Genomic DNA, 54558 nt, shown 5'->3' on the forward strand with positions numbered 1-54558 from the left:
TTCCGGCAAGAAGATCGCCCACGGCACGTCGACCTGCCTGATCTTGCCGCCGCGCTGAGCGCTAGGCGAACGGCTCGAAGGGCCAGGTCATGGCGTCGGACGCGACACAGACGTCATCGCTGACGAACTCGTCCCGGTCGACGAACGCGTTGTGGTACTCGGCGATCCAGCGATATTTCTCCCAGACACGCTTGTCGTCGCGGTGTCGGCTCAAGCGATCCACGACGCGACCACGGTGCAACTGCAAGGTCGGCACCGGATCCTCGAGCTCGTCGAACAGCGGGCCCAAGTAGTTGATGAACGTCCAGCCGTCGCCGTCGCAGAACAGGCGGCTGCTCGGTCGTGTCACCGCCGCCTCCGCGTCGCGGCTGAGGATCACGCGCGGGTACACCGCGTGGCGGCTCTCCAGTTCATACGCCTCGGCCAGTGCCGGGCCGAAGATCAGCCCATCGCGAATGTGGAAGTAGCCCAGGCTGAGCCCACCGCGTACGAAGAAATCGCTCTGAGAGAGCGCGAGCTGGAGCCATGCAGCCTGGCGGACCAGCCCACGGATCTCCGTGTCTTCGTCTCCAGGCTCTGTGATCGGCGCGGCGAGGACCAGCGTGTCCGAGAAGAACGCCGCGCGCCACTCCGACTCAGGGCGGAAGTAATTTCGATAGCGCCCGGTCACCGCACGATCGAGATCGATCAGATGGCGACGAACCTGCGACACCGGCCCGCGATTCATCGCCCGGACCCCGAGCAAGTCGATGAACAAGACAGCACATCGGACAAGTCGCGGCGTGCCGCGTCGCGTGACGAACAGGTCGTCGGCCTGATGCTGCGCCACGTCGGAGTCGGCTACGCGGCGTGCGGGATGTTCGCGTGACCGCACGGACCGAGGACGTATGCCCGCGGACCGCGACTCGGCTTGTCGGCGCGCTCGATCAACCCACGCCACTCCGCCGAGGCGAGCCAGGCAGGGAGGTCCGCCAGGGCATTGCGATCATCGAGCCCCGCGGCCAGGTCGTCGAACGTCTGCGGCCGACGGGGGTCGACCAGCGGCAGAACCAAGTGGTCGTAGCGGTGGTACTCCCGCAGGTGTTCCGGATAGGTCCGGCCATCCAAGGTCCTGGGCGTGTCGGTGCCGAGGGACTGTGGATCCAGCAAGCTCACACCTTCAGTCTGACACACCGCCTGACGGCAGTCGAGCTATGCCACCGGGCGCTCGAAGAGCGTCGAGAGGACGACCTGCGTGTGGGTCCGGCGGACGCCGGGCGTGTCGCGGAGGCGCTCGAGCGCTTCTTCCAAGTGCTGGGTGTCGGCGGCGCGGACGTGGAGGATCGCGCTGGCCTCGCCGGCGACCGTGTAGGCCGACTCGACCTCGTCGTGGGGCTCGATGGCCTTGCGGACCTCAGCGGCGGACATGCGGCCCTCGCAGTAGAGCGCGACGACGGCGTGGGTGTGCCAGCCCATCGCGGCTGGGTCGACGACCGCTGCGTAAGAGCGGATCACGCCCTCGGACTGCAGCTTGTCGACGCGGCGCTTGACCGCGGGCGCGCTGAGCGAGACGTGGCCGCCGATGTCCTGAAAGGAGCGACGGGCGTCCGTTCGGAGCAGCGCAACGATCTTGCGGTCTGTGTCGTCCATCACCGCAGTTTATCCGCAGATACGCAACGAATCGTGGTTGAGACCGGCGTTTGACAAGCGGATCATTCCGTCCATGCCTTCCGAGACCGCCGCCACCTCCGTTGCGCCCCACGGCCTGCAGGACTACATGCCGCTCAACGGCATCGACCACGTGGAGCTCTTCGTGGGCAACGCCAAGCAGGCTGCGTTCTTCTACACGCGCGCCTACGGCTTCAAGCTGGTGGCCTACTCGGGGCTGGAGACCGGCGCGCGCGACCGCGCCTCCTACGTCGTCCAGCAGGGCCGCATCCGCCTGGTCCTCACCGGCGCGCTGCACTCCGACTCCCCCATCGCCGAGCATCACCGCCACCACGGTGATGGGGTCAAGGTGATTGCTTTGAGCGTTCCTGACGTCGACCACGCCTGGCGCGAGGCGACGACGCGCGGCGCCGAAGGCGTCGTCGAGCCGCACGACAGCAGCGACGAGCACGGCACCGTGCGGATGGCCACCATCAAGACCTACGGCGAGACGCTGCACACGTTCGTCGCTCGCGGCGACTACAAGGGCGCGTTCCTGCCCGGCTACGAGACCCGCGAGGACGGCTCGCCAGAAGACGATCCCGCCCACCCCATGCTCCTCGCCATCGACCACATCGTCGGCAACGTCGAGCACATGGACCCATGGGTGTCGTTCTACGAGGACGTCTTCAACATGAAGGAGATGCTCCACTTCACCGACGAGGCGATCTCGACCGAGTACTCCGCCTTGATGTCGAAGGTCGTCGCCGACGGCAAGGGCGTCGTCAAGTTCCCCATCAACGAGCCGGCCGAGGGCAAGCGCAAGTCGCAGATCGAGGAGTACCTGGAGTTCTACGAGGGTCCGGGCGCCCAGCACCTCGCGGTCGCCACGCGCGACATCGTCAACACCGTCGCCGAGATGCGCCGCCGCGGCGTCGAGTTCCTCGACATCCCGGCCTCCTACTACGAGGACGCGCCGATCCGCGTCCCGGAGGTCGCGCCGATCATCGACGACCTGCGCACCCAGGGCATCCTGGTCGACCGTGACGACGAGGGCTACCTCCTGCAGATCTTCACCAAGCCGATCGGCGACCGCCCAACCGTCTTCCTCGAGGTCATCGAACGCCACGGCGCCCGCGGCTTCGGCGACGGCAACTTCAAGGCGCTCTTCGAGGCCCTGGAGCGCGAGCAGGACCGGCGTGGGAACCTCTGAGCCATGCGCTACGTCACCCTCGGCGACGTCCCCCGCAAGCGCCACATCCAGGTGCGGCGCAACGGCGCGGGCTCACCGCTGCTGACCGAGGAGGTCCTCGGCTACGAGGGCTTCAGCGGCAACGAGACGATCCTCTACCACCTGCACTCGCCCTGCCGGCTGTCGGAGGTCGGCGGCTTCGCCCCGATCCGTCGCGAGGAGTGGGTGCCTGACGCCCATGTCCACCGACTCGCCGACATCAACGGCGCACCCGCAGGCGGCGACCCCGTCGCCGGGCGCCAGCTGTTGATGTACAACAATGACATCGAGGTCTCGGTCGCCAAGCCGACGGAGTCTCAGGAGGGCTTTCATCGCAACGGCGAGGGCGACGAGGTCATCTACGTCCACCGCGGCAGCGGCAAGCTGCGCACGAACTTCGGGCCCGTCCTCTTCCGGGAGCGCGACTACGTCGTCATCCCGCGCGGGACGACCTACCGCTTCGAGCCCGATCCTGGCGTGGAGCAGTTCTGGATCTGCTTCCACACGCCCGGCGAGATCGAGACGCCCAACCGCTATCGCAACCGCTACGGCCAACTTCTGGAGCACGCGCCGTACTCCCAGCGCGACTTCCACGGGCCGATCGAGTTGGAGACCCATGACGAGGAGGGCGAGTTCACCCTCGACGTCCGCGTCCGCGGCGGTGTCCAGCGCTATCTCCTGGATCGCCATCCGTTCGACGTCGTCGGCTGGGACGGCTACGTGTTCCCCTACACCTTCAACGCCGATGACTTCGAGCCGCGCGCCGGGCGCTTCCACCTCCCTCCGCCGGCCCATCAGACCTTCCAAGGGCCGAACTTCGTCATCTGCACCTTCGCCCCGCGAATGCTCGACTGGGATCCCGAAGCCGTTCCGATCCCCTACCACCACTCGAACATCCAGTCCGAGGAGGTGATGTTCTACGCCGCCGGCGACTACGCGGCGCGCAAGGGCGTCGACGTCGGCTGCCTCACGCTGCACCCCTCCGGCCTGCCCCATGGCCCGCAACCGGGCACCGTCGAGAAGGCGCTGGGCATGACGCACACCAACGAGCTCGCGGTCATGTGGGACACCTTCAAGCCGCTGAAGCTGGCGGCGCTGTGGCGCGATCACGACGATCCGTCCTACGCGTATTCGTGGAACCCGGACCGCGAGGCCGCCCAGCCGCGATGATGGGCGGGCCGTGGCCGCCCCGCCGCTCTTCGCGCTGGAGGATGTGACCGTCGCGGGCGCCGAGCGCCCGCGGCTGACCGGCGTCTCGCTCGCCCTGCACGACGGCGGCATCACGGTGCTCCAGGGGCCATCGGGCTCGGGGAAGTCGACGCTGCTGCGGCTGCTCAACCGGCTGGAGGCACCCGACGCCGGGACCGTGCGCTACCGCGGCGACGACCTCGCCGCGCGCGACGTGCTCGCCCACCGGCGCGAGGTCGGGATGGTCTTCCAGGCGCCGGTCCTCTTCCCCGGGACCATCGCCGACAACCTCGCGGTCGCCCAGCCGCTCGACCCGCCCGAGCTGCTGCTCGAGCACGCCGGGCTTCCTGCGTCTTTTCTGACGCGCGAGGCCGGCACGCTGTCGGGCGGCGAGGCCCAGCGCGCATGCCTGGCGCGCGCGCTCGGGACGCGCCCGCGCGTGCTGTTGATGGACGAACCGACGTCGGCGCTCGACCACGAGGCGGCGCTGGTGATCGAGCGCCTTGCGCGGACGCTGGCCGATGAGGGCGTCCCGATCGTCCTGGTCACCCACGACCGCGAGCAGGCGACGCGGCTGGGCGACCGCGTGGTCGTGCTGGACGAGGGGAGGCTCACGCCATGAGCGGCGATGTGAGCGACCGCAACGCCGCTCGGCGCGGCGGGAGGCTCGTCCCGTGAGCGGCGATGTGAGTTGGTGGGGTCTTGCCGCCTCCCTGATCATGATCGCCGCCGTCGCGCTGCTCTCCTGGCGCCAGAAGCTGCGGCTGGAGCGCGACCTGGCGATCGCGGTCGGGCGCTCGCTGACGCAGATGCTGCTCGTCGGGGCGGCGCTCGGGCTGATCGTCGACCGAGGCACCTGGATCGGCTGGTCGTTCTTGTGGGTCGCCGGGATGGTGGTCTTCGCGGCCGTGACCGTCAGCCGGCGCGCGCCGATGCTGCCGGGCGTCCTCGGCGTGGCATTCGTCGCGATGGCCGCCAGCGCCGTCGCCGGCCTCGGCCTGCTGTTTGCCCTCGGGATCTTCCCCGTGAGTGGCCGGACCGTCGTGCCGGTCGCCGGCATGGTCCTCGGCAACTCGCTGGCCGCCGGCGTCCTGACGATCCGGCGCCTGGTCGAGGCGATCGCCGAGCGCCGCGCCGACCTCGAGGCAAGGCTGGCGCTCGGTCTGCCATGGCAGCACGCCGTCCGCCCCACCGTCCGGCAGGTGCTGCGCACCGGGATCGCACCCGACGTCGAGCGGCTGAAGGCGCTCGGCATCGTCGTGCTGCCGGGCGCGATGACCGGCCTGATCCTGGCCGGCGTCGACCCGCTCGACGCCGTCCGCGTGCAGCTCGCGTTGTTGTATGTGATCCTCGGATCCGTCACGACGACGGCCAGCGTGATCGCGCTGCTCGGCACGCGGCGGCTGTTCACCGCCGACCATCGACTGGTCCCGCTTGCCCGCAGCGCCGAGGACGAGGGCTAAGGTCGACACCATGAACTTCACGTGGGAGGACGGCGAGCGGACGATCCGCTTCGGCCGCGGCACGATCGCCGACGCACCGGAGCTCCTGGGCGACGACTACATCTTGCTCACCACCGAGCGCGCCGAGACCGCGACGCCCGACGTCGTGGCGCGCGCGCAGGCCGTCCACCACGTCGGCCCAGGCCTGGTCGACGAGCTCGCCGCCGATCTCCACGGCGCGATCGGCAACGCGACGCTGATCGTCGCGCTCGGCGGCGGCCGCGTCGTCGACGTCGCCAAGGCGCTGGCCGGCACGCGCGACGGCGTCCGCGCCGCCGCGATCCCGACGACGCTCAGCGCCGCGGAGATGACGAGGATCCACCGCAAGCCGGCAGGCCACGAGGAGACCGCGCGCAACGTCCGCCCGGCGATCGTCATCAATGACCCCGACCTGTCGGCCTCGCAGCCCGTCTCCGAGCTCGCCGCGTCCTCGGCCAACGCACTGGCCCACGCGGTCGAGGCGCCGGTGACCATCTACGCCTCGACGGTCCCGACGCTGGCCGCGCGCGAGGCGATCCGCCTCATCGACGTCGCCTGGCTCGTCGAGGGCGAAGACCCCTCCTACGTCGGCCGCGAGCAGCTCGCACACGCCGCGCTGCTCAGCGGTTACGGGATCGACGCGGCGCGGTATGGCCTCAGCCACGTCCTCAGCCAGACGCTGGTCCGCGTCGGCGGCGCCGGACACGGCCAGGCCAACGCCGCGATCCTGCCCGCCGCTATCGCCGCCCTGGAGCGCCGCAACCCCGGCCGCGTGGACCCCGACGGCACGCTCGGCGAATTGGCTCGCCGCCTGGCCCGCCGCGCCGGCGCCGACGGCATCCGCCGCCTGGGCGTCCCTGAGGACCGCCTCGACGCCTGCGCTGACGCCGCCACCCAGCGCCAAGACCTCGCCTTCACGCCACCGGCCGCGGATCGTGACGAGCTCCGCGCGCTCTACGCCGAGGCGTGGTGAATCTTCTGTAAGCGGTGCATTGAAGTGAACCACTCATGGGTAGGCTGCCGCCCATGACCGACCAGAGCTTCGCGCCACCGTCTGCCGGCGCCCCGCCCACGAGCACCACCACCACCACCTCCACCCGCGCAGGCTTCTGGATCCGCTTCGGCGCCTCGCTGATCGACGGCATCCTGATCTCGATCATCACCGTGCCGCTCCAAGTGGGCCTCCACGGCGCCGGCTACGGGCTGGCGCTGCTGGTCGGCATCGCCTACTACACCTACTGCGAAGGCAGCGACCGCGGCCAGACGATCGGCAAGTCGGCCTGCGGCATCCGCGTACGCTCAATCGCCGGCGGCCCCATCGGCTACACGCGCGGCTTCCTGCGCTACATCGGCCGGATCCTCTCGACGATCCCGATCTTCCTGGGCTACTTCTGGATGATCTGGGATCCGCAGAAGCAGACCTGGCACGACAAGATCGCCAACTCGGTCGTCGTCCCGCAGTAGCGGCGACCAGCGGTAGCGCGCTAGCTGATCAACCGCGGTCGCGCCGACGACCTTCTTCCGGTCCTTTGGACCGGTGTCCTACTTGGCGACCCGCAACAAGATGATCGTGTTCACGGCGAACAGCACCGCGAAGAAGATCGTCCAACGGTTCAGGTTGCGCTCTACGAGCGACCCGCCGCCCAGCGAACCCTGACCCGAGCCGACGCCGAACGCGCCCGACAACCCCGCGTCCTTCCCGGAGTGCATGAGCACCAGGAAGATCAGGACGATGCAGATGGCGACCTGCACGACGGAGAGGATCGTTTCGAGCATGACCCGTCCAATGCTAGTCGCCGGAGGCGCCGAGCGCATCTAAGCGCCGCAGCAGCTCGACGGCCTCAGCGCGCAGCTGGCGGTCGATCGCCTTGTAGTCCTCTTCTGACAGCTTGCCGGTGCGGTAGTCCATCTCGGCCTCGCGGATCTCGCGGTAGCGGGCCTCCTTGGCCGCCTCGAGATCCTCCAGCTGCCCTTGGTGGACCGCGTCGTCAGCCTCGGCCCGGCCGCCGCGCAGCGGCCCGGCCACGACCCATCCGGCCGCGCTCGCCGCCACCAACACCCCCACCACCGCCAGCACGTCCATCAGGCTCGGCGGCCGGCGCGCGGCTACGCGCGCTCCGGGCGGGTGCCGGGGCGGGCGGGACCGATTTCCCGCGCGACCCGGGCGGCGTAGCCGGCCGTCGCGCGGCGATGCGCGAGGTCGGCCGTCGGCCAGATGCAGATCAGGCCACCGAGGAAGACGAACAGCGCGCCGAGCCAGATCCAGGTCACCATCGGCGAGACGATCAACCGGAAGGTCGCCGGCGGCGCGCTCTTGGCGTAGTTGTCGGTGAGCGTCCGGATCGTCGTGCCCAGCGCGGTCGAGTAGTCCTGCGCGCTCATCTTGCCCGACGCCTGCTTGAAGACCGCGTCGCCCTTCTTGACGATCGCCATCGTCGGGTCGAGGTCCGGCGTGACAGCGCTCCAGATGTCGAGGCCGAGGCCGGCCTTCATCGCGATCTCGCTGGTCGACTCGCCGTCGAAGTATCGGCCGACAGCGCCCGCAAACGGCGCGCCCTCGATCGGGTAGTAGCCGCGCTCGGGCTTGAGGAGCGCGACGCGCTTCTTGTCCTTGATGATCGTCAGCTTCGCCCCGAAGACGAGCCGCTCGACCCCGTCGGACGCGACGTCGATGCGCGACGTCGGCCCGTCGTAGCGCGCGGTGTAGCCGCGACCCAGCTCGGTCGTCTGGCCCTTGCGGAGCTCCACCGTGTGGACATGCTGGAAGGCCGACGACGCCGCAACGCCGATGAACAGCACCGCCATTCCGAAGTGGATGGTGTAGCCCCCGTACCGCCGCCGGTTGCGACGGATCAGCGTCAGGAAGGCCAGCGGCGCAGGCTCGCCCGTCATCGCCTTGCGAGCACGGACGCCGCGGACGAACTCCTGCGCGATCGTGCCGATCGCGAAGGCCGCGAAGGCGAACATCGCCAGCGCCAGCGGCCGGCCGGCCACGCCGAACGGGATCAGGACGATCACCGTGACCACGCCGCTGACGATCGGCCACACGAAGTTGCGCCGCGCGTTCTTCGGCGTCGCGCGGCGCCACGCGATGACCGGGCCGATGCCCGACAGCAGCACGAGCGCAAGCGCCAGCGGGACGACGTACTTGTCATACCACGGCGGTCCCAGCGACTGCTTGTTGCCGGTCAGCGCCTCGGAGATCAGCGGGAAGAAGGTGCCCCAGAAGACGACGAACGCCATGCCGACCAACACGAGGTTGTTGGCCAGGAACATCGCCTCGCGCGACAGCAGCGAGTCGAGCTTGTGCTCGGAGCGCAGCACGTCGCGCCGCGACACGACCAGCGCCACAGAGCCGGCGATCATCACGCCGATCAGCACCACGAACGGGATCCCGAGCGTCGAGGCGCCGAAAGCGTGGATCGAGTCCAGGATCCCCGAGCGCACCAGGAACGTGCCGAGGATCGCCAGCGTGCCGGTCGCGAGGATCAGCGACGCGTTCCACGTCTTCAGCATCCCGCGCTTCTCCTGCACCATGATCGAATGCAGGAACGCGGTGCCGGTCAGCCACGGCAGCAGCGACGCGTTCTCGACCGGGTCCCAGGCCCAGTAGCCGCCCCAGCCCAGCTCGGCGTAGGACCAGCGGGCGCCGAGCAGGATGCCGATGCCGAGGAAGAACCAGGCGCCGAGCGCGAAGCGGCGCGTGGCGCCGATCCACTCCGCGTCGATCCGCCGCGTCACCAGCGCGCCGACCGCGAAGGCGAACGGCACCGCCCACAGCGTGTAGCCGCTGTAGAGCATCGGCGGGTGGATCATCATCGACGGATGGCGCAGCAGCGGGTTGAGGCCCGTGCCGTCCTGCGGCGCGATCGGCAGCGTGTCGAACGGCGAGACCGCGAAGACGAGCAGCCCGCCGAAGAACGTCGCGAAGCCGAGCAGCGTCGCGATCGCGTAGGGCTGCACGTCGCGCATCCGGTGGCGCGTCAGGAAGACGACGAGGCTCGACCACATCGAGAGCAGCCACAGCCACAGCAGCAGCGAGCCCTCCTGCGAGGACCACGCGGCGGCCGCCTTGTAGAAGATCGGCGTCGTGATCGAGGAGTGCGACTGGACGACGCTGAACGAGAAGTCGTTGCGCAGGAACGCGAGCTCCAGGACGACGAACGCGCCGGTCGTCAGCCCCGCCAGCGTGTAGACCGCGCGGCGGGCGCTGGTGACCCACTCACGGCGCCCGGTGATGCCGCCATACAGCGCGGCGACGATGCCGTAGACCGCGACGGCAAACGCCAGGAACGTCAGACCACGGCCGAGATCCGCCATCGAAGGCTCAGGTCTTCTGCGTCTTGGACTGCTCTTGGAACTTCGACGGGCACTTGGTCACGAGCGAGTCCTTCTCGCCCACGAACGTGGTGCCCTGGCGCTTCACGGTCACGATGACCTCGCGGCCGGCGCGGAACGTGTCGGCGACCGAGCCCGTGTAACGGATAGGCACCGAAGCGGTGCCGTTGCGATCGCGGACGCGGAACTCGTAGGTCGTCCCGTGCTTGATGATCGAGTTGTCGACGACCTTGCCGGTCAGCTGGTAGCTGCGGCCGAGATCGGAGCTCGCAAGAAGCTGGGACGGTGAGCGCGCCTCGCTCGAGGCGCTGAAGCTGGTGTAGACGAGCGCGGCCGCAAGGACGACGGCGGCGCTCAACGCCACGACCAGTCGTACGCGGCGCTTGCGTGCAGGGTCCATCGCGACGCAGTATCGCAGCCTCGGCGGCTTCACCGCGCCACCCCGACCCGCCCAACCGTGGTTAGGGCAGGCGTCCAGTGGTGCTCAAGCGCCAAGTTGGTCCGACGATGACCAAGAGCGAAACCTCCGGGCGCCACCGGTGTCTCTGGAGGTGCAGACCATCACCATGCGCGTCCGCCCCCTCGCCCCCACCGAACGCCGAGCACGCAGCGAGCGTCGCCCGCACATCTTCGGGCGACCGGTCAACGAGGTGGAGACCGCGCCGCCCGCCCCCGCGGCGGCGCCCGAGCAGCCGGCAGCGCCCGAGCCGGTCGACGAGCATCTGGCCGAACGGCGCCATCGCGCCTCGGTCACCCCGGAGGACACCGCGCTCTACGGCTGCTCCTGCGGATTTCAGTTCCAGGCGCCGGTCTCGACCTCGGTCTGCTGCCCGCACTGCGGGACGGGCCAGGCCTGGTAGCCGCGGAACGCTCGACCGTCAGCGGCGAGGGATCCTGAAGCTGGCACTGCGCGTGCTGTCGACGCCGGTGCTCCTGGCCATCGTCAGGCGAATCTCATAGCTCCCGGGCTTGAGCTTGCGCGCCCCGAACCGGAACGTCCGGCTGTTGCCGCCCGACGACGCCGGGGTGACCGAGAAGCCCACGCGGCCGTGGCGCAGACGGTAGAGCGAGGCCTTGGACGGCACGTCCGGCCAGTAACGGCCCGACACCACAAAGCGATGCCGGCGAGCGCGCTTGGCATGTGCGGCGACCGATGCGAAGACCCGCACCTGCACGGTGTTGGCCGGGCCGGGCGCCTGGTAGCCCACGGCCGACACCCCATACTTCGCGCTCCCGAGTGCCTGGACGGTGAAGGTGTAGGCGCCCTGGGCGTCGGTGGCCCCCGCTGCGCCCGGAACCGCCGCGAACGGCGCGACGAACGGGAACGGTTGCTGCTGCAACGCGACCGCCAGGCCCGGCGCGAGGGGGATCGTGCCCGTCACGGTCACCCGGCTGCCGTACGCGACCGAGTTGGCCGAGATGGCCGGCCGCGGCATCGCGACCAACGGGAGCGTCCGGAACGTGCCGCGCGTGACATCGGCGCCACCGGCGCTCGTTCCGGTCACGCTCCAGCGGTACGCCGTGCTCGGCTGTAAGCCGGCCACCGGCAGTGCGGCGTCGCCGTCGGCCGTAACGGTCAGCGGGCCGCTCGGAAGGACGACGCCACCCAAGGAGACGGTCGACGCCGTCAGCGTGACCGGAACGCCGTAGCCCAAGACCCTGACGTGCAGTGTGGCCGAGAACTGCGTGATGTCGGTCTCCGCCGCTGGGCCGAGGCGAGGGACGCGCGGCGTGTCGAACTCCACCATGTCGCCGTACTCGCCGCCCGCCGAGTTAGAGACGTAGACAGCGGCGAAGTAATGCCGGCCGGCCACCAGCGCGGTCACCGGCACGGTGAAGGGGATCGCGGTGGCACCGGAGCCGACGGCGACGTCGGGCGTCGACTGCAACAGGTCCTCGGTGATGCCGTACTCGATGTGTGCGATCGTCGGGAGGCCGTGCGGGTTGAGCGTCGCCTGGAAGGTGGCGGTCGTCCCCGTGATCGCGGTGACGCCCAGGGTGTCGGCCGTTGCCGCTGACGGGGTGTCCGCCCATGTCGCGGCCGGTGCCACCAGGGCGAGAACGACGAGCGCGAGCAGAACCGCGCAGGACACCGGAGTGCGGAGCATCGCACGAACGTACAGCGCTTAATATCGGCTGAGCAACGACCCGAAGGTCCAGGTCCGGGGCATCGTCGGTGACCGGCGTATGCGGCCTCACGAGTGATTTGCGATGGTGCGGGCGTGAGCGAGCGCTATCCGCAACGGGCCTGGGCCCTTCCTGACACCGCGACCGAGGTGCTGCTGGTGCGCCACGGGGCGTCGCAGGACGCCGTTCCCGGCGAGCCGTTCGAGATGATCGACGGGCACTCCGATCCAGCCCTTTCGCCGATCGGTGAGCAGCAGGCTGCGCTGGTCGGCGCACGCTTGGCCGCCGACCCGCCGGACGCGCTCTTCGTCACCTCGCTGCAGCGGACGGCGCAGACCGCGGCGTCGCTGGTCGCCGCGACGGGCCTGGAGCCGACCGTGATCTCGGAGCTCTCGGAGGTCCGGCTCGGTGACTGGGAAGGGGGCGAGTTGCGGATCCGCACCGCCCACGGGGATCCGCTGGTCCGGACGATCTTCGAGGAGCAGCGCTGGGACGTCATCCCGGGCGCCGAGCCGATGGAGGAGTTCGCAGCGCGCACGCGCCGCGGCCTGGAGCGCGTCGTCGAGCTGACCGGCCCCGGCCGTGTCGCCGCCGCCTTCGTGCACGGCGGCGTCATCGGTGAGCTCGCTCGGCAGGCGACGGGGGCACCACGGCTGTCGTTCATCCACGCCGAGAACACCTCGATCACGCGCCTCGTCGTCTTCGCCGACGGCCGCTGGCTCCTGCGCAGCTTCAACGACACCTCGCACTTGTAGGCGAGCCGCCGACCGCTCCACAGGGGGCGAGTTTCGAGTCGCTCGCACCTAGACGTTGAGATGCAACGTCTAGATGCGATCCGCGAGCTGGTCGCTCGGCAACACGGGGTGATCGCGCGGCGACAGCTGCTGGCGATCGGACTGAGCGCGGGCGGGATCGATCATTGGATGCGGAGCGGGAGGCTGATCGTCGTGCGCCGCGGCGTCTATGCCTTTGGGCACGCGGAGCTGCGGCGGCAAGGACATGTCCTTGCCGCGGTGCTCGCAGTCGGCGATGACGCCGTCCTCAGCCATCGAAGTGCGGCGCGGCAGTGGGGATTGCGGCCGTGGAGCGGGACGTTCGTGGAGATGTCCGTGCTGTCTCGCCGCGGGATCAGACCCAAGCGCGACCTGCGTGTCCACAACGCCACCGATCTGCATCCGTGGGAGATCAGCGAGGACGAAAGTCTGCCGCTGACCACGCCCGCCCGAACGCTCCTCGACCTCGCCGCCGTCGTCCCGGCTCACCAGCTCCGGCGAGCCGTCGAGCGCGCCGAGCAACTAGAGATCTATGACCACACCGCCGTCCTGCGCGTGCTCGCGGCTCATCCGCGCCGCCCCGGCTCGCCGGCACTCAAGACGTTGTTGGCCGATCTCCACGACCACGGCACGACCTCGATGACCCGCAGCGATCTCGAAGCGCTCTTCCTTCAGCTCTGCCTCGACCACGGGCTCCCGCGCCCCCAGGTCAACCACTACGACAACGGGCGCGAGCTCGACTTCCGCTGGCCGAAGCGACGGCTCGCCGTCGAGACCAATGGCTTCTGGGTCCACCGCTCCCGCGAGGCGTTCGAGAGCGACCACGAGCGGCGCCTAGAGCTCGAGGCCGCCGGCTGGCGCGTGATCTCGCTGACGTGGCGACAGGTCGTCGACCGGCCGGCCGCGATCGCCGCGCACATGCGCAGGGTGCTCGGTGAGGCCAATCGCACCTAGACGTTGAGATGCAACGTCTAGGTGCGAGCGACTAAATCGACCCGCTGATCGCCCGCCTCCGAGACAGGCATGGTGGAATGTCATCCGTGCCCACCACCGCCCCCGCCCCGCCCGATCTGCGCCGCCAACTGAACATCACCCTTGCCGTCGGCCTCGCCGACGGTCTGCTGCTGGTGGTGCTCGTCTACTTCGCCTTCATCAACCGCAGCGACACCGCGGTCCACATCCTCGGCCCGATCCACGGCCTCGGCTTCCTTGCGCTGCTGCTGCTCACCGGCAACGGTGCGCTCCAGAAGCTGTGGGGCTGGTGGTTTCCCGCGTTGGTGATCGTCACCGGTGGCCCGATCGGCTCGATCATCGGCGACCTCGTCCTGCGGCGCGGGCTCGGCGAGGCAGAGCGCACCTGATGGCCATCGACGCCTGGATCCAGCATCCGACGCCGCGCTTCATCGAGCAGGACATGTTCGCGTCCCTGCGTCGCTGGACCGGCGAGGAGCCGCCCACCGAACAGCTTCCCCTGACCGCCACGCTCGCGGCGATGGACGCTGGCGGGATCACTGAGGCGATGCTGTCGGCCTGGTATGGCCCCGAGGGCGAGCTGATCTCCAACGAGGAGGTCGCCGGCTGGGTCGCCGAAGCGCCCGGCCGCCTCCACGGCCTCGCGTCCGTGAACCTGCGCAACCCGATGGAGGGCGTGCGCGCGCTGCGCCATTGCGTCACCGACCTGGGGTTCAAGGGCCTGCGGATGCTGCCCTGGCTTTGGGAGACGCCGCCGACCGATCGGCGCTTCTATCCGCTCTATGCCACGTGCGTCGAGCTGGGCGTGCCGTTCTGCACGCAGGTCGGCCACACCGGGCCGCTGCGCCCGTCGGAGACCGGGCGGCCGATCCCCTACATCGACCAGGTCGCGATCGACTTCCCCGAGCTGACGATCGTCTGCGGCCACCTCGGCTACCCGTGGACCGAGGAGATGATCGCCGTCGCGCGCAAGCACGAGAACGTCGTCATCGACACCTCCGCCTACACGACCAAGCGGCTGCCGCCCGAGATCATCACCTACATGAAGTCGGGCAGCGGGCGCCATAAGGTGCTGTTCGGCTCCAACTTCCCCATGATCTTCCCCGAGCACGCGCTCGCCGGCCTGGATGAGCTCGGCCTCGACGACGAGATGCGCGACCTCTACCTGGAGGGCAACGCGCGGCGGGTCTTCGGGCTGCTGTGATCCAGCGATGAGCGAAGAGCCCGACGCCGTCGCCGACTTCCGCGCCCGGCGCGACCGGATCCGCGACGAGCTGGGCGGTGCGGCGCGCGTCGAGCGCCTGCACGCGCGCGGCGAGCGAACGATCCGCGAGCACATCGCCGCGCTGCTGGACGACGGCTCGTTCGACGAGGTCGGCACCTTCGTGCGCTCGCTGCGCCCTGAAGACCACGACGAGACGCCGGGCGACGGCAAGATCGGCGGGCACGGCACGATCGACGGGCGCCCCGTCACGGTCGCCGGCGACGACATCACCGTCAAGCGCGGCTCCTCGTCGCCAATGGGCTCGCGCCGCCTCGGCCGCCTCTTCGCGCACGCCGAGCGCAGCGGCCATCCGATCGTCTACTTCGGCGCCACGGGCGGCGCACGCATCCCGGACTCGCTCGGCTCGGCCGGCTTCGCCCAGGTCGCCGTCGACGTCGAGCTCTTCCGCCGCGCCCGGCGCATCCCGTTCATCACCGTGATCAGCGGCGACTCGTTCGGCGGCTCGTCGTTCGTCAGCGCCGCGTCGGATCTCGTGATTCAGGTCCGCGGCACCTGCCTGGCGGTCACCTCGCCGCTGGTCGCCAAGATCGCCACCGGCGAGGATCTGACCAACGACGAGCTCGGCGGCGTCGACGTCCACGCGCGCAAGACCGGCCAGATCGACCTCATCGCCGAGGACTACGACGAGGCCTACAACTTGATCCGCCGCGCGCTCGCGCTGCTGCCGGCCAACGCCAAGCAGCGCGCGGCGCGCGCGGGCGACGACCCGGGCGAGGCGCCTCGCCTCCCCATCCCGCCCGACCCCGAGCTGGCCGAGATCGTTCCCCGCCGCCGCTCGCGCGCCTACGACGTGCACAAGGTCCTGGCGCGCGTGCTCGACCCCGACTCCTTGCTGGAGCTCGGCGCCGGCTTCGGGCGCGGGCTGGTCTGCGGCCTGGGTCGCCTCGACGGCCACGCCGTCGGCATCGTGGCCAGCCAGCCGAAGTTCTTCGCCGGCGCGCTGGATCCCGCGGCGTGTGAGAAGGCGGTCAAGCTGCTCTGCCTCTGCGACGCCTTCGACCTGCCCGTCCTCTTCTTCCAGGACGTGCCCGGCTTCTTCGTCGGCAAGCAGGTCGAGCACGACGGCATGCTCAAGCACGCGATCCGGTTGCAGACCGCGCTCGCGCTCTCCGAGGCGCCGAAGATCACCACCATCTTGCGCAAGGCCTATGGGTTGGCCTACTTCAGCCTCGGCGGCAACGACAGCGGCGTCGACCTCGTCTACGCCTGGCCGACGGCCGAGATCTCGTTCATGGATCCGCTGGTCGCGGCCAACGTGGTGGCCGGCGGCGACGATGCCGCGCGCGACGCGATGGCCGACGCGATGCGCGCCGACATCGACCCCTACGGCGCAGCCGGGCTGATGAAGGTCGACGAGATCATCGACCCCGCCGACACCCGCGCCACGCTGGCCCGGGCGCTCACGCGCCTCGCCGGGCGCCCCGTCGCCGACGGCGCCCGCCGTCCGCTCGCGACGTGGCCGACGTGCTGATCGCGGCCCGGCGCGGTACGGTACACCTTCACCAACGCTGCACCCGGCACGAAGGAGTGCACACCGATGGACGAAGTCAAGGATGGCGCAGCTGGCGCCGTCGCGGACGAGGACATCAGCACGCTGGTCGCGCGACTCTCGCGCAAGCACCGCTCCGGCGGGCGCGTCATCGAGCGCGCCGCGATCATGGCCGAAGGCGGCAACTCGGTGGCGATCCTGGCCTGGCTCGCCGAACACGGCTGGGAGCCGGAGGCCGACGCGCCGGCCACCAGCGACCGTGACGGCATGGGATTGCACGGCATGCGCCGTGAGGCCGAGCGCGGCCGCGCGCAGGCACAGGCGCCGCGCCGCTACATCTCACCGGCGCCGGCCGGCGACGCCTGAGCGCGTGCCCAGCCGCACGACCCTGATCATCATCGGCGCGGTGATCGCGATCCCGCTGATCTTCGCGGCGCTGGGCGCGAGCCAGGCCGCCGGGCTGGTCTTCGGGGTGTTGCTGGTCGTCGTCGGACTGGCCTGGACGTTGGCCGGCTCGCGCGGTGCGGGCGGCGAGTAGCGCCGCGCGGCTGGGGCTACGGAACGATGACGTTCGCCGGGTCCGGCCGCAGCTCCGGCGGCGCCTGGCTGTAGTCGCCGAACGGACCGTCGCGGCGGGCGACGACGGCGGAGACGCCCTCGGCCTTCGCGGTCTCGATGAAGTCCAGCGCGTCGGGCGTGTTGCGCATCAGCCCGTCGAGGATCGGGCCGAGCGTCTGGGTCGAGGCCAACCCCATGTTCTCGTAGGCGTGGTTGACCACCAACTTCATCGCGGCCAGCTGCGAGCTTGGGATGGTGGCGAGCTCCGCCGCCAGCGCGGCCACGCGACCTTCGAGCTCGGCGAACGGCACGGCCTCGTTGATCAGCTCGACGTCGGCCGCCTGGCGACCGTTCAGCGGCCGGCCGGTCAAGGCGTGGAACTTGGTCCGGGCGAGGCCGAGCCGGTAGATCCACATGCCCGACAGGTACGCGCCCCACATCCGGCTGTAGGGCGTTCCGATGACCGCGTCCTCGCTGGCGATCACGAGATCCGCGCAGAGGGCGAAGTCGCTCCCGCCGCCGACGCAGTACCCGTGCACCTGCGCGATGACCGGCTTCGGCGACCGCCAGATGGCCATGAACTTCTGCGTGGGCGCGATCTCCCGCGCGGTGGCCATCGCGAAGTCCTTGCCAGGATCCCAGCGGCCCTCGGTCATCATCGCCTCGCCCCAGTGCTCGAAGCCGCCGCCAAAGTCATAGCCCGCGCAGAACGCACGGCCGGCGCCGCGGATGACAATCACCTTGACCTCGGCGTCGCGCACCGCCTGGCCCACCGCCGCCTCGACCTCGTCGGGCATCGGTGGCACGATCGTGTTCAACCGCTCAGGCCGGTTGAGCGTGATGGTGGCGACGGCGTCGGAGACGGCGTAGAGGATCGTCTCGAACTCGGGGGCGGCGGACATGGCGCCATCTAACCGGGCGCCAGCGTGTCCAGCAACCCGGTGACGCGCCGGGTGATCTCCTCGCGCGTCGCGCGCACCTCGTCCAGCGACTGGCCCTTCGGGTCGGGCAGGTTCCAGTCGACGTAGCGCTTGCCCGAGATGTACGGGCAGGCGTCCCCGCAGCCCATCGTCACGACGACGTCGGCCTGCTCGGCGAGCTCGCGGGTCAGCCGCACGGGACGACGGCCCGACAGGTCGATGCCGATCTCTGCCATCACGGCGACGACCTCGTCGTGGACCCGGCCGTCGGGGTCGGCGACGCTGCCGGCCGAGAGGGCGGTGTGGCGGCCTTGCGCGGCCCGCTCGAACAGCGCGCTGCTCATCTGCGAGCGCCCGGCATTGTGCAGGCAAACGAACAAGACGGTGGACATCAGGCGGGCGCGGCACCGGGCGGTGTCTGCGGCGCGCGGATGAACTGATAGGCGAGCGCTCCGACGGTCGCACCGATGGTGGGCCCGACGAGGTAGATCCAGAAGTGCGTCCACGTCCCCGACGCGAGCGCGGGCCCGAAGGAGCGCGCGGGGTTCATGCTCGCGCCCGAAACCCCGCCGCCGACGAGGATGTCGAGGGTGACGGTGCCGCCGATGGCAATCGCCGCACCGGCGCCGACGGCGCGCGTGTCGGTCGCCACGGCGATGATGATGAACATCAGCAGCGCGGTCAGTACCGCCTCGTACAGCAGCGCGGTGGGCGTGCCGACCGCGGCGACGTTGGCCCCGAGGTTGCCGGGCGCGTCGGGCCACGCGGCGAGCAGCACGCCACCGCCCGCCGCGGCCCCAAGCAGTTGCGCGCCGATGTAGGCGACGGCCTCGCGGCGCGGAAAATGGCGGGTGACGGTGAACGCGATCGTCACCGCCGGGTTGATGTGCGCGCCGGAAAGGTGGCCGGTGGCGTAGACCAACGCCATGATCGCCAGACCTGAGACCGCCGCCTGCGCCGGGAGACCGAGGATCGCATGGTGCGAGGCCTGCGCCGCCGCCGCGCCTCCGACGCAGAAGACCAGCGCGCACGCGGCGATCGCCTCGGCCGTCGCCCGGCGAGCGAGGTCCGGCCGGCCAATCGTCAACTCAGCCACGCGACGAGCTCGTCGGTGGCGTGGGCGACGAGGTAGTAATAGGCCCACAGCCCACGACGCTCGGTCGCTACCACGCCCGCGTCGACGAGCACCTTGAGGTGCTTGGACAGCGCCGGCTGCGACATGTCGAACAACGGCAGCAGCTCGCACTGGCAGACCGCTTCGGGTGCTGCTTTGCGCAGCGTGTCGACGATCCGCAGACGCGTCGGGTCGGCCAGCGCCTTGACGGTCGCGGCCAGGTCTGCGGCCTGCTCGACACCGAGGTCGGGCTCGACGGGCGGGACGCAGCAGCCGCCCGATTGGCGCTCGCGTGGACTGAGGACCGGCAGGGTCGCGTGCACCGGGTGCACCATACACAACCTCTTGGTTATGACCATGCCATTTGGTTATGTGTTGGTGCGGCGAGCAACGGATCGCTGATCACCGTAAGAGACACAACTGTCTGCAATGATCGCTTCACATGGCAATCTGGCTCAAGCCCTTCGGCGAAGACCACCCACACGAGCCGATCGACTCCCCCACCGACCTCGCCGCAAAGGGAGACCGACGCACGTTCTTCGAGCCGATGAGCGTCGACGAGCGCGGCGTGCCGCAGCTCACACTCGCCGGCGTGCCGTTCGGCAAGCCACGGTATGAGATCGGTGACCTGATCGCCCCGTACTGGAACGGATCGCACGAGATCACTGAGATCTGGGAGGTCATCGAGGCCCCAAAGCCGGCCGAGCGGGCCGCCTGGTCGTGGCAGACGCAGGTCCAGCTCGTCGATCGCATCGCCGGGCTGCCGATCACGGATCTGGACATCAAGCCCCAATCCCTGGGCGCGCTCGTCAAGCTCCGTCTTCGCGACCATCGCGAGGCGATCCTCACGGCGGCCTTCGGGCTCTGAGGCGACCGAAGCGGGCGACGGGGGTCGAACCCGCGACCTTTGGCTTGGGAAGCCAACGCTCTACCAACTGAGCTACACCCGCGAAGGTCCGGGCAGTCTAGCGGCTGCCTCACGGACGGCGCTGGTCGAGTTAGCGTGCACATTGCCGGTCAACTCGACCGAGAGTGGGGAAGTTGGGCGCGGACGGCCACCCGCGGCCGCGCAGCCTAACGTCGGCCCAACGCGCCGCAGCAATACCCTGTCGAGTCGTGACCGCCAGCCGCCGTCGCCCTGTTGTCCCGATCGTCGTCGGCCTGCTTGCCGCGGCGTTGGTGGGGCTGCTCGTCTACGGCGTGGTGCATGGTGGCGAGAACACGACGCTCGATGATGCGGTCAAGCAGGGCAAGCTGCCGGCGGCGCCGGGCCAGACGCTGAAGCGGCCGCTGCTCAGCGGCGCCGGGGAGGCGTCGATCGCCGACTACCGGGGCAAGGTCGTGGTCCTGAACTTCTGGGCGTCGTGGTGTGAGCCGTGCATCGCCGAGGCGCCGGTGCTGGAGAAGGCGCAGACGGCACTCACCGCGAGCGGCAACGGCACGGTGCTCGGCGCGACCTACGAGGACGTCGGCGACGACTCCAAGAAGTTCGAGCGCGAGCACCACGTCACCTACCCGTCGATGCGCGACGTGAGCACCGACCTCGCCCACAAGTACGGCACCAACAAGCTGCCCGAGACCTTCGTGATCGACCGCAAGGGTCGGATCGTCGCAATCTCGCGCGGTCAGATCAGCCAGAAGTTCCTCGACGGCGCGATCGCCAAGGCGGAACTGTCGTGACGCGCACCGCACTCGCGCTTCTGCTCGCGCTCCTCGCGCTCGCGGCAGCAGGCGCCACCACGACCACCGCCCTCGCCGCCGACGCCACCCGCGCCTCGTTCACCGACATCGAGGACGAGGTCATGTGCGTCGCCTGCGGGGTTCCGCTGACGATCGCCGACTCGCCCCAAGCCGACCGCGAGCGCGCCTACATCCGCTCGCTCGTCGCCAAGGACCTGACCAAGGACCAGATCAAGACCGAGCTCGTCAGCACCTACGGCGACCGCGTGCTCGCCCTCCCGAAGGGCAAGGGCTTCGGCCTCGCCGCCTACCTCGTCCCGATCGCGATCGTCCTGGCGATGCTCGCCGGGCTGGCCGTCCTCCTTCCCCGCTGGCGTCGCAACCGCGACGGCCTCGGAACCGCGATCGCGCCCGACGGCCCGCCGCTAACCGACGCAGACTCGCAGCGCTTGGCGGAAGATCTCGCCCGCTACGACGTCTGACCCTCGACCACATGCTCGCCGCCGCCACGACCAACAACGTCGACACGACCGTCTTCGCCGCCTTCGCGGTCGGCTTCGTGTCGTTCATCTCCCCCTGCGTGCTCCCGCTCGTCCCCGGCTACCTCAGCGCGATCTCCGGCGTCACGATCGACGAGATGCGCGGCGAGGAGCGCAAGGTCGGCAAGGTCCTCGGCCCCGCGATCATCTTCTGCCTGTCCTTCACGATCATGTTCGTGGCCTTGGGCATGTCGGCCACGGGCATCGGCTCGACGCTGCACGACCACCAGGACACGCTGAACCGGATCGCCGGTTGGCTGATCGTCGTCCTCGGCGTCTTCTTCGTCTGCACGCTCTTCGTCCCGCGCTTCAACCAGGAGTGGCGCCCGGAAGCGCTGATCACGCGCGCCGGCGCGGGCGGCCCGGTCGTCGCCGGGCTCGCCTTTGCGGTCGCCTGGACGCCGTGCGTCGGCCCGACGCTGGCGAGCATCCTCGCCGCCGCGTCGACCTCCGACACCGTCGGCAAGGGCGGCCTGCTGCTGGCCTTCTACTCGCTGGGTCTGGCGATCCCGTTCCTCCTGACCGCCGTCGCCTTCGACCGTGCGACCACCGCCTTCCGCTGGCTGCGCGACCGCTACGTGTTGGTCACCGCCGTCTCCGGCGTGATCCTCATCGTGATGGGCCTGCTCATCGTCACCGGCGAGCTGGCGGTCCTCAACGCCAAGGCCCAGCACGGCCTGTCCAACCTCGGGCTGGACTTCATCTACAACTTGTAACCCACGCCAGCACCCGGCGCGGACGCGGTGTTCGAGCCGCCAGGCGAGAACCCGCAGCGAAGCTCGCCCTCTGGGCGAGTCTTCGCCTACATCTCCTGCGGCGCGCTCACGCCCAGGAGATCCAGCGCCCGCGCGATCGTCCGCTGCGCGGCGACGCTCAGCGCGATCCGGAAGGACTCGAGCTCCTCCGGCTCGACATCCACAACCTGGCAGTCGCGATAGAACGCCGTGAACGCCTGCGCCAACTCATAGGCATAGGACGCGATGCGATGGACCGCACGCCGCTCGGCAGAGTCCACAGCCTCCTGCGGCCAGGCCAACAACTTGCTGATCAGCGCCCGCTCGGACGGGTGCAGCGAAAGACCCGCGGGAGCGCCGGCGGCCAGGGCCGCATCCACACGCTCGGCCCCCGCCTTGCGCAGCACCGCCGCGATCCGCGCATGCGCGTACTGCACGTAGTACACGGGGTTCTCGGCGCTCTGGCTCGTCGCCAGCGCCAGATCCAGCTCGATCGTCGTGTCATGCGAGCGGTTGAGCAAGAACCAGCGCGACGCGTCGACGCCGATCTCCTCGACCAGATCGTCGAGCGTCACGAACTCGCCCGCGCGCTTGCTCATCGAGACCTTCTCGCCGGCCCGGACGAGGTGGACGAACTGCATGATCAGCAGGTCGAGCCGGTCCGGATCGCCACCCAGCGCCTGAAACGCAGCACGCATCCGGCCGATGTAGCCGTGATGGTCGGCGCCCAACACATACACCATGCGATCGAAGCCGCGCTCGCGCTTGTTCTGCGCGTAGGCGATGTCGGAGGCGAAGTAGGTGTGCTCGCCGGACGACCGCTCGATGACGCGGTCCTTGTCGTCGCCGAAGTCGGTGGTCCGCAACCACAAAGCACCCTCGGACGTAAAAGAGTGCCCCTGGGCGGCCAGCACCTCAAAGCCATGAACAACGCCCGAGGGCGAGCCTTCGTGCAAGGACTTCTCGCTGAACCACACGTCGAACTCGACCCCGAACGCGTGCAGCGACGCCTTCGCACGCGACACCATCATCGCCACGGCCTCGTCGCCGACCTCCTCGACCGGCCGCTCCGCCGCGCCCTCGATCTCCAGCGCGAGCGTCGCGACGTACTCGCCGACGTATCCGTCCTCGGGGATCTCCTCGCCCCGTGCGCGCGCCTGCACCGACCGCCCGAAGTTCGCGACCTGCGACCCAAAGTCGTTGATGTAGAACTCGCGCGTGACGTCATGGCCGACGAAGGAGAACAACCGCGCCAGCGCGTCGCCATAGGCCGCGTTGCGCGCATGGCCCACGTGCAGCGGGCCCGTCGGATTGGCGGAGACGAACTCGACGTCGACCTTCTCGAAGACCGCGGCGCTTCCCGCCCCGAAGCGATCGCCCGCGGCCAGGACGTGGCTCAGCGCATCCAGGTACCACGCGTCGCTCAAGAACAGGTTCAAGAAACCCGGCCCGGCGACCTCCACGCGCTCCAACGAGGCACCCAGCCCAGCGGTCAGCTCCTCGGCCAGCCGCCCCGCGACATCCCGCGGCGCCGCCTTCATCACCGGAGCGAGCAGCATCGCCGCGTTGGTCGCGTAGTCGCCATGGTCGGCCTGGCGCGGCCGCTCCAGCGTCGGGCGGCTCTTGGGCGCGGGCGCGCCCTCTCCTGCCGCGGCCGACGCGGCCGCCTCCACCGCGGCGCGCAACGCGTCCACCGGATGGCTCACAGCGACGCTCCGGTAGATGTATGGGTTGGGGTGAAGAGGCTCTCGAGACGATCCATGGTGCGCGGCGTTCCCATGGCCATGATGACGTCCCCGACCGCCAACACGATCTCCGCCTGCGGCTGGGGCTGGAAGCCGCCCGCCGCCGGCTTCAGACCGACGATGTAGGAGCCGCCGCGGATGTCGCCGATCGTCTGCCCCACACCGGCGCAGCCGGCGGTGACCGTGATCTCCTCCATGCGGTACTCGGCGGCCACGTCGCGGACGCCGGAGACCTGCGGATGCAACGCGATCCGCGCCATCTCCCCGCCCGAGGACTTGTAGGGGGAGATGACGCGCGAGGCGCCCGCACGCACCAGCTTGCGCTCCGAGTCCTCCTGCGAGGCCCGCGCGACGATCGCGATGTCCGGCGAGAGCTCGCGCGCCGTCAAGGTGATGAAGACGTTCTCGGCATCGGAGTCGACGCACGCCACAACGGCCCGCGCTCGCTCGATCCCCGCCTGGCGCAACGCCCGGTCATCCGACGGCTCGGCCTCGATGAAGCGCACGCCGACGCCGCTGGCGAACTCGCGGTTGGCCGGGTCGGCGTCGATGACCACGTAGCGCGCGCCGGCGCCCTTGAGATCGCGCGCGACCTGCCGACCCACGCGGCCGTAGCCGCAGATGATGAAGTGGTCGGTGGTCGCGTCGATCATCTTCTGCATCCTACGCGCGGCCAGCAGGTCGGCCACGTGCCCGGCGACCAGCAGCTCGGTCACCGAGACCAGCCCGTAGAAGAGCGTTCCGACGCCCAGGACCGTCAGCACGACCCGGGAGATCTCGACGCCGAGCTTGTGCTCCGGCGGGTAGGCGCCGGTGGTCGCCACGACGTCCAACGCGTGCAGGAAGCCAGTCCACAGCGAGACGCTCTCGGTCAGCGAGAGCGCGACCGTCCCGACCGCGATCAGCCCGGCGATGCCGAGGCCCAGCTTCGCGAGCCGTGCGACGAACTGCGCCAGCTCGCGCTCGGCCGGGGTCCTCGGGGTGCGGTCGTGGTCGGCCATCAGTAGTGATAGGGCTCGTTGCCGAGGATCTTGTGCGCGCGGTAGACCTGCTCGAGCAAGACCACGCGCGCAAGTTGATGGGGCAGCGTCATCGGGCCGAACGACAGATGGTGGTCGACGCGCTCCAGCTCGACGCCGCCGAAGGCGCCGCCGATGACGAACCACACGTCGCGGCCCTCTTGGCGGCGCACCTCCATCCAGCGGCTGAAGGCGACCGAGTCCATCGCCTCGCCGCCGCTGTCGAGCAGTGAGACGAACGCGCGCTCCGGGATCCGCTTGGCGACCTGCTCGTCGTCGCGCACCTCCATGACCTCGACGCGCGCCTGACCGCCCAACAGCTTGCGATAGTGCTGCACGTCGTCGGCATACGGAGGCTTGATGCGGCCGACGGCCAGCACGACGATCTTCATGAGGTTGCGATACTGGCACGCATGGATGACGAGCACCAAGAGCCCGAGCGCCACATCAACATCCAGTTCGACCCCAAGCAGATGGCCGGCCACTACGCGAACTTCGCGAACGTCAGCCACTCCGACTACGAGTTCACCGTGACGTTCGCGCGCGTCGACCACGAGGTCGAGGACGACGAGGTCCCCGGCGTGGTCGTCACGCGCGTCAACCTCTCGCCCAAGTTCATGCGCGAGCTGATCGACGCCATGCAGGACAACTACTCCAAGTGGCAGACCCGCGAGGGCATCAAGAACCTCCCGGAGTACGGCGGTCCCGATGATCCGGGCGGGGTGGGCGGGCCGCATTCCGACTAGATGTGCCGGATCGGCACGGCTTCGTAGGTCCCAGCGGTTGCCCTCGCTGATTGCCTCTGAGATGCTCGTTTGACCATGGAAGCGCAGCACCGAGGCGGTCAGCGGTGCCAGTCCTTCTCGCTTGCGGGATGAACCGGCGCCGCTGGTCGGCTCGATAGCCTGACGCATGGGTCTGAGCGCCGACGGGCGCTCTTTTCACATGCGCATCGCGGTCCTCTCCGACATCCATGGCAACTTGCACGCTCTCGACGCGGTCTTGGCCGACGTGGAGCGCGAGGACGTGCACGAGATCTGGTGCCTGGGCGACATCGTCGGCTACGGGGCCGACCCCAACGACTGCTGCGCGCGCGTGCGCGACCAGGTCGACATCGTGCTCTGCGGCAACCACGACATGGCGGTGACCGGCGAGCTGTCGCTGGAGGAGTTCTCGCGCGGCGCGGCGATCGCGGCGCGGTGGACGCAGGAGGTCCTGCGCCCCGACCACGCCGCGTGGCTGCGAGCGCTCTCGCCGGCCGGTGAGGCGCGCGAGGTCGGCGTCTACCACGGCAGCCCGCGCGATCCGGTGTGGGAGTACGTCCTCAGCTCCCTGCTGGCGGAGCTCTGCTTTGACGCGATGGGGCCGCGGCTGGGTCTCGTCGGTCACTCGCACGTCGCGCTCTCCTTCGTGCGGCCGGAAGGCGAGCCCGCGACCGGCGAGCCGCGCCGCGGCGGCGATGCCGTCGACCTCTCCACCGGAGAGTGGATCCTCAACCCCGGCAGCGTCGGCCAGCCACGCGACGGAGACTCGCGCGCAGCCTGGCTGCTGCTCGATCTCGACCTCTGGCGCGCGCAGTGGCGGCGCACTGAGTACGACATCTCCGGCGCCCAGGCCGCGATTCGCAACGCGCGGCTACCGGCCTCGCTCGCGGAACGCCTGGAGTACGGTCAATAGGCGTGGTTCGCCTCCCCCACCTCCTCGCGCTGCTCTGCGGCTTCGCAGCGGCGCTGGCCGTCGGCTGCGGCGATCGGTCCAACCTGATCCCGTCCAGCCGCGCGTCTGAGCTGACCCAGCAGCTGAGCGACCTGCAGGCGTCGATCGACGCCGGGCAGTGCGACGGCCTATCGGGACGGGTCACGGCGTTTCGCAACGATGCGGCGGATCTCGGAGGCGCGGTCGACCGGCGGCTGCGCGCGCGGATCAACGACGGCGCGGCGTCGCTGAAGGAGCACGCCGTCAGCGATTGTGCGGCCGCGGCCGACGCCGCCCAGCAGCAGACCGAGACGCAGCGCAGCGACACGACGCCGCCCGACACCCAGACCGACACGACGGCAACCGAGACCCAGACCCAGACGGTCACGACGCAGACGACACCGTCGACGGTCACGCCGCCGCAGACCACCACACCGACGACGCCGACCACCGCGACGCCGACGACGCCGGACCAGACGGCGCCCGGCGCAGGCGACGGCGGGTCGCCCTCGGCCGGCACCGGCGGGACCTCCCCGGACGGCGGTGACCAGACCCCATGAGCGCCGGCGCGGAGAAGACGATCGCGGGCCGCTACGAGCTTGGCGAGCGCCTCGGCCTGGGCGGCATGTCGACCGTGCAGGTCGCGTTCGACACGCGGCTGGAGCGCTATGTGGCGGTCAAGCTGCTGGCCGAGCACCTCGCCGACGACGCGCAGTTCGTCACGCGCTTTCGGCGCGAGGCGATGGCCGCCGCCCGGCTCGTGCACCCCAACATCGTCCAGGTCTATGACTTCGGACTCGACGAGCCGTCGGGGCGCCACTACATCGTGATGGAGCGGATCGTGGGGCCGTCGGGCGCGCAGGTGCTGCGCGACCGTGGGCACCTGCCGATCGACGAGGCCGTCGACTGGATCGCCCAGTCCTGCCGCGGGCTGGAGTACGCCCACCGTCATGGGCTCGTCCACCGCGACGTCAAGCCCGGCAACCTGCTGCTCTCAGAGGCCGACGGGACGATCAAGCTCGCGGACTTCGGGATCGCCAAGACGTCAAGCGACGAGTCGTCGATCACGCAGGTCGGGTCGGTCCTGGGCACCGCTGCGTACTTGGCGCCGGAGCAGGCCGCCGGCGAGGAGGCCGGCCCGGCTGCCGACTTGTACGGGTTGGGCGTCGTCGCCTATCAATTGCTGAGCGGGCGGCTGCCCTATGAGGCGGCGTCGCTGACCGAGCTCGCTTTGAAGCAACAGCGCGAGGTCCCGCCGCCGCTGCACCACGTCGACCCGTCGATCCCGCCGTCGCTGGGTGTCGCGGTGGAGCGCGCGCTGGCGCTGACGCCGGGCGAGCGGTATGCGAGCGCTGAGGAGATGCGCGCAGCCGTGGTCGATGGTGCGCGTGGGATTGGGCCGGACGCCGATGCCACGCGGGTGGTGCGCGGCGAGGATCCGACGTCGGCGACGACTGTTCTGGCCGGTGAACCCGGAACAGGCCCAATGATCGTCCCCCGGGCGCCGCGCGCCCCGCGGCGCCCGGCACCCGCACCGGCTGATCGTGAGACGACCGCGGCCCCGCGGCGGCCCGCCTATGCCGAGCCGCCGGCGCGCGGCCGCGATCGTGCCCCCAAGCGCCGCCGCAAGCGCGGCGTGATCCGCCGCTTCTTCACCTTCCTGCTACTCGTCGCGCTCCTGGCCGCCGCGGGCGCCGCGGCCTACGTCGCGACGTCGACCGGCGACAGCTCGGTCCGCCTGCGCGAGGTCGTCCACGACAACGCCGACCAGGTCATCACCGACCTCAAGCAGCTGATCGAGGACAACACGAAATAGGCGCTAGCTGCGTCCGACGTAGGCGGCGTCCAGCAGCGTGCTGCCGCACTCCGGGCACTCGATCTCTTCCTTGGTGGGGTCAGACCCCTCAGGGGTGCTCTGCATCCACTCGTGGTCGCAGGCGTTGCAGGTCATCGACCACAGGACCATGTCCTCGCTCATGGTGCGAGGCCTCCTCGGAGGGCCGCGGCCTCTTCAGTCAGCCGCCCGTCGATGATCGCCTGCCGCAGGCGCACCATGGTGCGCTGGACGTAGGCGAGGTTGTGCATCACCATCATCCGCAAGCCTGTCAGCTCGCGGTTTTTGAGCAAGTACCTCAAGTAGCCGCGGGTGTTGCCGGCCTCGCAGGTCGGGCAGGGGCAGCCGTCGAGGATCGGCTCGTCGGAGTCCTTGAAGCGCGCGGCGGTCAGGTCGACGCGCCAGCGCTTCTCGGGGTCGGGGACGAGCGCGACCCCGTGGCGGCCCAGCCGCGTTGGCATCGCGCAGTCGAAGGTGTCGATGCCGAGCTCGGTGCCGCGGATGAGGTCGTCGATGTCACCGATGCCAAGCAGGTGGCGTGGCGGCGCCTCGGGCAACACCGACGTGGCCATCTCGACCACCTCGTACATCTGCGGCTTGTCGGCGCCGAGCGAGCCGCCGATCGCGATGCCGCCGACGCGTGAGGCCGCGATCGTCTGCGCCGATTCCTTGCGCAGATCCTCGTAGACCCCGCCCTGGACGATCCCGTAGACCAGTTGCCCGGGCGGGCCGTGGCGCTCGTGCCAGTCGAGGCAGCGCTCCAGCCAGCGGTGGGTGCGCTCGGTCGAGCGCGCCGTGTAGTCCTTGGTGACGTTGAACGGCGTGCATTCGTCAAAGACGAGCGCGATGTCGGAGCCCAGCGCGGCCTGGATCTCCATGCTCGTCTCCGGCGCCAGGAACTTCTCGGAGCCGTCGATGTGACTGCGGAAACGGACGCCGTCCTCGGTGATGCCAAGTGTCTTGCCGTGGCGCTGGCCGCCGTGCGACGCGCGCCCCTTGATCTCGTCGGCGACGGTGCCGTGGCCCATCGAGAAGACCTGGAAGCCGCCCGAGTCGGTGATGATCGGATGCTCCCAGCGCATGAACTCGTGGAGGCCGCCGAGGCGCTTGATGCGCTCATGGCCGGGCTCCATGAACAAGTGATAGGTGTTGCCCAACACCATGTCGTAGCCGAGATCGCGGACCTCCTGGGGGACGAGGCCCTTCACGGTGGCCTTGGTGGCCAGCGGCACGAACGCGGGTGTGCGGATCTCACCGTGGGCGGTGCGCAGGATGCCGGCGCGGGCGCGCGAGCCGGGATCGTGGGCGAGGATCTCGAGCGGGGAGGCCATCGGCGCACCAACCTAGCGGCCGTCGAGGGACGAATGATGGTCGGTCACCGACCATCTGTCGTCCCTCGACGCGTGGCGGGCACGTGCGAGCTTGCCGCTAGCGTGCACGCCCATGGCTGCCGCCGCCCGCATCGACCGCCTCGGCGTCGTGGTCCATCCGGACCGTCCGCTCGAGCGTGCGCTGGAGACGCTGCGCGCTTGGAGCACCGCCCATGGCGCGGAGGTCGTCCAGATCCACATTCGTGGTCAGGAGCGCGTGGTGGCGCCGACGGGCGACGCTGCCGCCTGCGATCTCATCGTCGCCCTCGGCGGCGACGGCACGACGCTCGCCGCGCTGCACGCCGCCGCGCCGCACCGTCTGCCGGTCCTCGGCATCGCCTGCGGCAGCCTCGGTGCCCTGACGGCAACGTCGGCTGATGCGACAGAGGAGGCGCTGACGCGGTTCGTCAGCGGCGCGTGGCACCGGCGCGTGCTGCCGGGCGTCGGCGTCTCGGCCGACGGCAGCGAGCCGCACGTCGCGATCAACGACCTCGTCGTCGTTCGCAAGGGCGCCAACCAGGTGGTGGTCGGCGTCCACGTCGACGGCGAGCTCTACGTGCGCTTTGCTGGCGACGGCGTCGTGCTGTCGACGCCCTTAGGCTCCAGCGCCTACACGATGGCCGCGGGCGGTCCGCTGCTCGCGGCGGGCACGGAGGCGATCGTCGTGACGCCGGTTGCCGCGCATGGCGGGTCCACACCGCCGTTGGTCGTCGGCGCCGGTAGCACGGTGACGATCGAGATCGAGGGCGGTTTTGGGGGCGCGCGGATCGAGTTCGACGGGCAGATCAAGGAGCTCGAGCCGCACGTGCTGACGACGAGCTGGTGTGCGGATTACGCGACGCTGGTGCGCTTCGACGGGGCGGAGTCGGCGTTCGCGGGGCTGCGGCGGCGGAGGATTTTGATGGATAGCCCGAGGGTGTTGGCGCGGGATGAGCGGGCGGCGGCGGGCGCTCGTGCCGACGTGACGGCGTGACGGCGTGCGACGCCGACGCCGACGCCGACGCCGTGGCGCTCAGTGCTTGCGTCGTGGATGGCGTGCACCGTGGTCCGTCGGCATCGAAGGAGTGAGCGGGGTTTGAGCCTCGGGCGCTGGCTTGTCGTCCGCCGGCGTCCCGGGCGGGCGAGATGCTCGCCGGGGAGATCCGTGTCGTCTAACCCCCGCATGTCAGGGGTTAGACGCCCTGGATCGATGATTCGCCGCCGAACCCTCGATCCAGGTCGATTTATGCCTGCAGAGTGAGCATTAGGCGACCCGGACCCCGGCGAGTGGCGGCGCGGCATGATCCTCCGACCTCGGCGCCTGCGGACGGCAGACCAGCGCACCGAGCCACCAACCCCGCTCGCTCTCCTCGCCGCCAACGAACCACGCAGCACAGCACGACCAGCGCCGCGAACTGGGCGCCACAAACGCCGGCGGACCACACCACGCACGCACCACCAAGACGCCGCGCACTGCGCGCCGGGCGCCTACCGAATCGACCGCGCCGACAGCTCGATCGCCTTCGCCGCATTCCCCTTCGTCACGAAGTTCGGACCCGTCGGAATCACATCCCCCTGCGCGGGAAACAGCCCATACCGCGCCCGCTCCGCCAGCAACACGATCGGCAGATATCCCTGCAAATAGGCCTGTTGATCGACCGCGAACGCCAGCCGCCCCGACTGCACCGCCCGCAGCACATCCGGCCCCAGGTCAAACGTCCCGATCGGCACCCGCCGATCTCCCAGCGCCTTCACCGCCGCCAGCCCGCTGAGCGAGTTCATGGCCAACACGCCGTCGGCCTTGGTGCTCCGCACCGCCTTCGCGATCACTCCCGAGGCGCCCGGCGACTGATCGTCAACCCGCACCACCCGCGACCGGCCGCCGACCGCGCGCATCGCCCGTGCCAGCCCGGCGCACCGCGCGTCCAACCCCTGATTCGGGATCGCCAACTTCACGCACAACGCGCGCCGCACGCCCGCGCGCGCCAACCGCTGCCCCGCCTTGAAGCCCGCCGGCTCCTCCGGCTGCCCAACATGCGCGAGAACGCCAAGCGACTTGTACACGTCGCTCCCCGAGTTGATGGTGACGGTCGGGATACCCGCCTTGACCGCCCGGCGGATCGCCGGGGCCAGCCCCGGCTCGGGCAGCGAGACGACGAGACCGTCGGGCTTGGCCGCGATCGCCTGGTCGATGAGCGTGACCATGTGGTCGAGGCTGTAAACGTCGGGCGCGCGGTAGGTGACCACCGCGTCCATCTGGCGGCCGGCAGCTTCGACGCCGTTGCGCACGATCGCCCAGAACGAACTGGACGCCTGGCCGTGGGTGACGACATACAACCGGACCGCCCGCGCGCCGCCCGGAGCGCGCGGGACATCGGCGCCCGTCGTCGACGTGCCGCCCCCGGCGACCGTGACCGGCCCCTCCTTGACCGACGTCGTGCTCCCGCAACCGGCCGCCAACAACGCCGCAGCCGCCACGAGCAACACCATCATCATGGTCCGCAGCCTCATGGGCCCTCCTCGCCGTTCTCTGCGCCAACCGGGATCCGCGCGCGCAGCCGCGTGCCGCCCCCGCGCGGACTGTCGATATCCAACTGCCCGTCCACCGCGGCGAGCCGGTCCTGCAAGCCGCGCAGCCCGCTGCCCGCTGCGACGTCCACCCCACCGACACCGTCGTCGGCGACCTCGACGAGCACCTCATCGGCGACGCGCCGCACATCCACGTCGACCGCTGAGGCCTGCGCGTACTTCACCACGTTGGTCAGCGCCTCAGCCACCACGAAGTACGCCGCCGCCTCGACCGGCTCGCTCAGCCGCACCTCGACGCCGACGACGGCGCGCACATCGACCGCCGCACGGTCGGCCAGCGCGTCGATCGCCGGAGCAAGTCCCTGATCGGTGAGGATCGACGGGTGGATCCCGCGCGCCAGCTCGCGCAGCTCGGCCAGCGCGCTCGACAACCGCTCGGACAGCCCGTCGACCAGCGGCGTGATCTCCGGCTGGTCCTCGACGCGACGGTGCAGCAGGCGCAGCTCAAGCGCGAGCGCGACCAGCTGCTGCTGCGCACCGTCGTGCAGGTCGCGCTCGATGCGCCGCCGCGCCGCGTCGGTCGCCTCGACGATCCGCAGCCGCGACACCCGCAGCTCCTCCAGCCGCGCACGCAGATCGGCCTTCAAGCGCTCGTTGTCGATCGCCAGCGACGACGCCGCGGCGGCCGCCTGCACAAGCTCGCTGGTGGTGTCCAGCGCGGCGTCGTGGACGATCGCGGCAACTGGCCGGCCATCGCGCTCGACCGTCGTCCACGTCCGGCCCGAGGCGCGATGCGGGAGGTCGACGCGCCGGCCGATCTCGTCGACGAAGATCTCGCGGTCAGGCAGCCAGTAGGCGATCGCGACGGAGTGGTCGCCGAGCGACTCAGCCAGCAGCTCGCGCACCGGCGCGCCCACCACCGCGCGCGGCAGCAGCAGCGCGCGGGCGACCGTGCACTCCACGGTGCGCAGCGCGTCCAGGATCGCGAGCGCCAACACCGCCACCGGCAGCGCCAAGACCAGCAGCAGCACACCCACGCCCGGCCCGAACGACCACGGCCCGAAGTAGTCGGTCGCACCGAGGCCGCCGACCGCCTCGACCCCCAACCGGACCGACCACACCAACAACAAGACGGGCGCGACACCGACGATCAGCAGCGCCGCCGTCAGCAGCGGCTTGAGCGCGAGGAGACCCACGATGCGCCACAGGCCGCGGTCGCCGAGGATCTCCAGCGAGCGCCGCCAGGGACTGCCCGTCGTCGCGCGACTCGACGGCAACGGCGGGATCTGCGCGCTGAGGAAGCGGTTGGCCGCACGGCGGTCCAGCCGCACGAGCCGCCGGCAGGCGCCGGCCGCGACGACCAGCAGCGGCAGCCCGATCCCGACAACGCTCAGCGCCGCGCCGACGACCAGCAGCGCGACGGCGAGCAGGCCGAGCAGCGCGATCGGCACCGAGGCGCCGAGGTAGGCCGCCGCCTGGCCGGCGCGCGTGAACCGCTCCTGGAGCCGCAGCGCCGCGATCACGGCCCACGCTCCACGGTGACGTGCCCCGAGTTGCTCAGCAACTCGGCGCTCACGGTCCACGCTCGACGGTGACATGCCCGGAGTTGCTCAGCGCTTGGATCGAGAACGGCGCGCCCGCGTCGGCCGTCACACCGCGCACTCGCGGCGTGCCACCGGCCCCCGACGTCGACGCGTCGACGCGATAGCGCCCCGCCGGCACCAGCGCGTGGACTGCACCCGTGGTCGTGCGCAGCGTCAGCTGCGGCGGCTGGCAGGCCGTTCTCGCCGTGATGTCGCCCCCGCCGTCAGCACGCGCCTGCAGCGCGAAGCCACAGAAGCCGGAGATGTCGATGTCGCCCTGCATCGTCCGGACCCGCGCCGAGCCGCGGTAGCCGTCGAAGCGCACCGAGCCCGCACCGGTCCGGACCGACAGCGGGATGTTGTCGGGGACGACGACGCGGTAACGCACCGAGCAGCCATGCAGGATCGTCGACGGACAGCGCGACCGCACGCTGAAGATGCCGCCGGCGATCGCGCGGTCAGCGGTAGGGCCATGGCCGAAGCCGAAGTGGTCGACATGCACCACCGAGACCGCGACAGCACGGCCTCCGCCCCGGACCTCGACGTCGGCATCCCCCAGATCCAGCGAGACGCCGCCGATCGCCCCGCGCACCGAGTAGGAGACCTCGCGCTGCTGCGACGAGCCGAGGCTCCAGATCAGCAGCACCGCCGCGGCGACGGCCACGACGAGCGCACACGCCGCAACCAGGCGTCCCCACGGGGAGAGGTGAGCAGCGCGAGCCGGACCGGGCACGGCGCCACTCTAAAGCCCTCCTCGACGGTCAGCAGCCGCAGTCGTCGGTGCCGGCCGCGCCGGCCGCGCCGGGCAACACGCGATCCCAGACCGTGCCGAGCACGTCGAGCTCCTCCGGCGTGAGGTGCTCGAGGAAGAGCGACCGCACACCGGCAAGATGGGTCACGCGAGCGGCGGCGAGCTTCTGATGGCCAGCCGGCGTGAGCTTGGCGAACTGGCCGCGGGCGTCGCTCGTGCAGGACTCGCGCACGAGCAGGCCGTCGCGCTCGAGCCGGTCGACCAGGCGCGTCAGGCCGCTGCGGCTGAGGATGACCGACGACGCGAGGTCGCACATGCGCATCTTCTCGCCCTCCGCATCGGCGAGGTACTTGAGCACCTCATACGACGTCAGCGGGAGGCCGTGCTCGCGGTCGAGCTGGTGGTCGAGGGCCTTGGACAGCGAGGCGTGGACGCGCAGCAGACCGCGCCAGGCACGCAGCTCGCGATCGTCCAGAGCACCGTTCGCGGGGGCCTGAGCAGTCGTGGTGGTGGGCACGAGAACAGCATGGTTGCACGAACAACCGCCACGCGCTACCCGGCAACGCATACTGCAGGACGCACGGTCCCTCCCGACGGGTAGCGCCCGCCACCAATGCAACGCGTACTGTCAAAGGCCATGGCGCTCGAAGGGCTGCACCACATCACGGCGATCACGGCCGACGCCCCGCGCAACGTCGACTTCTACGCCCGCCTGCTCGGGCTGCGCCTGGTCAAGAAGACCGTCAACTTCGACCAGCCCGACGTCTACCACCTGTACTACGGCGACGAGTCTGGGACGCCTGGATCGATCCTCACGTTCTTCGAGTTCCCCGACGCGGCGCCCGGCACGGCGGGCGACGGCATGGTCCACGCGATCGTCTGGCGCGTGGCCGGCCCAGACGCGCTGGGCTTCTGGGCCCAGCGCCTGACCGACGACGGCACGGCGGTCACGTGGGACGAGGGCGGCCTGCTGCGCTTCGCCGACCCCGAGGGCCTGACGCACGAGATCGTCGCGTCAGACGCCGGCGACGCACCCCTGACCGCGCGGGCGCTCGACATCCCGCCCGCGCACGCGCTGCTCGGCTTCCACGGCGTGCGAGCGTACGCGCGCGTGCCGGAGCGCAGCGCGCCGCTGCTGACGGCGCTGGGGTTCGCGCAGCGTGCGCCCGGCGGCGCGTGGATCGCCCAGGGCGAGACGCGTCACGGCGTCATCCACTACGACGCGCCGCCGGCACCCCACGGAATCCAAGGCGCGGGGACCGTCCACCACATCGCGTGGTCGGCCGCCGACGACGCGGAGCTGACGTCGCTGCGCAGCACCGCGATCGGCGCCGGCGCGCGGCCGACGCCGATCATCGACCGCCAGTACTTCCACTCGGTCTACTTCCGCGAGCCATCCGGCGTGCTCTTCGAGCTGGCCAGCCGCGACATCGGCTTCGCCGTCGACGAGGCCGCCGCCGAGCTCGGCACCCATCTCAAACTGCCGCCGCAGTACGAGGGTCAGCGGGCACAGCTCGAGGCCGCGCTGACGCCGATCACCAACCCGCGCGGCGGCACAGCGGGCTAGGCGCGCTCCAGGACCACGACCGGGATCGGCCGGTCGGTCTTGGTCTGGTACTCGTCGTAGGCCGGCCACTCGCCGGTCATGATCTTCCAGAGCTCGGGCTTCTCCTCCGGCGTGGCGTCGCGCGCCCGCGCGGTGAACTTGTCGCCCTTGACCTGCACCTGGACCTCGGGCTCGGCCTTGAGGTTGACGTACCAGGCGGGCGGCTCCGGAGCCCCGCCCTTGGAGGCCACGATCAGGTAGTCCCCGTCGTGCTCGGCGTAGATCAGCGGCGCCTTGCGCGGCTCGCCGGACTTCCGGCCCTTCGTGGTGAGGATGAGCGCCTGCGTGCCCTGCCACTCGTAGCCCTCCTCCCCATCGGTGGCCTCATAGCGGTCGATGTGTTCCTGTCCGAAAAGCATGGGCCTACTTCTACCCCACCCGGGCGCGCAGCGCACGCCGCGTCGCGATCCAGGACCGCTCCAGACGCGCCGCCGCCTCCTGCAGGGCTTCGCCGGAGGCGCGCTCGCGGCCGAGCGTCTCCAGCTCGTCGGCGATGTCGTTGAGCTGACCCGCGCCGACCGCGAGGCAGCCGCCTTTGAGGCGGTGGGCGCCTTGGGCGATCTCGGTGTGGTCGGCCCCCTCCGCCGCGAGGACGACCCGCTCGATGATCGACGGCGTCGAGTCGATGAAGGCATCGACGATCTCGCGGACGACGTCGGGCGCGAAGTCGCCTGCGAGGTCGTTGAAGCGCTCGTCGTCGATCGGATCGACGCTGGCCTCCTCGACTCCATCCCCGTTCCCGTTCCCATTGCCATTGCCTTGCTCGCCCGGAGCGACCGACGGCAGCCAGCGCGCCAGCATCTCGTCGACCTCGTCGGGGCGCAGCGGCTTGGCGACGTAGTCGTCCATCCCCGCGGCCAGGCACTTGTCGCGGTCGCCGGCCATCGCGTGCGCGGTCATCGCGACGATCGGCAGCCGCCGCACGGCACGCGCCAGCTCATCGGCACGGATGCGCTCCGTGGCCTCGTAGCCATCGAGCTCGGGCATCTGGCAGTCCATGAACACCAAGTCGATCTCGTCGCGCCCGGCGAGCTGCACGGCCTCCAGCCCTGTCGCGGCAGCGACCGTGCGATGGCCGCGCTTGACCAGCAGTCGCTCCATCAGGATCCGGTTGACGTCGTGATCCTCGGCGATGAGGATCAGCGCGCCGTCGCCGTTGTGGTTCTCGTCGCTCATCCCGGCCTCCCGTCCGTCGAGCGGTGCCCGCTGCTGCTGCGCGGGCGGCGCGTGGTACATCGCCGAGGCGATGGCGTCATACAGCCGTGACTGGCGCACGGGCTTGGTCAGGAACTCGCTGACCCCAGCATCGCGCGCGGCCGTGTGACCGGTCCCCGAAGAGGTCAGCATCACCAGCCGCAGCGAGCGCAGTTGCGGGGACTCGGTGATCCGGCGCGCCAGCTCGACCCCATCCATGCGCGGCATGTTGTAGTCCAACACCGCGACGTCGAAGGGCTCACCCTTCTCGGCGGCGCGGTGCAGCGCCTCCAGCGCGTCCGGGCCGTCGGGGCAGCTCGTCACGCGCATGCCCCAGGAGCCGAGGTAGGCCTCCAGCACGCGCCGGTTGGTGGCGGTGTCGTCGACGGCCAGCACCTTGAGCCCGCGCAGCTCGATCTGGGCCGGCACCTTGGTCGGCTCGGCGGTCGCCGGGGGAAACGGGATGGCGAACGTGAACGTGCTGCCCTTGCCGACGGTGCTGGCGACCTCGAGGTCGCCGCCCATGATCTGCGTGAGCTGACGGCTGATCGCCAGGCCGAGCCCCGTGCCGCCGAAGCGCCGCGTGGTCGAGGCGTCAGCCTGCTGGAAGGACTCGAAGAGCCGCGCGAGGTCCTTCTCGGCGATGCCGATGCCGCTGTCGGCGACGACGAACTCGACCGTGGCGACGTCGCCGTCGAGCGAGCGGCGGCGGACGTCCACCGACACCTCGCCCTCGGGCGTGAACTTCACGGCGTTGGACAACAGGTTGGTCAGGACCTGGGCGACCCGGCCGCGGTCGCCGCGCACCGCGCGCGGGACGTCGTCGGCGAGGTAGACCGACAGCTCCAGCCCCTTGCCGTGGGCGGTCGCGGCGACGACGTCGGAGGTCGTCTCCACCACCTCGCGCAGGTCGAAGTCACGCTCCTCGAGCTCGAGGTGGCCGGCCTCGATCTTCGAGATGTCCAAGATGTCGTTGATGACCCGCAGCAGCTGCTCGCCGGAGGCGCGGGCGGTCGTCGCGTACTCGCGCTGCTCGTCATCGAGGGGCGTGTCGAGCAGCAGCTCCGACATCCCGATGACGCCGTTGAGCGGCGTCCGGATCTCGTGGCTCATGTTGGCCAAGAACGTGGACTTGGTTCGCGACGCCTCCTCGGCGCGGGCGCGGGCCACGCCCGCCTCGGCCTCACGGCGGATCCAGCGGACGGTGAAGATCGCCAGCGCGGCGAGGCCGGCGAGCGTCAGCACGAGCCCGGCGATGCCGATGGCTGTGGCGCGATCGGCCGAGCTCTCGGACTTCGCGGCCTGGCGGTCTGACAGCGCCAGCTCCTGGCTCCGGAAGGCATCGAAGCGCACCCGCAGCGCGTCGAGCTGCTCCTTGCCGTTGCCCAGATGGTCGACCAGCTCGCTACGGGCCGTGTCCAGCGGCAGCCCGGCGGCCATCGGGGCCCAGCCGGTGCGATAGCCCTCGACGCGCTCGCGCAGCTGCGCGAACCGAACGCGCTGCGACGGGTCCTCGACGAGCGCTGACAGCTGGGACTCCACGCCGGGGATCTGCCGCTGAGCGTCGCGGTAGGGCGCGAGATAACGATCGTCACCGGTCAGCAATCTGCCGCGGACGCCTGTCTCGAGATCGACGGTGAGCCGGTTCAAGCGCGAGGTGAGCAGCACGACGCGCTCGGCCCGGCGCGCGAGGTCGGCGTTGGACCGCATCGAAGACATGCCGTCAAGCAAGAACGCGAAGACGATGCACACGAGCACGCCGACAGCGGCAAACGCCGCGAGCGTTGGACCGACTACCCCTCTCCCATGAGCCCCCTTGCCCATTGGGCCGAGTCTAGTACGACCCAGAAATACTGAGCGTCAGTTGGTGGACAGGAGCGAGCGCCCTGTCATCGCTGCCGGCTGCGCGATACCTAGAAGGTTGAGGAGGGTTGGTGAGACATCGGCAAGGATGCCACCCTCCCGCAGCGGGCCAACGCCGTCGACGGTGATGATCACCGGCACGGGATTCAGCGAGTGCGCGGTGTCCGGCGAGCCGTCGTCCTCGAGCATCTCGTCGGCGTTGCCGTGGTCGGCGGTGATGAACAGCGCGCCGCCGGTCGCCTGCACGGCGGCGGCGACGTCGCCGAGGCAGGCGTCGACGGTCTCGATCGCGGCGACCGCCGCCGGGATGACGCCGGTGTGGCCGACCATGTCGGCGTTGGCGAAGTTGATGATCCCGAACGTGGGCTCGTCCTCGCGCCAGGCGGCGATGAAGGCGTCGGCCGCGGCACGCGCGCTCATCTCGGGCTTCTTGTCGTAGGTCGGGACGTCGCGCGGCGAGGGCACGAGCTCGCGGCGCTCGCCGCTTTCGGGCTCCTCTTCCCCACCACCGAAGAAGTACGTCACGTGGGGGTACTTCTCGGTCTCGGCGACGTGCAGCTGCTTGCCGCCGGTCGCCGCGATCACGCGCGTCATCGTCGTCGCCGGGCGCGCCGGCGCGAAGGCGACCGGCCACGGCCAGCCCTCTTCGTACTCGGTCAGCGTCGTGTAGCGGGCGACCTTGGGGCCGAGCCCCTCGGTGAGCTGGCGCATGCGGTCGGGACGGAAGTTGAAGGCGATGACCGAGTCCTGGGGGCGGATGCGCGCCTCGTCGCCGACGGTCGTCGCGGCCACGAACTCGTCACCGCGCTCGTCGCGCGCGTAGCTGTCGGTCACGGCTTGGACGGCGCTGTGGGTGTGGTGGGCCGACACGCCGTCGAGCAGGAGGTCCAACGCGGCCTGCGTGCGCTCCTCGCGGCTGTCGCGGTCCATCGCGTAGTAGCGGCCGATGACCGAGCCGATGCGGGCATTGCCGGCTTTGTCGGCCCACTCCTGGACCCGGGCCAAGTAGCGCTCGCCCCCGCGCGGCGACGTGTCGCGGCCGTCGGTGAACGCATGGATGACCACGTCCTGGACGCCCTTCTCCCCCGCCAGCGCGATCAGCGCCTCCAGGTGCTTCCACCCGGAGTGCACGCCGCCGTCGGAGACGAGCCCGATGAGATGGACGCGCTCGAAGCCGTCCATCGCCGCGGCCAGCGCGGGGTTGTCACCGAGGGTGCCATCGGCGACGGCCTCGTCGATGCGCGTGAGGTCCTGCTTGACGACCGCACCGGCGCCGAGGTTGAGGTGCCCGACCTCGCTGTTGCCCATCTGCCCCTCGGGCAGCCCGACCGCGAGCCCGCCGGCGGTGAGCTGCGTGTGCGGGTAGCGCGCCCAGAGGTCGTCGAAGACGGGCGTGTTGGCGAGCGAGACTGCGTTGCCCGGCCCCGGCGGCGCGAGACCCCAGCCGTCGAGGACGACGAGGACTGCGCGCGGGACCGGAAGCTGACTCACGACCGAGCAGCCGCCTCGATGATGGCGACGATCTGCTCCACGTCCAGGGACGCACCACCGATCAAGCCACCATCGCAATCGGGCAGCGCCAGCAGCTCCGCCGCGTTGTCGGGCTTCATCGAGCCGCCGTACAGGATCCGCGTGCGCTCGGCCTGCTCCTTGGAGCGATCGGCGACCAGCGCGCGGACGAAGGCCAGCGCGTCCTGAGCCTGTTCGGCCGTGGCGACCTTGCCGGTGCCGATCGCCCAGATCGGCTCATAGGCGATGGTGATCTCGCCGAGGCGCTCGGTCGGCACCTTCTCCAGATCCTCCTGGACCTGGTGGCGCAGCCGGCGCTCGGTGTCGCCGTTCTCGCGCTCGTCCTCGGTCTCGCCGACGCAGAGGATGACCTCGAGGCCCGCGTCCAGCGCCGCGGGCACCTTCAGCTGCAGCGCCTTGTCGGTCTCCCCGAAGAGCGTGCGCCGCTCGGAGTGGCCGAGCAGGACGCCGTGGACGTCGAGCTCGGTGAGCATCGGCGCGGAGATCTCGCCCGTGAAGGCACCGTCGGGCGCGTAGTGCATGTTCTGCGCGAAGACCTTCAGCGCCGAGCCGCGCGTGGAATCGACGACGGCCTGCAGCGCGGTGAACGGCACGCAGACGCCGTGCTCGACCGACTCGAGGGTCGCGATCCGCGGCAGGACGGCCGCGACGCGCTCCTCGGCCTCCTCGATCGTCCCGTGCATCTTCCAGTTGCCCGCGATCAGCGGCGTCCTGCTCATCGAACGTGCCTCCAGGCCGGTCTACCATTCACGACTGCAACGTTCGACCTCATGCCAACACCTCCACGCCCGGAAGCGTCTTGCCCTCGATCAGCTCGAGCGATGCGCCGCCCCCGGTGGAGAGGTGCGTCACCTGATCCTCGAGCCCGAACTGCCGCAGTGCCGCGGCGCTGTCGCCGCCGCCGACCACCGTCGTGCCAGACGCCGCCGCGACGGCCTCGGCCACCGCGCGCGTGCCGGCCGCAAACGGCGCCAGCTCGAACGCGCCCATCGGGCCGTTCCAGAAGACCGTGCCCGCCGAGGCGATGATCTCGCCGTAGGCGGCCGCCGTGCGCGGGCCCACGTCGAGGCCCATCAGGCCGTCGGGGACGTCAATGCCATCAACATCGGTGACCGGCGTCTCGGCGTCAAACGCCTCGCCACAGACGAGGTCGACCGGCAGCCGCACCTTGTCGCTACCGTCGGCCAAGACGCGCTGGGCCGGGGCGATGCCCTCTTCCTCACAGAGCGAGGCGCCCACGGAATGGCCCTGGGCCTTGAAGAACGGGAAGCACATCGCGCCGCCGATCAACACCGTGTCGGCCACCTCGAGGAACGCCTCCAAGACGCCGAGCTTGTCGGTGACCTTGGCGCCGCCGACGATCGCCACGAGCGGGCGCGGCGGGTCGGCGAGGATCCCCTGCAGCGTCTCGACCTCGCGCTGGAGCAAGAGACCGGCGGCGCTCGGCAGCAGCTCGGCGATCGCGTGCGTCGAGGCGTGCGCGCGGTGCGCGGCACCGAAGGCGTCGTTGACGTAGGCGTCGGCGAGCGCCGCGTAGCGCGCCGCCAGCTCGGGATCGTCCTTGGTCTCGCCCGGTTCGAAGCGGACGTTCTCGAGCATCACGACGTCCCCGTCAGGCACGGTGTCGAGATCCCCGGCGAGCGTGACGTCGGCGCCGAGCAGCTCGGTCAGCCGCGCTGCGACGGGCGCGAGGCTGAAGTCCAGGTCACGCCCCTTCGGCCGCCCGAGGTGGGCGGCCAGCAGGAGCCGCGCGCCACGGCGGCGCAACTCCTGCAGGGTCGGCAGCGCAGCGCGGATGCGCGCGTCGTCCCCAATAACGCCGTCTTTCAGCGGGACATTGAAGTCCACGCGCACGAAGACGCGCTTGTCCTCGAGCTCGCCGAGGTCGTCGAGGGTTCTCAAAGGACCTTCTGCGCGAGGTCGGCGAGCCGGTTCGAGTAGCCCCACTCGTTGTCATACCAGGACACGACCTTGACCAGCGAGCCCTCCATCACCGCGGTCAGCCCGCCGTCGACGATCGACGAGAACGGGTTGGTGACGATGTCGGAGGAGACGATCGGGTCGGTCGTGTACTGCAGGATCCCCGTGAGGTCGCCCGTGTCGGCCTTGCTCGCGAAGAGCTCGTTGATCTCGTCGACCGACGTCTCGCGCTCGGCCACGAAGGTCAGATCGACCATCGAGCCCGTCGGGATCGGCGCGCGCACGGCGAAGCCGTGGAGCTTGCCGTTGAGCTCGGGCAGCACGAGGCCGACGGCCTTGGCGGCGCCGGTCGAGGTCGGCACGAGGTTGACGGCGGCGGCGCGGGCGCGGCGCAGGTCGGAGTGCGGCGCGTCCTGCAAATTCTGGTCGGCCGTATAGGCGTGGATCGTCGTCATCAGGCCGTGCTTGATGCCGATCGCGTCGTTGACGACCTTGGCAAATGGCGCCAGGCAGTTGGTCGTGCACGAAGCGTTGGACACCACGTGGTGGCTGTCCTTGTCGTACTTGTCGAAGTTGACGCCCAGCACCACCGTGATGTCCTCACCGCTGGCCGGCGCCGAGATGATGACCTTCTTGGCGCCCGCGTCGAGGTGCTTGGCAGCAGCCTCCCGCTTGGTGAAGAAGCCGGTGGACTCAACGACCACGTCGACGCCCAGGTCGCCCCACGGCAGGTTGCCCGGATCGCGCTCGGCCAGGACCTTCAGCAGCTTGCCGTCAACCAGGATGCCGTCGTCTGCCACCTCGACCGTTCCGGGGTACGGGCCCAGGATCGAGTCGTACTTCAAGAGGTGTGCGAGCGTCTTTGAGTCGGTGAGGTCGTTGACGGCGACCCACTCGATGTCGGCGCCCTGGGATTGGGCGGCGCGAAAGAGGTTGCGGCCGATGCGGCCGAAGCCGTTGATGCCGACGCGTACGGGCATGTGAGGGTGTCAGTCCTTCCTGGGGGGAGGCGATCTCGGACGTCGGACCCTATCGAGCCGGTTCTGTTCAGTGCCCTCCGGCGACGACCTCGACACGCAGGCCATCGGGGTCCAAAAGGTACGCCGCGTAGTAGCGCGGGCCGTACTGTGGACGGGGTCCGGGAGCGCCGTCATCGCGTCCACCGGCCTCCAGCGCCGCGGCGTAGGCGGCGTCCACGGCCACCCGGCCGGTGGCCTGGATCGCGCAATGGCCGTAGCCCGGCGCCGGCGGCCGGCCGCGCGAGACGATCCAGAACCGCGGCTCGTGGCTGCCGTAGGCGATCGCCGCCTCGAACTCGTGGATGCGGCGGATGCCGAGGCGGGAGAAGAGCGCGTCGTAGAAGCGCGCGGAGCGGGCGAGGTCTGAGACCTCGAAGCCAACGTGGTCAAGCATGAGGTCCTTAGGGCTTGCGACCGATGTCGCGGTGCTCGATCTCGACCACCACGTCGTCGCGTGCGCCGAAGCGCTTGCCGAGATGCTCGGTGATCGCGACGGAGCGGTGGCGGCCGCCGGTGCAGCCGATGGCGACGCTGAGGTGGGCCTTGCCCTCCTCCTCGTACTGGGGCACGAGGAAGTCCAGCAGCGGCTCGAGCAAGGTGTAGAACTCGGCGAGCTTGCCCTCGCGCGCGACGTACGCGACGACCTCGGCCTCCAGCCCGGTCTTGGGCCGCAGCTCCGGCACGTAGTGCGGGTTGGGCAGGAAGCGCACGTCGAAGACGAGATCGGCGTCACGCGGCGGACCGTGCTTGAAGCCGAAGCTCTGGATCGTCAGCGCGAGGCGCCCGCGGCGATGGCGCGGCAGCAGCTCGTCGGCGATCCGGCGGCGCAGGTGCGAGGCCTTCAGCCCCGAGGAGTCGATGACGAAGTCCGAGCGGTCCCGGATCGGCCCGAGCATCGCGCGCTCGGCGGCGATGCCGGAGGCGATCGAGGACTCCGGCGCCAGCGGGTGGCGGCGGCGCGTCTCCTTGTAACGGTCCATCAGCGTGAGGTCGTCGGCGTCGAGGAAGAGCACGCGCGCGGGGAGCTCCCGCGTGTGGAGCTCGTCGAGGACGCCCTGCAGCGGCTCGAAGAACTCGCCGCCACGGACATCGGAGACGACGGCCGCGCGCTCGACCTTGGAGCCCTCGTGGGTGAAGAGCTCGACGAGCGAGCGGATCATCTCCGGGGGCAGGTTGTCCACGCAGAAGTAGCCAGCGTCCTCGAAGACAGCCATGGCGGTGGACTTGCCCGCGCCGGAGAACCCCGAGATCACCACGAGGTCCTGCAGATGCGACTCGATGGTCGTGGGTGCCGGCGTGCTGCTGACGGCCATGCCGACATCATGACGCGCGTGCCGGACCGTCCAGGTTAGGGTCCGTGCCAAGTGACCCATCGCCTGGCTCCAGGGGTGCGCGAAGCGCCCCGCCGGTTCGTGCCGCGGTTCCACTGGGAGCTGCTGGTCTGCGGGGTCGCGGGCCACGAGCTGGTCGGGTTGGATGCGCGGGAGCTGCGACCGTCGGACGCGATCGTCGCGCGGGAGATCGACGGCGTGCGCTGGCATCGCTGCCTGCGCTGCGACTCGTGGCTGGTGCTGCCGGCGCCTGATCCTGCGTCTGTCGCGCGCGAGGTCCCGCCCGAGCGCGAGGAGATCGTCCTGCCGCTGCGGGGCAAGCCGCTGCGCGACAAGATCATCCTGCGGTTGATCGCGATCAACCGCGCGCTGCACTTCGTCGGGCTGGGGCTTTTGGGGATCGCGATCCTGCTCTTCAGCGCCAACCGCGCCGACCTGCGCGATGTCGTCCTGCGGGTGATCGCCGACGTGACAGGCGAGTCGGCCGGCAACGGCGCGGCGCGCTCCGGCCACGGGCTGACGCATCGCATCGACGAGCTCTTCTCGCTGCGCTCGGCGAAGCTGCACCTCTTCGCGGCGATCGCGCTGACCTACGCGCTGATCGAGGGCATCGAGGCCGTGGGGCTGTGGTACGGCAAGCGCTGGGCCGAGTACCTCACCTTGATCGTCACCTCGTCGCTGCTGCCCGTCGAGGTCTACGAGCTCACGCAGCATGCGACGCCGTTCAAGATCCTTGCCTTGATCGTCAACGTGGCGGTCGTGGCCTACTTGTTGTATGCCAAGCGGTTGTTCGGGCTGCGCGGCGGTGCCGCCGCCGATGAGGAGCTGGCGGCGCGCGACGTGGGCTGGCCGGCGTTGGAGGCGGGGGTCCCGGAGCCCGCGCCCGCGCGCGGCTGACGGTCGTCAGCCCTGCGCCAGCGTCCGGATCGTCTTGCGCGCGCCAGGCACGCGGGCACCGGCCTCGAGCTCGATCAGCGCGGCCTCCATCGTCATCGCGACGATGAGGCGGGCGGCGACCTTGGGCGGGGTCAGGCCCATCGCCTTGACGCTCGGCTGAGCCAGGACCGCGAACTGCTCCTGGCGCTGCTCCATCGTCGTCGTGAGGTTGCCTTGGGCGCGGGTCTCGAAGACCAAGGCCTTGACCGCGCGGTTGGCGAGGCAGACGTCGAGGTAGGCGTCGATGGCGGTGAGAAGCAGCTCGCGGCCGGGTTGTAGGCCATCGACCGCTTGTGCGACCGCCTGCGTCACCCGCGCGTAGAAGCGTTGGTGCAGGGCGTCGATGAAGATCTCGCGGTCGGGGAAGTAGACGTAGAAGGTCCCTTTTGCGACGCCGGCGCGCTCGACCACGGCCGCGACGGACAGGCCGGCGAGGCCGGCGGTGTCGGCGAGCTGCTCGCCGGCGTCCAGCAGCGCTTCGCGGGTGCGGCGACCCTTGGGGGTGACCGGCTCGCTGTCGGGCGGTTGTCGCACCATCGACGACGCAGGGTACATGACGGCCTGGTCAGCTAAAGATGACTGCTCGCCTATAAATTTATGACCGGACCATCAGAAAGTCGGGTAGCGTCTCCGGTCTCATGACCTCCACCACCCCGCATCTCTGGCGCTCGGACCTGCTCGGTGCCCTTCACACCGTCGAGCTCGCGAGCCATGGCCGTCTCGAGTACTTCGAGCGCGGTGCCGGCCCGACGCTCGTCTTCGCCCACGGCTGGCTGGCCAACGCGAACCTCTGGCGCTCCGTCGTCGACGCGCTCGCGGAGGATTTCCGCTGCGTGGTGCTCGACCTCCCGCTTGGTGCCCACCGCACCCCGCTGGCCCCGGACGCCGACCTCACCCCGACCGGCTGCGGCGCGCTCATCGCCGGTGTGCTCGACGCCTTGGACCTCCACGACGTCACGCTCGTCGGCAACGACTCCGGCGGGGCCTACTCGCAGATCGCGACCGCCGGGCATCCGGAGCGCGTGGCGCGGCTCGTGCTCAACTCGTGCGAGACGCCCTACGACGCCTTCCCGCCACCGCCCTTCGACGGTCTGCCGGCCGTCGCCCGCGACAGCGCCGCGCTCGGCCAGCTCTTCGAAGCCCTGCGCGACCGCACCGTGCGTGCCGCGCCCGTCGCCTTCGGACTGCTCATCAAGCACCCGATCGACGACCTCGTCTCCGACTCCTACGCCTTGCCCTGCCTCGCCAACCTCGACGTGCTGCGCGACACCGCGAAGGTGATGTCCTCAGCCGAGTCGACGCCGGTGCACGCGGCGGGCGCAGAGCTCATCGCGCGCTTCGACCGGCCCGTCCTCTTCGCCTGGGGTCCTGAGGACCAGATCTTCCCCATCGCCCACGCGCAGCGCTACGCCGCGGCGCTCGCCGACGCGCAGGTCATCCCAATCACCGACGCCTACTCCTTCACGCCCGAAGACCAGCCCGCGGCTCTCGCCGACGAGATCAGGCGTTGCTTTCCGCCGGCGCCGGCGCCGCCCCTTCGCTGATGCCGTAGCGCCGGTGCAGGACCCGAAGCGGCTTCGGCGCCCACCAGTTGCGCTCGCCGAGCAGGCGCATGAGCGAGGGCACCAACAACGCGCGGACGATCGTGGCGTCGATCAGCACCGCGACCGTCATGCCGACGGCGATCTCCTTCATGAAGAAGATCGGGCTGACGGCGAACGCGAGGAAGACGACGGCGATCATGACCGCGGCGGCGCTGATGATCCGCCCCGTACGGGCGATGCCGGTGGCGACCGCCTCCTCGTTGGAGAGCCCGCGGTCGTGCTGCTCCTTGATCCGGGCGATGACGAGCACCGCGTAGTCGGTGGCCAACGCGAAGGTCACGGCGAAGAGGAAGACGAGGCTCGAGACCTCGATCGCGGCTGGGCCCTCGTACTGCAACGGCCCGGTGAGCCAGCCGTGTTGGAAGGCCAGGACGAGCGCGCCGAGGGTGGCGGCGAGCGTCAGCGCGTTCATGAGCAGCGTCTTGAGCGGGATCACCACCGAGCCGGTGAGCAAGAACATCAACACGAAGATGATGAGGCTGATCGCCACGACGACCACCGGCGCGTTGTGGAGCAGGCTCTGCTTCTGGTCGATGAAGCGCGCCGTGGTGCCGGAGACCAGGATCTCGGCGCCGGACGGCGGTCTCAGCGCGCGGATGGCCTTGACGGCGTCCTGCGCCGAGCGGTCGAGGGCCGGAGCGCTCAACGCGAGGTTCATGTAGGACACGGTCGCGCCGGGGCGTGCGAACGCCGTGCCGCGCACGACGCCGGGCACCGCCAGCGCCTGGCGCCGGAGGTTTGCGAGCGCAGCGGGCGTGACGGCGCCGTGGACGGCAACCGTGACCGCCTCGGTGACGCCGCGTGTGTAGTGGGCCGGTACGTACTTGGTCGCGTCATACGACGGGAGCCCGGACGAGACCGCCTGCCCGCTCGGCCCGGTCAGCACCGTCTGTGACAGCGGCGCGGCCAGGGCGAGCAGCAGGCCCATCGTCGCCAGCGCGACGAGGATCGGCCGGCGCATGACCGCGCGCGCGAGCCGCATCCAGCCGTCGGACTCATCCGAGACGGACTTCGCCGGCCGCCGGACCGACAGTGCGTTGATACGCGGCCCGAGCAGCGAGAGGAGCGCCGGCACGACGAAGAGCGCGCTGACCGCCGAGAGGATGCCGACCGCGGCACCCGCGGCGCCGACGGAGTAGAGGAAGCGCTGCGGCATCAAGATCAGCGTCGCCATCCCGCCCGCGACCGTCACGCCCGAGAAGAGCGCCGTACGCCCGGCGGTGAGCACCGTGATGCGATGAGCCTCTTCGGGCGATCTCCCGCCGTCGATCTCCTCGCGGTAGCGCGAGACCATGAGGAGTCCGTAATCCACCGCCAGCCCGAGGCTGAGCGCCGTCGCGATGTTCAGCGCGAAGAGCGACGTCCCGACGAAGATCGACATCAACCGCAGGACGAACAGGGTGCCGATGATCGACAGCACGCCGAGCAGCAGCGGCACTGCCGCGGCGACGAGGCCGCGGAAGACGAGCAGCAACAACAATGTCAACGCGGGGAACGCGATCAGCTCGGCGCGGTTGAGGTCCTTGCGCGTCTGGTCGTTGACGTCCTTGAACCCCGGCGCGTAGCCGGTCATCGACACGTCGAGCAGCGTGGAGTGCACGCGCCGGCGCGCGTCCTGTGCGGCGACGCCGCCCTTGTCCTCGATGTCGACGACGGAGAGGCCGGCCGACAGGATCATCGAGCGGCCGTCGGCCGCGACGAGGCCCTGACCCGCACGAGGCTGCGCCAGCGGGTTGACCACCCGTCCCACGTAGCGGGTCTGCGCGAGCTCCCGCGCCAGGCGCGCGACCTCAGCGCGAACCGCCGGGCTCTTGGTGTCCAGCCGGCCGCCGTCCTTCGCCCGCACGAGCACGACGATGCCCGGGTTGGGGTCACTGCCCAGCGCCTGGCGCACCACCTCGGTGGCACGCTCGCTCTCAGAGGCAGGATCGGTGAAGCCCGCAGCCTGGAGGTGGTGCTCGACGTCGTGCCCGACGACGCCGGCGACGATCGCGAAGGCCGCCACGACGAGCAGGACGAGACGTGGCCGCCGCCAGGTCAGGCCGGCGATGCGCTGGAGCAGCGACGCACTAGGCACCTCTGATGAGACAGACGTGGACCGCGGACTCGACACGACAACCCTCCCTTGGACTGCGACCCGAGTATCTATGCAGTCATACATAGTCGTCGGTGTGCGTTGCGTCACACTACCGATGGCATGGGCGTTGCGTGCGTCATCGCACACATCCACAGGTCCCTGATGAGCAGAGTCGCTCACCCGACTGCCGTGTAGCTCAGGAGGCCATCGTGCAGACCCTCATGCTTCGCCTCGACGGACTGGTCAGCCGTCGCCGTCGATTGGTCCTCGTTGCTTGGACGCTCGTCGTGCTCGCCGCCGTCCCGTTCGCCGCGCGCCAGGCCGATCACCTCAGTGGCGGCGGCTTCGATGTCCCCGGCTCGCAGTCGGTGGCCGTCCAACACGCCGTCGAGCGGGACTTCGACACCGCGCAGGGCACCACGCTGGCCGCGGTGCTCGTTCCGCGCAAGGGCGCGACGCCCGCACAGGTCCGTGACGCGATCGCCAAGGTCGGCGCAGCAGCGGGCCCGACCAAGAACGTCGACCTGCCCGCCGCGTCGCGGGCGAAGGCGCTGGCGACCGTCGACCGCGACGGCGTCCGCCCGCTGATCGTCTCGCTGCACACGCCGGTCTCTGACAGCGACGCGATCGACGTCGCCGTCGACCTGCGCAAGCGCCTCGGGATCAAGGACGCCGACGCCAACGCGCCGGTGGTGATGCACCTCGTCGGCCAGGGCGCGCTGTGGGCGGGCATGCAGGATCTCAGTAAGGAGGACCTCGCCTCGGCAGAGGGGATCGGGTTCCCCATCGTCTTGCTCATCCTGCTGGCGATCTTCGGCTCGGCGGCCGCGGCGCTGCTGCCCGTCACCCTCGGGGTGGTCGCCGTGACCGTGACCGGTGCGCTGATCTACGGGCTCTCGCTTGTGACCGGCATGAGCGTGTTCGTCACCAACATGGCGTCGATGATCGGCATCGGCGTGGCGGTCGACTACTCGCTCTTCGTGCTCGCGCGCTACCGGGAGGAGATCGCCGCCGGACAGGATCCCGACACGGCGCGGGCGACCGCGCTGGCCACCTCCGGCGTCGCGGTGGCGTTCTCGGGCCTGACCGTCATCGTCTCGCTCGCGGGGCTGTTCATCGTCGACACGATGTCGGTGCGCTCGATGGCGCTCGGCGCGATCCTCGTCGTGGCGGTCTCGGTGATCGCGGCGACGACGCTGCTGCCGGCGCTCATCTCGCTGGCGGGGCGGCGTGCCTACGAGCCGGGCTGGACCGCTGGCGTCACCTCGCGCATCGTCGGGCTCTTCAGCGGCCTGCGCCGCGGTGATCGCGATGTGCCGCGCGCCTCGTTCTGGAAGCGCTGGACGAGCGCGGTGATGCGGCGCCCGATCCTCGCGGCGGGCGGCACGGCGGCGATCCTGCTGGCGCTGGCCGTCCCCGCGCTGCAGATGGAGATGCGCAACGGCGCGCTCGCGCAGTTCCCCAGGGGCCACGAGACGCGCGTCGGCGCCGAGGCCGCGGCGCGCATCGCCGGGCCGGGCGCCTCCAGCCCGCTCGACATCGTCGCCGCGCGCGATGCCGTGCCGCGCGTGCAGGCCGTGTTGAAAGCCGACCGTGAGGTCGCGGGCGCGTCGGCGCCGGTCCTCTCCCGCGACGGCAGCAGGGTGCTCATCCGGGCCATCGCGCACCACGACGGCGAGTCCGCCGAGGTGACATCGCTGACGCGCCGGCTGCGCGACACGCTGCCCGCAGGCACGGACGTCGGCGGCGCACCCGGCTTCACCGTCGACTTCGTCGACCGCATCTCGGGCTCGCTGGGCCTGATCGCGCTCTTCGTCCTGGCGTTGTCCTACATCGTGCTTCTGTTGTTGTTGCGCTCGGTCGTGCTGCCGCTCAAGGCGGTCGTGATGAACCTGCTGTCAGTCGGCGCCGCCTACGGGGTGCTCGTCGGTGTCTTCCAGCTGGGCTGGGTCGACGGCCTCTTCGGCTTTCACTCGACGGGCTACATCGACGCGCTGACGCCGCCGCTGGTGCTGGCGATCGTCTTCGGTTTGTCGATGGACTACGAGGTCTTCCTGCTCAGCCGGATCCGCGAGCGCTGGGTCGCCACCGGCGACCCCCGCGGCTCGGTCGCCGAGGGCCTCCAGGCCAGCGCCCGCACGATCACGAGCGCGGCGCTCATCATGGCCTCGGTCTTCGCCGTCTTCGTCGGCACGGGCGTCCCGTCGATTCAACAACTAGGACTTGGCTGTGCCGTCGCCATCATCATCGACGCCACGCTCGTGCGGTTGATCCTGGTGCCCGCGACCATGGAGCTGCTCGGCCGCTGGAACTGGTGGCTTCCGAGCCGCCTGGCGCGCGTGCTGCCGGATGTGGCGATCGAGACGGCACCGGCGCCTGCGGCGGGCTGAGGCCGACTCTTCGTCACGAGTTGCGAGGACTTCGCTCCGAGTTCGTAGCGAAGTCCTCGCAACTCGGTGACAACGCCTGGCACCGGCGAAACCCGATGACACGATCCGAGGGTGTCCTGGCCTCCGATCGTCGGCGACCGGCTCCCGCGAGCCGCCGAGGCGTTCGGGATCACCGAGAAGCTCGTGACCTACAGTCTCAACATCGATCATCCGGACGGGGGTCCCAAGGCCAAGGGCTTTGAGCAGATCCTTGGAATCACCCTCGCCGACGTCGATCATCTCGCCAAAACGCTGTGCAGAGAAGTGCTCGACGCCGTCATCACCAATGTACGCGACAACGCACCGTTCGGATTCGTCTGTGGAGTCCGCCTGCCGGTCACCGGACTCCGGGAGAGAAGCGATCGCGTTATCGTCATCCAGACCGCTTGGCATCTAGAACATGCAGACGATCGTCCGCGGCTGGTTACGGCCTACATCAGCGGCTAACCTCAGTTCACGATGACACGGGTCGAGCATGAGATCTCCGAGCACGACGTGGTGGCCCTGCGTGAGCCGTTCGACAATCGCCCGGCCGGTACCGTCGGCACGGCCGTGAGCGACTACCACCTCGGCATGTTCCTCGTCGAGTTCACCGACCCCGATCGCGAGTTCTTGGACAACATCGTCCCGGTACCCGCCGACCAGCTCATTCTTCAGCAGCGCTGGCCGGCGTAGCGCTCTAGTACGGAGCAGACCTATCTGGTCAGGACGCGGTGCGCCGACGGCGCGCGGCGAGCGTGTGCTCGATGAGCTGGATGAAGACGTCGTCGTCCTTCTCGGCCGCCATGAGGTTGGCGAGCGCGGCGATCTGGAAGCGGCTCAGGTGCCGCAACGCGAAGGCGTGGATGGCTGCGGCGAGGAAGAACTGGCGACGGCCGTCGACCCACCCGGCCGGGAGCAGCCCGGCCGTCTCCCACTCGCGAACCTGCTTGGGGGTGGTGCCGGTGAGCGTCGCGAGCTCGGTGACGTTGACCGGGTAGTCGCGCCGCTCCTCGCCGGGCTGCTCCTGACCACCCAGGCGGCGCCACGGCTCATGAGCGAGCAGCAGCTCCTCCTCGGTGAGACGGTCGTAAAGGCCGAACTGCCCAGCGAGCGGAAGGTGGAGATCGATGTCGTCGGAGGTGGCGTAGAGCAGCTCCCTGCCGATGGGGTCCACCGGCTCCGGCGACTCCAACAAGGCACGCTGCGCGTCATCGAGCTCGTGACCGAACGTCTGCGCCCAGTGGGCGATGCGCCATCGTCCTCGCAGGTCCAGCGCGAGGTCGTCGGCAAATCCTTCGACATACCGATCGCCAAGGACGTAGCCGGCCTGCTGGCCGTGCAGGGTCGGCCATGGGAGATCGATGCGGGTGGCTGGCAAGGATGAGGACTTGGGCATGGCGAGCTTCACAGCCTACCGGACCCTTCCCTTTGAAGGTTAGGGCTGACCATCGCCGGCCAACATGCGCAGCTGGATGGAGTCGAAGCAGGCCCGGGAATGCCGCCACCGGTTGCCGTCCCGCTCCGCGAAGCCGATGATCTGATCGGGCAGTTGGACGAGCGAGCCCGGGTCGGCGCGAAGCAGCATGCCATCACGAGTATCGGGGTCGCTGAGGAGCACGATGGCGGGATGAGCGAGCAGGACCACCGCCGCCTGCAACCGGTCGCGCTCGTGAAAGGCGCCGTCGAGCAACCGGCGCGCCAGGTTCTCCTCGGTCAGCGCACCCGGTTGGTATGGGCAGACGTAGATCCCTGCACGGCCGTCGACCCGCGGGGCACCGACCCTGAAGGTGCCCTCACGAACGATCGTGCGTGCAACTCTCGGCGAGGTGTAGTGGAACCAGTACGCCTCGGGGCCGGGTCGATTCCAGAGCAGCGCAGCGGCGTAGTTGTCCAAGAGCTCGTGCGGCACTAAGGCGGCGACCGTAGTAGGCCATTGCCTTGATCCCGCGATCCGTGCCGATGTTGATGCACAGGCGTAACGCCCTTGCTGCACTCGACACAAAGACGAGGTCCTTTGCCCGAATCAAAGGACCGCTGACGCGGCCCTGGGGAGCTTGCGAGCAGACGACGAGGGGGCGAAACCAGACCACCAGAGTCCGTCCGCCCCACCGATTAGGCTCTGCCTACATCAATAAAAAGTGCCCCCGCGCCGGTACGAACGGCCGGGGGCGTGACCCAAAGGAGCATGAACTCCCATGAGCACCCCGCAGCGTACCCACGCCCGCGTGATCACCGTCGATCGCGAGACCGCCGATGTCCTTCGGCTCGAGGCCAAGAAGGTCATGGACCTCGGCCACGAGTTGTTCGAGGACTTCCTCCTCTACGGGCCCCAGGCCCAGTACACGCTGGCGATGCGCTTCTGCGCAGCAACAGCGCTCATCACCGCCGTCGGGTGGGACCCCGACCAGGTCGACCCCGAGGTCGAGACGTTCGAGATCCCGTTGACCGATGACCTCGTCGAGCAGTTGCGCCATCGCCGCTACGACCTGGCGCGCTGCAACAACGAC

At 70.1% G+C, this 54558-nt stretch carries 64 protein-coding genes, 1 tRNA gene and 1 pseudogene (2 of these 66 running past the window's edge); 32 read left to right on the top strand and 34 right to left on the bottom strand.

The window, feature by feature from the left end:
- A protein-coding gene (locus VGO10_RS13725) for a PaaI family thioesterase (RefSeq protein ID WP_327469224.1) crosses the window boundary here: on the top strand, positions 1–58 show its 3' end. 452 nt of this gene lie to the left of the window's left edge; only the last 58 of its 510 coding nucleotides appear in the window; the start codon falls outside the window, past its left edge; the stop codon is at positions 56–58.
- Positions 59–61: 3 nt separating this feature from the next.
- Here VGO10_RS13725 and VGO10_RS13730 read toward each other — a convergent pair whose 3' ends face one another.
- From VGO10_RS13730 to VGO10_RS13740, 3 genes are read right to left on the bottom strand one after another with little or no spacing between them, the layout of a single operon-like run.
- Positions 62–829, bottom strand: coding sequence for a hypothetical protein (locus VGO10_RS13730; protein WP_327469226.1), 768 nt, complete (start codon positions 827–829; stop codon positions 62–64).
- An 11-nt stretch (positions 830–840) separates the two neighbouring features.
- Complete coding sequence (locus tag VGO10_RS13735; protein WP_327469228.1) at positions 841–1155, bottom strand: hypothetical protein; 315 nt, start codon at positions 1153–1155, stop codon at positions 841–843.
- Between the two features lie 36 nt (positions 1156–1191).
- Positions 1192–1629, bottom strand: a complete 438-nt coding sequence (locus tag VGO10_RS13740) for an Lrp/AsnC family transcriptional regulator (protein ID WP_327469230.1) — start codon at positions 1627–1629, stop codon at positions 1192–1194.
- Between the two features lie 73 nt (positions 1630–1702).
- Here VGO10_RS13740 and hppD point away from each other — a divergent pair, with 73 nt between their 5' ends.
- The 6 genes from hppD to VGO10_RS13770 are packed head-to-tail and all read left to right on the top strand — an operon-like array spanning position 1703 to position 6990.
- A complete protein-coding gene (hppD, locus tag VGO10_RS13745; protein WP_327469232.1) occupies positions 1703–2839 on the top strand; it encodes a 4-hydroxyphenylpyruvate dioxygenase in 1137 nt (378 codons plus the stop codon).
- 3 nt (positions 2840–2842) lie between these two features.
- The gene (locus VGO10_RS13750) at positions 2843–4027 is read left to right on the top strand and encodes a homogentisate 1,2-dioxygenase (RefSeq protein ID WP_327469234.1); all 1185 of its coding nucleotides are present in this window, start codon (positions 2843–2845) and stop codon (positions 4025–4027) included.
- A 10-nt stretch (positions 4028–4037) separates the two neighbouring features.
- Entirely contained in the window at positions 4038–4667 is a 630-nt protein-coding gene (locus VGO10_RS13755) for a phosphate ABC transporter ATP-binding protein (protein ID WP_327469236.1), read from the top strand.
- Between the two features lie 52 nt (positions 4668–4719).
- A complete protein-coding gene (locus VGO10_RS13760) occupies positions 4720–5508 on the top strand; it encodes an ABC transporter permease (RefSeq protein ID WP_327469237.1) in 789 nt (262 codons plus the stop codon).
- 10 nt (positions 5509–5518) lie between these two features.
- Positions 5519–6499 (top strand): iron-containing alcohol dehydrogenase, encoded by a 981-nt coding sequence (locus VGO10_RS13765; RefSeq protein WP_327469238.1) that lies wholly within the window; start codon positions 5519–5521, stop codon positions 6497–6499.
- Positions 6500–6552: 53 nt separating this feature from the next.
- Positions 6553–6990, top strand: a complete 438-nt coding sequence (locus VGO10_RS13770) for an RDD family protein (protein ID WP_327469239.1) — start codon at positions 6553–6555, stop codon at positions 6988–6990.
- 78 nt (positions 6991–7068) lie between these two features.
- On the opposite strand, the gene secG is transcribed toward VGO10_RS13770, so the two are convergent.
- Genes secG through VGO10_RS13790 form a run of 4 tightly spaced genes read right to left on the bottom strand, consistent with a single transcriptional unit; the run spans position 7069 to position 10264 of the window.
- Positions 7069–7302 (bottom strand): preprotein translocase subunit SecG, encoded by a 234-nt coding sequence (gene secG / locus VGO10_RS13775; protein WP_327469240.1) that lies wholly within the window; start codon positions 7300–7302, stop codon positions 7069–7071.
- A 13-nt stretch (positions 7303–7315) separates the two neighbouring features.
- Positions 7316–7609, bottom strand: coding sequence for a hypothetical protein (locus VGO10_RS13780; protein WP_327469242.1), 294 nt, complete (start codon positions 7607–7609; stop codon positions 7316–7318).
- Between the two features lie 23 nt (positions 7610–7632).
- Entirely contained in the window at positions 7633–9846 is a 2214-nt protein-coding gene (locus VGO10_RS13785; RefSeq protein WP_327469244.1) for a heme lyase CcmF/NrfE family subunit, read from the bottom strand.
- A 7-nt stretch (positions 9847–9853) separates the two neighbouring features.
- Positions 9854–10264, bottom strand: coding sequence for a cytochrome c maturation protein CcmE (locus VGO10_RS13790; protein WP_327469246.1), 411 nt, complete (start codon positions 10262–10264; stop codon positions 9854–9856).
- A 166-nt stretch (positions 10265–10430) separates the two neighbouring features.
- On the opposite strand from VGO10_RS13790, the gene VGO10_RS13795 reads away from it, so the two are divergent.
- Entirely contained in the window at positions 10431–10724 is a 294-nt protein-coding gene (locus VGO10_RS13795; RefSeq protein ID WP_327469248.1) for a hypothetical protein, read from the top strand.
- Between the two features lie 18 nt (positions 10725–10742).
- Here the strand turns inward: VGO10_RS13795 and VGO10_RS13800 are convergent, their stop codons facing one another.
- On the bottom strand, positions 10743–11972 hold the full coding sequence (locus VGO10_RS13800) for a hypothetical protein (RefSeq protein ID WP_327469250.1): 1230 nt from the start codon (positions 11970–11972) through the stop codon (positions 10743–10745).
- A gap of 114 nt (positions 11973–12086) precedes the next feature.
- Between VGO10_RS13800 and VGO10_RS13805 the strand changes: the two genes are divergently transcribed.
- From VGO10_RS13805 to VGO10_RS13840, 8 genes and pseudogenes are all read left to right on the top strand, one after another.
- Entirely contained in the window at positions 12087–12746 is a 660-nt protein-coding gene (locus VGO10_RS13805) for a histidine phosphatase family protein (RefSeq protein ID WP_327469252.1), read from the top strand.
- 60 nt (positions 12747–12806) lie between these two features.
- Positions 12807–12902: pseudogene (locus tag VGO10_RS21845) on the top strand (hypothetical protein); the annotation flags it as partial.
- Positions 12903–13094: 192 nt separating this feature from the next.
- The gene (locus tag VGO10_RS13815) at positions 13095–13718 is read left to right on the top strand and encodes a hypothetical protein (RefSeq protein WP_327469256.1); all 624 of its coding nucleotides are present in this window, start codon (positions 13095–13097) and stop codon (positions 13716–13718) included.
- Between the two features lie 77 nt (positions 13719–13795).
- Complete coding sequence (locus VGO10_RS13820) at positions 13796–14125, top strand: DUF3817 domain-containing protein (protein ID WP_327469258.1); 330 nt, start codon at positions 13796–13798, stop codon at positions 14123–14125.
- Positions 14125–14940 (top strand): amidohydrolase family protein, encoded by an 816-nt coding sequence (locus VGO10_RS13825; RefSeq protein WP_327469260.1) that lies wholly within the window; start codon positions 14125–14127, stop codon positions 14938–14940. Before VGO10_RS13820 ends, VGO10_RS13825 begins: the two co-directional genes overlap by 1 nt.
- A 7-nt stretch (positions 14941–14947) precedes the next feature.
- On the top strand, positions 14948–16492 hold the full coding sequence (locus VGO10_RS13830) for an acyl-CoA carboxylase subunit beta (RefSeq protein ID WP_327469262.1): 1545 nt from the start codon (positions 14948–14950) through the stop codon (positions 16490–16492).
- 66 nt (positions 16493–16558) lie between these two features.
- The gene (locus tag VGO10_RS13835) at positions 16559–16876 is read left to right on the top strand and encodes a hypothetical protein (RefSeq protein WP_327469264.1); all 318 of its coding nucleotides are present in this window, start codon (positions 16559–16561) and stop codon (positions 16874–16876) included.
- A gap of 4 nt (positions 16877–16880) precedes the next feature.
- On the top strand, positions 16881–17048 hold the full coding sequence (locus VGO10_RS13840) for a hypothetical protein (RefSeq protein WP_327469266.1): 168 nt from the start codon (positions 16881–16883) through the stop codon (positions 17046–17048).
- A gap of 16 nt (positions 17049–17064) precedes the next feature.
- Here VGO10_RS13840 and VGO10_RS13845 read toward each other — a convergent pair whose 3' ends face one another.
- From VGO10_RS13845 to VGO10_RS13860, 4 genes are read right to left on the bottom strand one after another with little or no spacing between them, the layout of a single operon-like run.
- A complete protein-coding gene (locus VGO10_RS13845) occupies positions 17065–17970 on the bottom strand; it encodes a crotonase/enoyl-CoA hydratase family protein (RefSeq protein ID WP_327469268.1) in 906 nt (301 codons plus the stop codon).
- Positions 17971–17978: 8 nt separating this feature from the next.
- Positions 17979–18380: an arsenate reductase ArsC gene (locus VGO10_RS13850; RefSeq protein WP_327469270.1), complete on the bottom strand. Its 402-nt coding sequence runs from the start codon at positions 18378–18380 to the stop codon at positions 17979–17981.
- Complete coding sequence (locus tag VGO10_RS13855) at positions 18380–19084, bottom strand: aquaporin (protein WP_327469271.1); 705 nt, start codon at positions 19082–19084, stop codon at positions 18380–18382. Before VGO10_RS13855 ends, VGO10_RS13850 begins: the two co-directional genes overlap by 1 nt.
- Complete coding sequence (locus VGO10_RS13860) at positions 19072–19425, bottom strand: metalloregulator ArsR/SmtB family transcription factor (protein ID WP_327469273.1); 354 nt, start codon at positions 19423–19425, stop codon at positions 19072–19074. Before VGO10_RS13860 ends, VGO10_RS13855 begins: the two co-directional genes overlap by 13 nt.
- Before the next feature lie 119 nt (positions 19426–19544).
- Between VGO10_RS13860 and VGO10_RS13865 the strand changes: the two genes are divergently transcribed.
- Complete coding sequence (locus VGO10_RS13865; protein ID WP_327469275.1) at positions 19545–19970, top strand: hypothetical protein; 426 nt, start codon at positions 19545–19547, stop codon at positions 19968–19970.
- A gap of 9 nt (positions 19971–19979) precedes the next feature.
- Here the strand turns inward: VGO10_RS13865 and VGO10_RS13870 are convergent.
- Positions 19980–20052 (bottom strand) — tRNA-Gly (locus VGO10_RS13870).
- A 166-nt stretch (positions 20053–20218) separates the two neighbouring features.
- On the opposite strand from VGO10_RS13870, the gene VGO10_RS13875 reads away from it, so the two are divergent.
- Genes VGO10_RS13875 through VGO10_RS13885 form a run of 3 tightly spaced genes read left to right on the top strand, consistent with a single transcriptional unit; the run spans position 20219 to position 22037 of the window.
- Positions 20219–20782 (top strand): TlpA disulfide reductase family protein, encoded by a 564-nt coding sequence (locus VGO10_RS13875; RefSeq protein WP_327469277.1) that lies wholly within the window; start codon positions 20219–20221, stop codon positions 20780–20782.
- A complete protein-coding gene (locus VGO10_RS13880) occupies positions 20779–21264 on the top strand; it encodes a cytochrome c-type biogenesis protein (protein ID WP_327469279.1) in 486 nt (161 codons plus the stop codon). The genes VGO10_RS13875 and VGO10_RS13880 overlap by 4 nt, the downstream gene beginning before the upstream one ends.
- An 11-nt stretch (positions 21265–21275) precedes the next feature.
- Positions 21276–22037, top strand: a complete 762-nt coding sequence (locus VGO10_RS13885; RefSeq protein ID WP_327469281.1) for a cytochrome c biogenesis CcdA family protein — start codon at positions 21276–21278, stop codon at positions 22035–22037.
- Positions 22038–22123: 86 nt separating this feature from the next.
- Here the strand turns inward: VGO10_RS13885 and argS are convergent, their stop codons facing one another.
- Genes argS through VGO10_RS13900 form a run of 3 tightly spaced genes read right to left on the bottom strand, consistent with a single transcriptional unit; the run spans position 22124 to position 25211 of the window.
- Positions 22124–23761, bottom strand: a complete 1638-nt coding sequence (gene argS / locus VGO10_RS13890) for an arginine--tRNA ligase (protein WP_327469283.1) — start codon at positions 23759–23761, stop codon at positions 22124–22126.
- Positions 23758–24801 (bottom strand): potassium channel family protein, encoded by a 1044-nt coding sequence (locus tag VGO10_RS13895; protein ID WP_327469285.1) that lies wholly within the window; start codon positions 24799–24801, stop codon positions 23758–23760. The genes argS and VGO10_RS13895 overlap by 4 nt, the downstream gene beginning before the upstream one ends.
- On the bottom strand, positions 24801–25211 hold the full coding sequence (locus tag VGO10_RS13900) for a 23S rRNA (pseudouridine(1915)-N(3))-methyltransferase RlmH (protein ID WP_327469287.1): 411 nt from the start codon (positions 25209–25211) through the stop codon (positions 24801–24803). The genes VGO10_RS13895 and VGO10_RS13900 overlap by 1 nt, the downstream gene beginning before the upstream one ends.
- A gap of 21 nt (positions 25212–25232) precedes the next feature.
- Here VGO10_RS13900 and VGO10_RS13905 point away from each other — a divergent pair, with 21 nt between their 5' ends.
- The 4 genes from VGO10_RS13905 (at position 25233) to VGO10_RS13920 (ending at position 28330) form a co-directional block, all read left to right on the top strand.
- The gene (locus VGO10_RS13905) at positions 25233–25565 is read left to right on the top strand and encodes a DUF3467 domain-containing protein (protein WP_327469289.1); all 333 of its coding nucleotides are present in this window, start codon (positions 25233–25235) and stop codon (positions 25563–25565) included.
- 166 nt (positions 25566–25731) lie between these two features.
- Complete coding sequence (locus VGO10_RS13910) at positions 25732–26496, top strand: metallophosphoesterase family protein (RefSeq protein ID WP_327469291.1); 765 nt, start codon at positions 25732–25734, stop codon at positions 26494–26496.
- A gap of 2 nt (positions 26497–26498) precedes the next feature.
- Positions 26499–27074 carry a hypothetical protein gene (locus VGO10_RS13915; protein WP_327469293.1) on the top strand — a complete coding sequence of 192 codons (576 nt, stop codon included), beginning with the start codon at positions 26499–26501 and terminating at the stop codon, positions 27072–27074.
- Positions 27071–28330 (top strand): protein kinase domain-containing protein, encoded by a 1260-nt coding sequence (locus VGO10_RS13920; protein ID WP_327469295.1) that lies wholly within the window; start codon positions 27071–27073, stop codon positions 28328–28330. The genes VGO10_RS13915 and VGO10_RS13920 overlap by 4 nt, the downstream gene beginning before the upstream one ends.
- A gap of 3 nt (positions 28331–28333) precedes the next feature.
- Here the strand turns inward: VGO10_RS13920 and VGO10_RS13925 are convergent, their stop codons facing one another.
- A complete protein-coding gene (locus VGO10_RS13925; protein ID WP_327469297.1) occupies positions 28334–28492 on the bottom strand; it encodes a hypothetical protein in 159 nt (52 codons plus the stop codon).
- Positions 28489–29679 (bottom strand): tRNA guanosine(34) transglycosylase Tgt, encoded by a 1191-nt coding sequence (gene tgt, locus VGO10_RS13930; protein ID WP_327469299.1) that lies wholly within the window; start codon positions 29677–29679, stop codon positions 28489–28491. The genes VGO10_RS13925 and tgt overlap by 4 nt, the downstream gene beginning before the upstream one ends.
- A gap of 112 nt (positions 29680–29791) precedes the next feature.
- Here tgt and VGO10_RS13935 point away from each other — a divergent pair, with 112 nt between their 5' ends.
- Positions 29792–30691 (top strand): NAD(+)/NADH kinase, encoded by a 900-nt coding sequence (locus tag VGO10_RS13935; RefSeq protein ID WP_327469301.1) that lies wholly within the window; start codon positions 29792–29794, stop codon positions 30689–30691.
- Between the two features lie 494 nt (positions 30692–31185).
- Here the strand turns inward: VGO10_RS13935 and VGO10_RS13940 are convergent, their stop codons facing one another.
- The 4 genes from VGO10_RS13940 to VGO10_RS13955 are packed head-to-tail and all read right to left on the bottom strand — an operon-like array spanning position 31186 to position 35077.
- Positions 31186–32208, bottom strand: coding sequence for a substrate-binding domain-containing protein (locus VGO10_RS13940; protein WP_327469303.1), 1023 nt, complete (start codon positions 32206–32208; stop codon positions 31186–31188).
- Positions 32205–33749 (bottom strand): sensor histidine kinase, encoded by a 1545-nt coding sequence (locus tag VGO10_RS13945; protein ID WP_327469305.1) that lies wholly within the window; start codon positions 33747–33749, stop codon positions 32205–32207. The genes VGO10_RS13940 and VGO10_RS13945 overlap by 4 nt, the downstream gene beginning before the upstream one ends.
- Positions 33750–33798: 49 nt before the next feature.
- Positions 33799–34542, bottom strand: a complete 744-nt coding sequence (locus VGO10_RS13950) for a hypothetical protein (protein WP_327469307.1) — start codon at positions 34540–34542, stop codon at positions 33799–33801.
- Between the two features lie 28 nt (positions 34543–34570).
- A complete protein-coding gene (locus VGO10_RS13955; RefSeq protein WP_327469309.1) occupies positions 34571–35077 on the bottom strand; it encodes a MarR family winged helix-turn-helix transcriptional regulator in 507 nt (168 codons plus the stop codon).
- Between the two features lie 120 nt (positions 35078–35197).
- Between VGO10_RS13955 and VGO10_RS13960 the strand changes: the two genes are divergently transcribed.
- Positions 35198–36127 carry a VOC family protein gene (locus tag VGO10_RS13960; RefSeq protein ID WP_327469311.1) on the top strand — a complete coding sequence of 310 codons (930 nt, stop codon included), beginning with the start codon at positions 35198–35200 and terminating at the stop codon, positions 36125–36127.
- Here VGO10_RS13960 and VGO10_RS13965 read toward each other — a convergent pair.
- The 8 genes from VGO10_RS13965 to rapZ form a co-directional block, all read right to left on the bottom strand.
- Entirely contained in the window at positions 36124–36525 is a 402-nt protein-coding gene (locus tag VGO10_RS13965) for a nitroreductase family deazaflavin-dependent oxidoreductase (RefSeq protein WP_327469313.1), read from the bottom strand. The genes VGO10_RS13960 and VGO10_RS13965 overlap by 4 nt on opposite strands.
- A gap of 10 nt (positions 36526–36535) precedes the next feature.
- On the bottom strand, positions 36536–39184 hold the full coding sequence (locus tag VGO10_RS13970; RefSeq protein ID WP_327469315.1) for a response regulator: 2649 nt from the start codon (positions 39182–39184) through the stop codon (positions 36536–36538).
- A gap of 36 nt (positions 39185–39220) precedes the next feature.
- Positions 39221–40714 (bottom strand): 2,3-bisphosphoglycerate-independent phosphoglycerate mutase, encoded by a 1494-nt coding sequence (gpmI, locus tag VGO10_RS13975; protein WP_327469317.1) that lies wholly within the window; start codon positions 40712–40714, stop codon positions 39221–39223.
- A complete protein-coding gene (tpiA, locus tag VGO10_RS13980) occupies positions 40711–41472 on the bottom strand; it encodes a triose-phosphate isomerase (protein WP_327469319.1) in 762 nt (253 codons plus the stop codon). Before tpiA ends, gpmI begins: the two co-directional genes overlap by 4 nt.
- A 49-nt stretch (positions 41473–41521) precedes the next feature.
- Positions 41522–42655, bottom strand: coding sequence for a phosphoglycerate kinase (locus VGO10_RS13985; protein ID WP_327469321.1), 1134 nt, complete (start codon positions 42653–42655; stop codon positions 41522–41524).
- Positions 42652–43653, bottom strand: coding sequence for a type I glyceraldehyde-3-phosphate dehydrogenase (gap, locus tag VGO10_RS13990; protein ID WP_327469323.1), 1002 nt, complete (start codon positions 43651–43653; stop codon positions 42652–42654). Before gap ends, VGO10_RS13985 begins: the two co-directional genes overlap by 4 nt.
- 67 nt (positions 43654–43720) lie before the next feature.
- The gene (locus VGO10_RS13995; RefSeq protein ID WP_327469325.1) at positions 43721–44086 is read right to left on the bottom strand and encodes a VOC family protein; all 366 of its coding nucleotides are present in this window, start codon (positions 44084–44086) and stop codon (positions 43721–43723) included.
- Between the two features lie 7 nt (positions 44087–44093).
- Positions 44094–45005 (bottom strand): RNase adapter RapZ, encoded by a 912-nt coding sequence (gene rapZ / locus VGO10_RS14000; protein WP_327469327.1) that lies wholly within the window; start codon positions 45003–45005, stop codon positions 44094–44096.
- Between the two features lie 51 nt (positions 45006–45056).
- On the opposite strand from rapZ, the gene VGO10_RS14005 reads away from it, so the two are divergent.
- Complete coding sequence (locus VGO10_RS14005; RefSeq protein ID WP_327469329.1) at positions 45057–45920, top strand: DUF2127 domain-containing protein; 864 nt, start codon at positions 45057–45059, stop codon at positions 45918–45920.
- Between the two features lie 6 nt (positions 45921–45926).
- Here the strand turns inward: VGO10_RS14005 and VGO10_RS14010 are convergent, their stop codons facing one another.
- On the bottom strand, positions 45927–46496 hold the full coding sequence (locus tag VGO10_RS14010; RefSeq protein WP_327469331.1) for a TetR/AcrR family transcriptional regulator: 570 nt from the start codon (positions 46494–46496) through the stop codon (positions 45927–45929).
- 101 nt (positions 46497–46597) lie between these two features.
- Between VGO10_RS14010 and VGO10_RS14015 the strand changes: the two genes are divergently transcribed.
- Positions 46598–47503 carry an alpha/beta hydrolase gene (locus VGO10_RS14015; protein WP_327469333.1) on the top strand — a complete coding sequence of 302 codons (906 nt, stop codon included), beginning with the start codon at positions 46598–46600 and terminating at the stop codon, positions 47501–47503.
- On the opposite strand, the gene VGO10_RS14020 is transcribed toward VGO10_RS14015, so the two are convergent.
- On the bottom strand, positions 47460–49640 hold the full coding sequence (locus VGO10_RS14020) for an MMPL family transporter (RefSeq protein ID WP_327469335.1): 2181 nt from the start codon (positions 49638–49640) through the stop codon (positions 47460–47462). The two genes, VGO10_RS14015 and VGO10_RS14020, sit on opposite strands and share 44 nt — an antisense overlap.
- Positions 49641–49849: 209 nt before the next feature.
- Between VGO10_RS14020 and VGO10_RS14025 the strand changes: the two genes are divergently transcribed.
- The 3 genes from VGO10_RS14025 to VGO10_RS14035 all read left to right on the top strand — a co-directional run bounded on the left by VGO10_RS14025 (position 49850) and on the right by VGO10_RS14035 (position 52744).
- Positions 49850–52030 carry an MMPL family transporter gene (locus VGO10_RS14025; RefSeq protein WP_327469337.1) on the top strand — a complete coding sequence of 727 codons (2181 nt, stop codon included), beginning with the start codon at positions 49850–49852 and terminating at the stop codon, positions 52028–52030.
- A gap of 111 nt (positions 52031–52141) precedes the next feature.
- Positions 52142–52516, top strand: coding sequence for a DUF6883 domain-containing protein (locus VGO10_RS14030; RefSeq protein ID WP_327469339.1), 375 nt, complete (start codon positions 52142–52144; stop codon positions 52514–52516).
- 12 nt (positions 52517–52528) lie between these two features.
- The gene (locus VGO10_RS14035; protein ID WP_327469341.1) at positions 52529–52744 is read left to right on the top strand and encodes a DUF4926 domain-containing protein; all 216 of its coding nucleotides are present in this window, start codon (positions 52529–52531) and stop codon (positions 52742–52744) included.
- A gap of 28 nt (positions 52745–52772) precedes the next feature.
- Here VGO10_RS14035 and VGO10_RS14040 read toward each other — a convergent pair whose 3' ends face one another.
- Both VGO10_RS14040 and VGO10_RS14045 read right to left on the bottom strand, forming a co-directional pair.
- Positions 52773–53447 (bottom strand): hypothetical protein, encoded by a 675-nt coding sequence (locus VGO10_RS14040; RefSeq protein ID WP_327469343.1) that lies wholly within the window; start codon positions 53445–53447, stop codon positions 52773–52775.
- A gap of 39 nt (positions 53448–53486) precedes the next feature.
- Complete coding sequence (locus VGO10_RS14045) at positions 53487–53945, bottom strand: hypothetical protein (RefSeq protein WP_327469345.1); 459 nt, start codon at positions 53943–53945, stop codon at positions 53487–53489.
- Positions 53946–54246: 301 nt separating this feature from the next.
- Between VGO10_RS14045 and VGO10_RS14050 the strand changes: the two genes are divergently transcribed.
- On the top strand, positions 54247–54558 hold the 5' portion of the coding sequence (locus VGO10_RS14050) for a hypothetical protein (protein ID WP_327469347.1). The gene runs 129 nt beyond the window's last position; 312 of the gene's 441 nt are visible here — the first part of the coding sequence; it begins with the start codon at positions 54247–54249; the stop codon falls past the right edge of the window.

Source organism: Baekduia sp. (assembly GCF_035996765.1).
Taxonomy (GTDB): Bacteria; Actinomycetota; Thermoleophilia; order Solirubrobacterales; family Solirubrobacteraceae; genus Baekduia.

Bases quoted from the DNA above. Each gene is read 5' to 3' on its own strand.
- VGO10_RS13740 (WP_327469230.1), bottom strand. From the start codon at position 1,629: ATGGACGACACAGACCGCAAGATCGTTGCGCTGCTCCGAACGGACGCC.
- hppD (WP_327469232.1), top strand. From the start codon at position 1,703: ATGCCTTCCGAGACCGCCGCCACCTCCGTTGCGCCCCACGGCCTGCAG.
- VGO10_RS13750 (WP_327469234.1), top strand. From the start codon at position 2,843: ATGCGCTACGTCACCCTCGGCGACGTCCCCCGCAAGCGCCACATCCAG.
- VGO10_RS13765 (WP_327469238.1), top strand. From the start codon at position 5,519: ATGAACTTCACGTGGGAGGACGGCGAGCGGACGATCCGCTTCGGCCGC.
- VGO10_RS13770 (WP_327469239.1), top strand. From the start codon at position 6,553: ATGACCGACCAGAGCTTCGCGCCACCGTCTGCCGGCGCCCCGCCCACG.
- secG (WP_327469240.1), bottom strand. From the start codon at position 7,302: ATGCTCGAAACGATCCTCTCCGTCGTGCAGGTCGCCATCTGCATCGTC.
- VGO10_RS13780 (WP_327469242.1), bottom strand. From the start codon at position 7,609: ATGGACGTGCTGGCGGTGGTGGGGGTGTTGGTGGCGGCGAGCGCGGCC.
- VGO10_RS13785 (WP_327469244.1), bottom strand. From the start codon at position 9,846: ATGGCGGATCTCGGCCGTGGTCTGACGTTCCTGGCGTTTGCCGTCGCG.
- VGO10_RS13790 (WP_327469246.1), bottom strand. From the start codon at position 10,264: ATGGACCCTGCACGCAAGCGCCGCGTACGACTGGTCGTGGCGTTGAGC.
- VGO10_RS13795 (WP_327469248.1), top strand. From the start codon at position 10,431: ATGCGCGTCCGCCCCCTCGCCCCCACCGAACGCCGAGCACGCAGCGAG.
- VGO10_RS13800 (WP_327469250.1), bottom strand. From the start codon at position 11,972: ATGCTCCGCACTCCGGTGTCCTGCGCGGTTCTGCTCGCGCTCGTCGTT.
- VGO10_RS13815 (WP_327469256.1), top strand. From the start codon at position 13,095: ATGTCCGTGCTGTCTCGCCGCGGGATCAGACCCAAGCGCGACCTGCGT.
- VGO10_RS13820 (WP_327469258.1), top strand. From the start codon at position 13,796: ATGTCATCCGTGCCCACCACCGCCCCCGCCCCGCCCGATCTGCGCCGC.
- VGO10_RS13825 (WP_327469260.1), top strand. From the start codon at position 14,125: ATGGCCATCGACGCCTGGATCCAGCATCCGACGCCGCGCTTCATCGAG.
- VGO10_RS13830 (WP_327469262.1), top strand. From the start codon at position 14,948: ATGAGCGAAGAGCCCGACGCCGTCGCCGACTTCCGCGCCCGGCGCGAC.
- VGO10_RS13835 (WP_327469264.1), top strand. From the start codon at position 16,559: ATGGACGAAGTCAAGGATGGCGCAGCTGGCGCCGTCGCGGACGAGGAC.
- VGO10_RS13845 (WP_327469268.1), bottom strand. From the start codon at position 17,970: ATGTCCGCCGCCCCCGAGTTCGAGACGATCCTCTACGCCGTCTCCGAC.
- VGO10_RS13850 (WP_327469270.1), bottom strand. From the start codon at position 18,380: ATGTCCACCGTCTTGTTCGTTTGCCTGCACAATGCCGGGCGCTCGCAG.
- VGO10_RS13865 (WP_327469275.1), top strand. From the start codon at position 19,545: ATGGCAATCTGGCTCAAGCCCTTCGGCGAAGACCACCCACACGAGCCG.
- VGO10_RS13885 (WP_327469281.1), top strand. From the start codon at position 21,276: ATGCTCGCCGCCGCCACGACCAACAACGTCGACACGACCGTCTTCGCC.
- VGO10_RS13895 (WP_327469285.1), bottom strand. From the start codon at position 24,801: ATGGCCGACCACGACCGCACCCCGAGGACCCCGGCCGAGCGCGAGCTG.
- VGO10_RS13900 (WP_327469287.1), bottom strand. From the start codon at position 25,211: ATGAAGATCGTCGTGCTGGCCGTCGGCCGCATCAAGCCTCCGTATGCC.
- VGO10_RS13905 (WP_327469289.1), top strand. From the start codon at position 25,233: ATGGATGACGAGCACCAAGAGCCCGAGCGCCACATCAACATCCAGTTC.
- VGO10_RS13910 (WP_327469291.1), top strand. From the start codon at position 25,732: ATGGGTCTGAGCGCCGACGGGCGCTCTTTTCACATGCGCATCGCGGTC.
- VGO10_RS13920 (WP_327469295.1), top strand. From the start codon at position 27,071: ATGAGCGCCGGCGCGGAGAAGACGATCGCGGGCCGCTACGAGCTTGGC.
- VGO10_RS13925 (WP_327469297.1), bottom strand. From the start codon at position 28,492: ATGAGCGAGGACATGGTCCTGTGGTCGATGACCTGCAACGCCTGCGAC.
- tgt (WP_327469299.1), bottom strand. From the start codon at position 29,679: ATGGCCTCCCCGCTCGAGATCCTCGCCCACGATCCCGGCTCGCGCGCC.
- VGO10_RS13935 (WP_327469301.1), top strand. From the start codon at position 29,792: ATGGCTGCCGCCGCCCGCATCGACCGCCTCGGCGTCGTGGTCCATCCG.
- VGO10_RS13940 (WP_327469303.1), bottom strand. From the start codon at position 32,208: ATGAGGCTGCGGACCATGATGATGGTGTTGCTCGTGGCGGCTGCGGCG.
- VGO10_RS13960 (WP_327469311.1), top strand. From the start codon at position 35,198: ATGGCGCTCGAAGGGCTGCACCACATCACGGCGATCACGGCCGACGCC.
- VGO10_RS13965 (WP_327469313.1), bottom strand. From the start codon at position 36,525: ATGCTTTTCGGACAGGAACACATCGACCGCTATGAGGCCACCGATGGG.
- VGO10_RS13970 (WP_327469315.1), bottom strand. From the start codon at position 39,184: ATGGGCAAGGGGGCTCATGGGAGAGGGGTAGTCGGTCCAACGCTCGCG.
- tpiA (WP_327469319.1), bottom strand. From the start codon at position 41,472: ATGAGCAGGACGCCGCTGATCGCGGGCAACTGGAAGATGCACGGGACG.
- gap (WP_327469323.1), bottom strand. From the start codon at position 43,653: ATGCCCGTACGCGTCGGCATCAACGGCTTCGGCCGCATCGGCCGCAAC.
- VGO10_RS13995 (WP_327469325.1), bottom strand. From the start codon at position 44,086: ATGCTTGACCACGTTGGCTTCGAGGTCTCAGACCTCGCCCGCTCCGCG.
- rapZ (WP_327469327.1), bottom strand. From the start codon at position 45,005: ATGGCCGTCAGCAGCACGCCGGCACCCACGACCATCGAGTCGCATCTG.
- VGO10_RS14010 (WP_327469331.1), bottom strand. From the start codon at position 46,496: ATGGTGCGACAACCGCCCGACAGCGAGCCGGTCACCCCCAAGGGTCGC.
- VGO10_RS14015 (WP_327469333.1), top strand. From the start codon at position 46,598: ATGACCTCCACCACCCCGCATCTCTGGCGCTCGGACCTGCTCGGTGCC.
- VGO10_RS14035 (WP_327469341.1), top strand. From the start codon at position 52,529: ATGACACGGGTCGAGCATGAGATCTCCGAGCACGACGTGGTGGCCCTG.
- VGO10_RS14040 (WP_327469343.1), bottom strand. From the start codon at position 53,447: ATGCCCAAGTCCTCATCCTTGCCAGCCACCCGCATCGATCTCCCATGG.